This window comes from Thetidibacter halocola, assembly GCF_018224955.1.
Lineage (GTDB): Bacteria > Pseudomonadota > Alphaproteobacteria > Rhodobacterales > Rhodobacteraceae > Thetidibacter > Thetidibacter halocola.
This window is the reverse complement of record NZ_JAGTUU010000002.1, coordinates 287164-344041: the sequence shown is the minus strand read 5'-3', so window position 1 is coordinate 344041 and position 56878 is coordinate 287164. Positions and strand designations below refer to the sequence as shown.

50 protein-coding genes (2 of these 50 running past the window's edge) are annotated in these 56878 nt (G+C 66.3%); 14 read left to right on the top strand and 36 right to left on the bottom strand.

The window, feature by feature from the left end:
* The 11 genes from KB874_RS05850 to KB874_RS05800 all read right to left on the bottom strand — a co-directional run.
* On the bottom strand, positions 1-395 hold the 5' portion of the coding sequence (locus KB874_RS05850; RefSeq protein ID WP_212535619.1) for a hypothetical protein. It extends 31 nt beyond the left edge of the window; 395 of the gene's 426 nt are visible here — the first part of the coding sequence; the start codon lies at positions 393-395; its stop codon lies beyond the left edge, outside the window.
* Positions 392-1483, bottom strand: coding sequence for an EscU/YscU/HrcU family type III secretion system export apparatus switch protein (locus KB874_RS05845; RefSeq protein ID WP_212535618.1), 1092 nt, complete (start codon positions 1481-1483; stop codon positions 392-394). Before KB874_RS05845 ends, KB874_RS05850 begins: the two co-directional genes overlap by 4 nt.
* Positions 1484-1489: 6 nt before the next feature.
* A complete protein-coding gene (locus tag KB874_RS05840) occupies positions 1490-2257 on the bottom strand; it encodes a flagellar biosynthetic protein FliR (protein WP_212535617.1) in 768 nt (255 codons plus the stop codon).
* Positions 2254-4335 carry a flagellar biosynthesis protein FlhA gene (gene flhA, locus KB874_RS05835; protein WP_212535616.1) on the bottom strand — a complete coding sequence of 694 codons (2082 nt, stop codon included), beginning with the start codon at positions 4333-4335 and terminating at the stop codon, positions 2254-2256. Before flhA ends, KB874_RS05840 begins: the two co-directional genes overlap by 4 nt.
* A 161-nt stretch (positions 4336-4496) precedes the next feature.
* Entirely contained in the window at positions 4497-6737 is a 2241-nt protein-coding gene (locus KB874_RS05830; protein WP_212535615.1) for a hypothetical protein, read from the bottom strand.
* On the bottom strand, positions 6734-7603 hold the full coding sequence (gene motA, locus KB874_RS05825; RefSeq protein ID WP_212535614.1) for a flagellar motor stator protein MotA: 870 nt from the start codon (positions 7601-7603) through the stop codon (positions 6734-6736). Before motA ends, KB874_RS05830 begins: the two co-directional genes overlap by 4 nt.
* Before the next feature lie 79 nt (positions 7604-7682).
* Complete coding sequence (locus KB874_RS05820) at positions 7683-8783, bottom strand: flagellar basal body P-ring protein FlgI (RefSeq protein ID WP_212535613.1); 1101 nt, start codon at positions 8781-8783, stop codon at positions 7683-7685.
* Positions 8783-9781, bottom strand: coding sequence for a flagellin (locus KB874_RS05815; RefSeq protein ID WP_212535612.1), 999 nt, complete (start codon positions 9779-9781; stop codon positions 8783-8785). The genes KB874_RS05820 and KB874_RS05815 overlap by 1 nt, the downstream gene beginning before the upstream one ends.
* An 11-nt stretch (positions 9782-9792) precedes the next feature.
* Positions 9793-11241, bottom strand: a complete 1449-nt coding sequence (locus KB874_RS05810; RefSeq protein ID WP_212535611.1) for a FlgK family flagellar hook-associated protein — start codon at positions 11239-11241, stop codon at positions 9793-9795.
* A gap of 35 nt (positions 11242-11276) precedes the next feature.
* Entirely contained in the window at positions 11277-12572 is a 1296-nt protein-coding gene (locus KB874_RS05805; RefSeq protein WP_212535610.1) for a flagellar hook protein FlgE, read from the bottom strand.
* Between the two features lie 96 nt (positions 12573-12668).
* The gene (locus tag KB874_RS05800; protein ID WP_212535609.1) at positions 12669-13505 is read right to left on the bottom strand and encodes a flagellar motor protein MotB; all 837 of its coding nucleotides are present in this window, start codon (positions 13503-13505) and stop codon (positions 12669-12671) included.
* A gap of 206 nt (positions 13506-13711) precedes the next feature.
* Here KB874_RS05800 and KB874_RS05795 point away from each other — a divergent pair, with 206 nt between their 5' ends.
* Both KB874_RS05795 and KB874_RS05790 read left to right on the top strand, forming a co-directional pair.
* Entirely contained in the window at positions 13712-15889 is a 2178-nt protein-coding gene (locus tag KB874_RS05795) for a YjbH domain-containing protein (protein ID WP_212535608.1), read from the top strand.
* The gene (locus tag KB874_RS05790) at positions 15886-16563 is read left to right on the top strand and encodes a YjbF family lipoprotein (protein WP_212535607.1); all 678 of its coding nucleotides are present in this window, start codon (positions 15886-15888) and stop codon (positions 16561-16563) included. Before KB874_RS05795 ends, KB874_RS05790 begins: the two co-directional genes overlap by 4 nt.
* A gap of 18 nt (positions 16564-16581) precedes the next feature.
* On the opposite strand, the gene KB874_RS05785 is transcribed toward KB874_RS05790, so the two are convergent.
* Both KB874_RS05785 and KB874_RS05780 read right to left on the bottom strand, forming a co-directional pair.
* Positions 16582-17193: a sugar transferase gene (locus KB874_RS05785; RefSeq protein WP_212535606.1), complete on the bottom strand. Its 612-nt coding sequence runs from the start codon at positions 17191-17193 to the stop codon at positions 16582-16584.
* Entirely contained in the window at positions 17190-18032 is an 843-nt protein-coding gene (locus KB874_RS05780; protein WP_212535605.1) for an NAD-dependent epimerase/dehydratase family protein, read from the bottom strand. The genes KB874_RS05785 and KB874_RS05780 overlap by 4 nt, the downstream gene beginning before the upstream one ends.
* 101 nt (positions 18033-18133) lie before the next feature.
* On the opposite strand from KB874_RS05780, the gene KB874_RS05775 reads away from it, so the two are divergent.
* Entirely contained in the window at positions 18134-19246 is a 1113-nt protein-coding gene (locus tag KB874_RS05775; protein WP_346346510.1) for a polysaccharide biosynthesis/export family protein, read from the top strand.
* Between the two features lie 71 nt (positions 19247-19317).
* Here the strand turns inward: KB874_RS05775 and KB874_RS05770 are convergent, their stop codons facing one another.
* The 15 genes from KB874_RS05770 to bchF form a co-directional block, all read right to left on the bottom strand.
* The gene (locus KB874_RS05770) at positions 19318-19752 is read right to left on the bottom strand and encodes a c-type cytochrome (protein ID WP_212535603.1); all 435 of its coding nucleotides are present in this window, start codon (positions 19750-19752) and stop codon (positions 19318-19320) included.
* 93 nt (positions 19753-19845) lie between these two features.
* Entirely contained in the window at positions 19846-21060 is a 1215-nt protein-coding gene (gene hemA / locus KB874_RS05765) for a 5-aminolevulinate synthase (protein ID WP_212535602.1), read from the bottom strand.
* The gene (puhE, locus tag KB874_RS05760) at positions 21050-21862 is read right to left on the bottom strand and encodes a putative photosynthetic complex assembly protein PuhE (RefSeq protein ID WP_249200316.1); all 813 of its coding nucleotides are present in this window, start codon (positions 21860-21862) and stop codon (positions 21050-21052) included. The genes hemA and puhE overlap by 11 nt, the downstream gene beginning before the upstream one ends.
* Before the next feature lie 72 nt (positions 21863-21934).
* Positions 21935-23065 (bottom strand): magnesium-protoporphyrin IX monomethyl ester (oxidative) cyclase, encoded by a 1131-nt coding sequence (gene acsF, locus KB874_RS05755; RefSeq protein WP_212535600.1) that lies wholly within the window; start codon positions 23063-23065, stop codon positions 21935-21937.
* Entirely contained in the window at positions 23062-23358 is a 297-nt protein-coding gene (locus KB874_RS05750; protein ID WP_212535599.1) for a hypothetical protein, read from the bottom strand. The genes acsF and KB874_RS05750 overlap by 4 nt, the downstream gene beginning before the upstream one ends.
* Positions 23359-23371: 13 nt before the next feature.
* Positions 23372-23836 carry a photosynthetic complex assembly protein PuhC gene (gene puhC / locus KB874_RS05745; RefSeq protein WP_212535598.1) on the bottom strand — a complete coding sequence of 155 codons (465 nt, stop codon included), beginning with the start codon at positions 23834-23836 and terminating at the stop codon, positions 23372-23374.
* A 5-nt stretch (positions 23837-23841) separates the two neighbouring features.
* Positions 23842-24477: a photosynthetic complex putative assembly protein PuhB gene (gene puhB / locus KB874_RS05740; protein ID WP_212535597.1), complete on the bottom strand. Its 636-nt coding sequence runs from the start codon at positions 24475-24477 to the stop codon at positions 23842-23844.
* A 67-nt stretch (positions 24478-24544) separates the two neighbouring features.
* On the bottom strand, positions 24545-25327 hold the full coding sequence (gene puhA, locus KB874_RS05735) for a photosynthetic reaction center subunit H (RefSeq protein WP_212535596.1): 783 nt from the start codon (positions 25325-25327) through the stop codon (positions 24545-24547).
* A 27-nt stretch (positions 25328-25354) separates the two neighbouring features.
* Positions 25355-26785 (bottom strand): PucC family protein, encoded by a 1431-nt coding sequence (locus KB874_RS05730; protein ID WP_212535595.1) that lies wholly within the window; start codon positions 26783-26785, stop codon positions 25355-25357.
* Entirely contained in the window at positions 26782-27483 is a 702-nt protein-coding gene (bchM, locus tag KB874_RS05725; protein ID WP_212535594.1) for a magnesium protoporphyrin IX methyltransferase, read from the bottom strand. The genes KB874_RS05730 and bchM overlap by 4 nt, the downstream gene beginning before the upstream one ends.
* Positions 27483-28403 carry a ferredoxin:protochlorophyllide reductase (ATP-dependent) iron-sulfur ATP-binding protein gene (bchL, locus tag KB874_RS05720; RefSeq protein ID WP_212535856.1) on the bottom strand — a complete coding sequence of 307 codons (921 nt, stop codon included), beginning with the start codon at positions 28401-28403 and terminating at the stop codon, positions 27483-27485. Before bchL ends, bchM begins: the two co-directional genes overlap by 1 nt.
* Positions 28404-28593: 190 nt before the next feature.
* Complete coding sequence (locus KB874_RS05715; RefSeq protein WP_212535593.1) at positions 28594-32160, bottom strand: magnesium chelatase subunit H; 3567 nt, start codon at positions 32158-32160, stop codon at positions 28594-28596.
* A complete protein-coding gene (gene bchB / locus KB874_RS05710; RefSeq protein WP_212535592.1) occupies positions 32150-33751 on the bottom strand; it encodes a ferredoxin:protochlorophyllide reductase (ATP-dependent) subunit B in 1602 nt (533 codons plus the stop codon). Before bchB ends, KB874_RS05715 begins: the two co-directional genes overlap by 11 nt.
* Complete coding sequence (locus KB874_RS05705) at positions 33748-35034, bottom strand: ferredoxin:protochlorophyllide reductase (ATP-dependent) subunit N (RefSeq protein WP_212535591.1); 1287 nt, start codon at positions 35032-35034, stop codon at positions 33748-33750. Before KB874_RS05705 ends, bchB begins: the two co-directional genes overlap by 4 nt.
* Positions 35031-35546 (bottom strand): 2-vinyl bacteriochlorophyllide hydratase, encoded by a 516-nt coding sequence (gene bchF / locus KB874_RS05700; protein ID WP_428849230.1) that lies wholly within the window; start codon positions 35544-35546, stop codon positions 35031-35033. Before bchF ends, KB874_RS05705 begins: the two co-directional genes overlap by 4 nt.
* A 303-nt stretch (positions 35547-35849) precedes the next feature.
* Between bchF and KB874_RS05695 the strand changes: the two genes are divergently transcribed.
* The 7 genes from KB874_RS05695 to KB874_RS05665 all read left to right on the top strand — a co-directional run bounded on the left by KB874_RS05695 (position 35850) and on the right by KB874_RS05665 (position 43160).
* Positions 35850-36641, top strand: coding sequence for a cobalamin B12-binding domain-containing protein (locus KB874_RS05695; protein WP_212535590.1), 792 nt, complete (start codon positions 35850-35852; stop codon positions 36639-36641).
* Positions 36642-36676: 35 nt separating this feature from the next.
* Positions 36677-38065, top strand: a complete 1389-nt coding sequence (gene ppsR / locus KB874_RS05690) for a transcriptional regulator PpsR (protein WP_249200286.1) — start codon at positions 36677-36679, stop codon at positions 38063-38065.
* A 98-nt stretch (positions 38066-38163) separates the two neighbouring features.
* The gene (gene chlG / locus KB874_RS05685; RefSeq protein ID WP_212535588.1) at positions 38164-39063 is read left to right on the top strand and encodes a chlorophyll synthase ChlG; all 900 of its coding nucleotides are present in this window, start codon (positions 38164-38166) and stop codon (positions 39061-39063) included.
* On the top strand, positions 39060-40316 hold the full coding sequence (locus KB874_RS05680; protein ID WP_212535587.1) for an MFS transporter: 1257 nt from the start codon (positions 39060-39062) through the stop codon (positions 40314-40316). Before chlG ends, KB874_RS05680 begins: the two co-directional genes overlap by 4 nt.
* A gap of 4 nt (positions 40317-40320) precedes the next feature.
* Positions 40321-41499 carry a geranylgeranyl diphosphate reductase gene (locus KB874_RS05675; RefSeq protein ID WP_212535586.1) on the top strand — a complete coding sequence of 393 codons (1179 nt, stop codon included), beginning with the start codon at positions 40321-40323 and terminating at the stop codon, positions 41497-41499.
* Complete coding sequence (gene idi, locus KB874_RS05670) at positions 41496-42032, top strand: isopentenyl-diphosphate Delta-isomerase (RefSeq protein WP_212535585.1); 537 nt, start codon at positions 41496-41498, stop codon at positions 42030-42032. The genes KB874_RS05675 and idi overlap by 4 nt, the downstream gene beginning before the upstream one ends.
* A gap of 165 nt (positions 42033-42197) precedes the next feature.
* On the top strand, positions 42198-43160 hold the full coding sequence (locus KB874_RS05665; protein ID WP_212535584.1) for a DUF3179 domain-containing protein: 963 nt from the start codon (positions 42198-42200) through the stop codon (positions 43158-43160).
* 3 nt (positions 43161-43163) lie between these two features.
* Here KB874_RS05665 and KB874_RS05660 read toward each other — a convergent pair whose 3' ends face one another.
* Both KB874_RS05660 and tyrS read right to left on the bottom strand, forming a co-directional pair.
* A complete protein-coding gene (locus KB874_RS05660; RefSeq protein ID WP_212535583.1) occupies positions 43164-44036 on the bottom strand; it encodes a GNAT family N-acetyltransferase in 873 nt (290 codons plus the stop codon).
* A gap of 177 nt (positions 44037-44213) precedes the next feature.
* Positions 44214-45467 (bottom strand): tyrosine--tRNA ligase, encoded by a 1254-nt coding sequence (gene tyrS, locus KB874_RS05655; RefSeq protein ID WP_212535582.1) that lies wholly within the window; start codon positions 45465-45467, stop codon positions 44214-44216.
* Positions 45468-45562: 95 nt separating this feature from the next.
* Here tyrS and KB874_RS05650 point away from each other — a divergent pair, with 95 nt between their 5' ends.
* On the top strand, positions 45563-46621 hold the full coding sequence (locus KB874_RS05650) for an anhydro-N-acetylmuramic acid kinase (RefSeq protein WP_249200315.1): 1059 nt from the start codon (positions 45563-45565) through the stop codon (positions 46619-46621).
* Positions 46622-46772: 151 nt separating this feature from the next.
* On the opposite strand, the gene moaA is transcribed toward KB874_RS05650, so the two are convergent.
* On the bottom strand, positions 46773-47780 hold the full coding sequence (moaA, locus tag KB874_RS05645; protein ID WP_212535581.1) for a GTP 3',8-cyclase MoaA: 1008 nt from the start codon (positions 47778-47780) through the stop codon (positions 46773-46775).
* A gap of 85 nt (positions 47781-47865) precedes the next feature.
* On the opposite strand from moaA, the gene KB874_RS05640 reads away from it, so the two are divergent.
* Positions 47866-48339, top strand: coding sequence for a hypothetical protein (locus tag KB874_RS05640; protein WP_212535580.1), 474 nt, complete (start codon positions 47866-47868; stop codon positions 48337-48339).
* Here KB874_RS05640 and KB874_RS05635 read toward each other — a convergent pair.
* The 3 genes from KB874_RS05635 to glmU all read right to left on the bottom strand — a co-directional run bounded on the left by KB874_RS05635 (position 48324) and on the right by glmU (position 52270).
* Positions 48324-49013, bottom strand: a complete 690-nt coding sequence (locus KB874_RS05635) for a DNA alkylation repair protein (protein ID WP_212535579.1) — start codon at positions 49011-49013, stop codon at positions 48324-48326. The two genes, KB874_RS05640 and KB874_RS05635, sit on opposite strands and share 16 nt — an antisense overlap.
* A gap of 85 nt (positions 49014-49098) precedes the next feature.
* Positions 49099-50916 carry a glutamine--fructose-6-phosphate transaminase (isomerizing) gene (gene glmS, locus KB874_RS05630; protein ID WP_212535578.1) on the bottom strand — a complete coding sequence of 606 codons (1818 nt, stop codon included), beginning with the start codon at positions 50914-50916 and terminating at the stop codon, positions 49099-49101.
* A 4-nt stretch (positions 50917-50920) separates the two neighbouring features.
* Entirely contained in the window at positions 50921-52270 is a 1350-nt protein-coding gene (gene glmU, locus KB874_RS05625) for a bifunctional UDP-N-acetylglucosamine diphosphorylase/glucosamine-1-phosphate N-acetyltransferase GlmU (protein WP_212535577.1), read from the bottom strand.
* Positions 52271-52414: 144 nt separating this feature from the next.
* Between glmU and KB874_RS05620 the strand changes: the two genes are divergently transcribed.
* Both KB874_RS05620 and KB874_RS05615 read left to right on the top strand, forming a co-directional pair.
* The gene (locus tag KB874_RS05620; RefSeq protein WP_212535576.1) at positions 52415-53080 is read left to right on the top strand and encodes an HAD-IA family hydrolase; all 666 of its coding nucleotides are present in this window, start codon (positions 52415-52417) and stop codon (positions 53078-53080) included.
* A 102-nt stretch (positions 53081-53182) separates the two neighbouring features.
* The gene (locus tag KB874_RS05615) at positions 53183-54376 is read left to right on the top strand and encodes a DegT/DnrJ/EryC1/StrS family aminotransferase (protein WP_212535575.1); all 1194 of its coding nucleotides are present in this window, start codon (positions 53183-53185) and stop codon (positions 54374-54376) included.
* A gap of 15 nt (positions 54377-54391) precedes the next feature.
* On the opposite strand, the gene dxs is transcribed toward KB874_RS05615, so the two are convergent.
* The gene (gene dxs / locus KB874_RS05610; protein WP_212535574.1) at positions 54392-56314 is read right to left on the bottom strand and encodes a 1-deoxy-D-xylulose-5-phosphate synthase; all 1923 of its coding nucleotides are present in this window, start codon (positions 56312-56314) and stop codon (positions 54392-54394) included.
* A gap of 192 nt (positions 56315-56506) precedes the next feature.
* Positions 56507-56878: the 3' end of a photosynthetic reaction center cytochrome PufC gene (gene pufC / locus KB874_RS05605; RefSeq protein ID WP_212535573.1), read on the bottom strand. It continues 762 nt past the right edge of the window; the window shows 372 of its 1134 coding nt (coding positions 763-1134); its start codon lies beyond the right edge, outside the window; it ends in the stop codon at positions 56507-56509.

The window sequence follows — 56878 nt, the reverse complement described above, 5'->3', positions numbered from 1 at the left end:
GACAACCAATCCAGGGTGTCGGCCTCTTTCCTTGCCCGCGCCTCGCGCCGCGCCTCCTGTTGCTGCCGCAACAGGTCCGAGGCCGCGCCAAGCCGGGCATGCGAGGTCTGCGCACGGGAAAAGCTTTCCATCTGACGCGCCCGCGCAATGGCCATTTCCTGCTGAAGCGTCATCCGCCGCCGCGCCATCCAACCCTGCCACATCGTGTCCGCCCCGGCCAGCCTGCGCGCGCCCAGCGACTGCGTGTCCGCCTGCATCGTCGCGCGCAGGCGGTCGAGCTCGTCGAGCTCTGCCTGGACGCGCTGCGTCTCGGCGGTGCGGTCGCGGAACTGCTCCATCGCCCGCTCGTTCAGCAGGTCCGACACAGTCACCACGGCCTTCAACGGATCGGTCATCCCCATTCTCCCTTCCGCGCCTTCTCGCGCATGGCATCGGCAAAGCGGATCGCGGCGGCCACGGCCCGATAGTGTTCGGGATCGATCTGCGCGCCGATCTCTGTCGTGGCGAAAAGTGCGCGGGCCGTCGGCGGATCGGAATGGATCGGCACGCCGTTGTCCCCGGCAAGCTCGCGGATCTTGAGGGCAACAGCATCGACGCCCTTGGCCACGCATTCCGGCGCCGACCCGGGCGCGCGGCTCCATTTCAGGGCGACGGCGTAATGCGTCGGGTTCACGATCACCACGTCGGCTTTCGGCACATCCGCCAGCATCTGGTTGAGCGCCAGGTCCTGCGCCCGCATGCGGCGGTGCTGTTTCATGTGCGGATCGCCCTCGGACTCCTTGAACTCGTCACGCAACTCCTTCTGGGTCATCCGGTTGCGTCGCAGGTAGTCGGCGCGCTGAAAGAAGAAGTCGAGCAGGCCGATTGCCGCCGCGATCGCCACGACGATCGTCAGGAAACGCACCATCATCGTCAGCATCGTGGCGATCACCTCGGCCGGTCCCGCGCGGACGCTGCCGATCATCTCCGGCAGTTCGGCACGCAAGAAAAGGGCGAGGCAGATGGAGTAGACGGTCAGCTTGAGGAAGCTCTTGAAGAACTCGAACAACCCGCGGATGCCGAACTTGTTCTTGGCGTTCTCGATGGGCGAGATGCGGTTGAACTTGGGCGCCAGCTTGGACGGGGCAAAGACAAGACCCCGGGTCGCCAGCAGAGCCACGAGGACGAAGGCTGCCGGGACGAGGAGGATCGGCATGGCGGGCCGGAGCACGGCGCCCATGACCATGCCCGTGACCGAGGCAGCCCCGTCGCGAAAGAACAGGTTTTCGAGGCGGTCGGGCTGTTCGATGAGGGGCAGCAGGGCCTCTCCGAAGGCGGTCAGGCTTTGCTGGCCCAGGACGATGGCGCAAAGCAGCATGCCCAGGTAGGCCGACGCCGTCAGGAGATCCGCGGCCCTCGGCAGGTCGCCCTTCTTGCGCGCCTCCTCCAGCTTGCGCGGTGAGGGTTCATGGCTCTTCTCTGCGCCATCGTCCTCTGCGGCCATCGGCGTCTACCGGAAGGGCGCGGCGAGAAAGGCCTCGAAGGCCGCGAGCCACGCGACAAGCATGAAGGGAGCCGCGACGAACAGCAGCGCGATCGACCCCAGCGTGATGACCGGCGCACCGACGAAGGCCACCATCAGCTGCGGCATCGCCTTGTTGATCACGCCGAGGGTCAGGTTGTAGAGCACTGACAGGATCACGAAGGGCGCCGCCAGCGTGAAGCCGAGCATGAACGCCTGCCCGACCCTTGTGCGACCGGCCTCCGCCACGGCAGCCGGGTCGGGAAATGTCAGCGCCGGCAGGATGTCGTAGGACAGGATAACGTAGGCCGCCGCCTTGACGTGAAAGCCCGTCAGCATGAGCAGCGCGAGGGCCGCGACTGTCAGGATGTGGCCCATGGCCGGCAGGGGATCGGCCCCGGCCTGCCCCATCAGTTGCGACAGCGAGGTCGACTGCGCCGCTATGGCACCGGCGATCTGGATGGCGTGCACAAAGAGCCGCAGCATCAGGCCAAGGAACAGGCCGGACAACGTTTCGGTGGCCAGCGCGGTAACGAAGACGTCCAACTGCGGCTGCACCGGCGGCAGAGATGGCAGCGCCGCGGGGGCAACGGCCGCCGTCAGCAGCAGGGCAAGGACCAGCTTGACCCGAACCGACAGGCTTTGTTCTCCGAAACCCGGCAGAACCACGCACATCGTCGCCACCCGGATGAACACCACGACCACGCCGGCAGCCACACCAGAGGTTCCGGCAAGGATCTGGTCCAGCGGGATCATGCCGCGACCACGCCCACCAGAGCGGGGCGGGCCTCGACCCCGATTTCCTCAAAGGACATGACCGGGTTCGATATCCCGCGCGCGGCCATGACCGTGCGCAGGAACCGGCGCCTGCGGGACGACGTCACGACGGCTGGAAACACGCCGCGATTGCCCGCCTCGCCGATTTCCCGGGCGAGCCCCTCTGTCAGGGCCTCAAACCTGTCGGGGGGCAGCGCGACGTCCAGCGCGCCGTGCCCACCGTCCATCTGGTAGGTCAGGAACGTATCCTCCCATTCAGGGGCCAGCTGGATCAGCGGGATGGTTCCGTCGTCTCGCCGCATGTTGGCAACCAGCTGAAAGCTGATGCGCTTTCGGACATGTTCGCAGATTGCCTCGGGCGTCGATGCATGGCTCCGGGTTTCGGCGATTGCCTCGAGGATCAGCGGCAGGTTTCTCACTGACACCTGCTCGTCCAGCAGAAGACGCAGGACCTGGAGCAAGGTGTCGATCTGCACCTTGTCGGGAACAAGCTCGTCCAGCAGCTTGCGATTGGCCTCTGCACGCGTCTCGTTCGAGATCGACACCATCTCGTCCAGTAGGCGGCGCAGGGCCTTCATCGTGAGAAGCCGGCCGAAGTTCCGACGGATCACCTCGAGCAGGTGCGTCGCCAGAACCTCTGCCGGGGTGACGATGGTGACACCCGTGATCGCTGCGCGTTCCTGGTCCTCGGGCCGGATCCAGCGGGCGGGGGCGCCATAAACCGGCTCGGTGACATCACGCCCGGAGGGCAGGGCACCGGCGTTTTCCGGCATCAGCGCCAGAACGAGGTCCGGGTTCAGCTCGCCGCGCGCCATCTCGACCCCGTGTATGCGGATCACGTATGTGCCGGTATGCAGCGACGGGGCATCCGTGAGGCGGATTTCAGGCAGGATGAGACCGAAACTGGTGGCGATATGGGTACGCATGTTGGCTATGCGCACATCCAGCCCGGTTCCCGGATCCAGCACCATGTTGACCAGGTCCGGCGCGAATTCCACGTGAATGTCGTCCAGGTCCAGCACGTCACCCATGGACTTCCGCCGCGGTTCCGCCTCGGGAACATCGGCGCCCTCGGACTCTGCCTGTTGTTTCGGTCGGCGGGCCATGCGCCAGGCAACATAGCCAAGGATTCCCGCACCGATCATGAAGGGCACGAAGGGCAGACCCGGCACCAGGGCGAAAAGCGCCATGAGAACACCGACGGTGGCGAGCGCGGCCGGATGACGCCCCAACTGCTGGGCCACGGCGACATCCGTCGCCTCTGTCGCACCGCCGCGTGCGAGCAAGAGGCCCGCAGCAATGGAAATGATGACGGCCGGGATCTGCGAGACAAGGCCATCGCCGACGGTCAGGATCGCGTAAGTCTCGAAGGCGCTGCCGATCGGCATGCCGTGCACGAAGACCCCCATGGCAATACCCATGACCAGGTTGAGCGCCGTGATCAGCAACCCGGCGACAGCATCGCCCTTGACGAATTTCGACGCACCGTCGAGGGAGCCGAAAAAGGTCGTTTCCTGCTGCTCGCGGTCGCGCCGCGCTTTTGCCTCTGCATGGTCGATGGCACCGGCGGCCATGTCCGCGTCGATCGCCAGCTGCTTGCCGGGCATTCCGTCCAGCGCGAAGCGTGCAGATACCTCGGCCATGCGGGCTGCGCCCTTGGTGATGACCGCGAAGTTGACGATCATCAGGACCCCGAACACGACCAGGCCCAGGAAGACACTGCCGCCCATGACGAAACTGGCGAATCCCTCGATCACGTCGCCAGCCGCCCCGGTTCCGGTGTGGCCCTCGCCGATAATCAGTTTGGTGGAACTCACATTCAGCGAAAGACGCAGCATCAGGGCCGTCAGCAGAATCGTCGGGAATGCCGAGAAATCCAGCGGCCGCTCGATGAACAGGGTCACGGTAAAGATCAGGATGGCAAGACCGAAGGAGGCTGCCAGCCCGATGTCGAGCACCCATGACGGCATCGGCAGGATCATCATGACGATGATCGCCATCAGTGCCAAGGCGAGAAGAACGGTCGGCTTGAAGAACGCCTTCGGGTCGAGCTTCATCGCGTGGCACCGCTGGATCGGGTGGTACCGCTGGCCGCGACGACGAAGGCTCCCGAGGTTGAAGTCTGGACGGGCGGGATTCGTTGCATTTCCGAAGTTCCTGACACGTTCTGTGACCTCCGGAGAATAACGGCGGCAGGGTTACCAATTCGGTAACGCGATCACTCTTCGACGAGGCGGGTTTCGTCGAGCAGGGCACGCAGCGTGGCGCGCGCATCGGCGCTTCCCGCAGTCAGCGCTTCGGCATAGGCCAGGCTGATGTCATCGGTTTCCGGGCCTCCATCCTTCTCGGAGGCGAGTTGTGCCGCACGAGACATGGCGTCATCGCTTCCCACGACCTGTTCCCAGTTTCCCGAGAGCCAGGCGGATTCGCGCGCCCGGTCTTCGACCCCAAGTCGCGAGAAAAGGGCCTGGGCGAAATCATGGTCCCCCATCGCCGCCCGCGCCTCTGCGCGCAGGCTCAACGCGTCGTCGCCCTGAAGGCCGATCAGCAGGAGTTCGGCCGCTTCGGGGCGGAACATGCGCAATAGCGCCTCCGCCTGGACAAGTTGCATTGCCCTTGTTCGCGCCTCGGCGGGAACAAGCACGATGGCCTCGAGGACGGCATCTGGCAGGCCCAGGCCGAGGAGACGTCTTACGTAGGGCTCGATGATGCGCGGCGGCATCAGCGCCAGAGATGGCAAGCGCTCGTCCGCCACATGCGTCAGAAAGGTCGCATCGGGTGCCTTTTCAGCCAGGGACGCCATCAGGTCCTCACCTGTCCGGTCAGCAAGATCGGTGTCTATGCCGGCGCGATCCACAAAGGCAGAGAGCGCATCCTCGAACCGGCCGGCGTTGAGAAGGGACAGGACATTAGCCCGCCAGAGCGAGGGGCCATCGGCGCTGCCGCGCATTTCCCTGGCCAGCGCACCGCTGAGTTCGGCGACATCGCGCGGCACCGTGTCGTCGGTTTCATGGGCGGCCTCGACGGCACCGGCCACCGCGGCGGCGGTTTCCGGCCCTTTCTGCCGAGCCAATGGAAGGAAAACCTGCGCCGCGGCCTCGGCATCGCCGTCCTTGAGCGCGATTTCGCCGCGCACCAGGGCGATTGCCGGTGTTTCCTCTCCATGCAGTCTTTGCAGGCGTCGCAGGATGCTGGCGGCGGCATCCTTCCGTGCGGCGGCGTGCAGCTTGCGGGCGACGATCGGCCCCAGGTGTTCGCGCAGGTGGGACGGCAAGGCCTCGAACGCGGTGATGACGGACTGGGTATCGATCGGTGTCCCGGGCACAGGATCGCCCCCGCCCACGAGCGACCAAAGAGCAACCGGACCCGGACAATCCGCCTGACCCGAGAGACGGCCACCAGGGTCCGAGTCGCCATCGATCGCATGGCTGAGGCCGAGCAGCACCGGCGGAGGGGTTTGCATGAGCGCAAGGACGGCCCGTGCCTCGGCGCCGAGGCCAAAATACATCAGCGCCTTGGCCTGCGCCAGGACTGCATCCGGGTTCGGCTTGTCGAATTCGCCGAAAAGATCGGCGCGCATTCCCGAGATGGAAGACATGTCTGCATCCTGGCTTCCCCAAGTCTCGACCATGAGCGGATCGGCCGAGGTGCAGGGACTTCCACCGATCGACAGGACACCGTCCGTCCTTCCATCGAAACTCGACAGGCTTTCGCGCAGGATATCGGCCAAAGGCTTTGGCGGCGCACCGGGCTCGGCGGCGGTCATTCCCGCCGGGTCAGGATCACCTTCCGGAGAGCCCGGTCGAAGGACACCCGGCGCAGGTCGCAACAAACCATCTGTCGCGGCGGTTGCGATATTGGTGATGATCGCCCGACCGATCTCGTCTGCCGCAGGATCAGACCGCGCGGCACGCGCAGGGTCTGGCAACCTTTCGGAAAGGTCCATGCCGGGCAGGGCAGGCACCCGTTCCCTGGCTGGGCCGATGCCCGGGCTCACGCCAAGCCGGAGCGCGCTCAGATCACGGGCAATGCCGGGGACGGTCGTTGAAATTGCATCCGGCTCTTCGCGGGCCAATCCCCGTGTCAGGTTGGCGAAGGCAGCCTCATCCTCGCGGATGTCGATCACCAGAAAGGCGTTGTCATGCAGGAAGACAGAGGACACGCAGGGGCAAGCAAGATCAACGGTCAGGGTGCCGCCCGTGGCGGACATGCCGACGATCCTGTCGCGGCCGATCCGGTCGAAGGCACGCGCCGTGTCGAAACGCACACCGGGCGTTTCGAAGGCGATCGAAAGACGTCGGCCATCTTCGGACGGCTCGACTGACCATTCGGCATTGTCCGGAACCGGCATGACCAGCCGGGTGAAACTGCCATGTTCGCCAGACCGCACAGGGATGCCCTGGGCGGCGACGACGGTTGCCCAGAGGATGACCAGAACCGGAAGAACCCACCGGATCATGCCGCCTCCTGCTTGACCGACTTGAGCGCGTCTTCCAACTCGACAAAGCTGGGGCGGCAATGCGACGGCGTGTTCTGTCGTCCGACCTCGATGCAGATGTTCGTGGCATGATTGTGCAGGTTGGCCACCAGAACCTCTCGGATCAGGTTGTAGAACGGCATGTCCTCATCCACGACCGCCTTGACCTTGGCCGCGAAGGGGGCCGCGATGCCATAGGCCAGGAAGACGCCCAGAAACGTCCCGACCAGCGCGCCGCCGATCAGCTTGCCCAGCACCTCGGGCGGCTGGTCGATGGAGGCCATGGTCTTGATGACACCCAGAACCGCCGCAACGATTCCCAGTGCCGGCAAGGCGTCAGCGGTCGCCTGCAGCGCGTGGCTGGAATGCATCGCATGGTGTTCCATCGCTTCGATCCGCTTGTCCAACACCTCTTCGACCTGGTGCGGATCATCGTAGTTCATCGAGACCGACCGCATCGTGTCGCAGATCAGTTCGATCGCATACTTGTCACCGGCTATCTTGGGATACTTGCCGAATATCGAGGAGCTTTCCGGGCTCTCGATATGTTCCTCGATGGCCACCGGGCTGGACCGGGCCAGCCGGATCAATTCGAACAGAAGGCACAGAAGGTCGCGGTAATCCCCGTGTTTCCACTTGGGACCCTTGAACACCTTGCCGATGTCCTTGAGCGTCTGCTTGACCACGCTGCCGTCATTGCTGATCAGGAAGGCGCCCGTCGCCGCGCCGCCGATCATCATGAATTCGAATGGCAGCGCCTTGAGGATAATGCCAAGCTTGCCCCCGGCGAGGAGGTAGCCGCCGAACACCATCACGACGATCACAACGAGACCGATGATTCCAAGCATTCCTGATCTTCCTGTCCTGAACCGGGTGAAAGGGTGGCACGGGGGGCGTTAAGAAACCTCTTCGACGCCCCGGCTTTCGTCACATCACGACGAATTCCGCATGTAGCGCCCCCGCGGCCTTGATGCTTTTCAGGATGTCGATCATGTCGCGCGGACTGACACCCAGGGCGTTGAGTCCCGCGATGACCTCCGACAGGCTGGTGCCGCCCGGCACCTCGGCGAGGCCGATACCGGGTTCCTCCTCGATCCCGGCGGCGGTGCGCGGCACCACGACCGTCTCACCCTCAGCGAAGGGGTTGGGCTGGATGGCCAGTGGCGCCTCCTCGATGCGCAGGGTCAGGTTGCCTTGCGACACGGCGACACGCGAAATCCGCACATCCGCACCCATCACGATCGTGCCCGAACGCTGGTCGACCACGACACGCGCGCGGCGTTCGGGCTCGACCGACAGGTTCTCGATCCCGACGACGGCCCGAGCAGGAGAGGCAGCACCGGTGCGCTGAAGGTCAACCGTGATGGTGCCGGCGTCCATCATTGTCGCCGCGCGCCGACCGACGGCGCGGTTGATGACATCCTCGATCCGCGCGGCGGTGGTGAAGTCGGGTTCGCGCAGGGCAAGCCGCAGGGTCGAAAGCTGCGAGAAGTCGAAATCCACCTCACGCTCCACCCGCGCGCCGGCAGGGATCACGCCGGAGGTCGGAACACCCTGGATGACGCGCGCGGCCTCGCCTTCTGCCTCGGCGCCGCCGGCGATGACGGTGCCCTGGGCCACGGCATAGATCTGCCCATCAGCGGCGTTCAGCGGCGTCATCACCAAGGTGCCGCCCAGAAGGCTCTTGGCGTCACCGATGGCCGACACCGTCACGTCGATCTGTCCGCCCGCGCGGGCGAAGGCAGGCAGCCGGGAAGTGACGAAGACCGCCGCGACGTTGCGCGGACGGAACTGTTCGCCCGTCACGTTGACGCCCAGCCGTTCGAGTATGTTCGACATGATCTCTTCGGTGAAAGGCGCGTTGCGCAGCCCGTCTCCGGTCCCGTTCAGGCCGACGACAAGGCCATAGCCGACCAGGTCGTTCGAGCGAACGCCATCGACCTCGACCAGGTCCTTGATGCGGACGTTCTGCGCCTGGGCCGTGACGCCGAGGCAGATCAGGAGGACAGCGAGAAGGCGGGTGAGCATCAGAGAAACTCCGTCAGGGAGAGGCGCTGCGAACGCACGGTGATGGCATAGAGGCTTTCCAGCTGGGACCGAACATTCTCATAGCGGGTCGCGGTCTCGTATTGGTCGGTTCCCACCAGGTCGAGGCGGGCCAGCTGGGTCGCGGTACGCTCGGACTCGATCCTTGCGGTGTTTTCCTCGATCCGGCCTTCCAGCGCGCCGAGGCCGCCACGCAACTCGACAATGTCCTGCTGCGCACCCAGCAAGCCCTCGCCGGAGGTGCTGAGCATCTTCACCTTTTCGGACACCGGGATCACCAGCCCGGGCTCCGACGCGAGACTGGCCATGGCCAGCGGCTTGAGAATCGCGCGAAGCGCATCGTCCGTCGCCTTGATGTCCAGCGTCGCCCGCTCGTTTTCGCCCAGTCGCAGGGGCGCGATACCCGTGCCGGACCCCTGGTAGATCGTCGTCTCGAAGGTGCCGCCGGGGGCAAAGAAGGCGTCCAGCGCCGCCTGGATGTCGGTGGCGGTCGTCAGGCCGGTCACGGCCGTCCGCAACTCGGTCATCATGGTTTCAAGGTCCGGCATCGCGCTGCGATCCGTGGCCGTGCCCGAGAACAGGAAACGCCCGCCGACAGAGCGGTTAAGCGCCCCAAGCGTCTGACCCAGAGCATCGCGGGCATCCCGGCTCATGGTACCCAGCAACGCCTCGGACGGGGTCAGTTCGGCGGAAATCAGCGTCTGCGAGGTGGATTGCGCCCGCTCCTGGATCTCGCCCAGCGCCTGCTGCATGGCCCCGGTCAGCAACGCCGCCTCGGCATTGGCGAAACGGAAGGTATCCAGCCTCTCGAGCGACCGGTCGATGGCCAGCAGCCCCGAGACGTCGCCCCGCAGATGTGCCCCCTTGTCCTTGACGAAGCCGGTCGCCACCTCGACGGCCAGAACGTCCATCTCTTCTCTCAGGCGCACCTGGTTGGTGCGCAGAACCAGCATGCGTGCCAGATCACCGACGGAATCCATACCGTGCCTCCTCAGATGTTGAGCAGCCGCATCAGAAGTTCGTCGACTGTCGACATCACTTCGGCATTGGCTGCATATTGCTGTTCGATCCGCATCAGGATCTGTAGCTCCTGGTCGGTGTCGACGCCGGTCGACAGTTCCAGTTCGGACAGGGCGGTGTTGCGGGTGGTCAGGTAGACCTTGGCGGATTCGGCGCGGACCCGGTCGCCGGTCACCGCGGCAGTGAAATCCGCCGCCCGGTCGGCAAAGCTGCGCGACACCGGCGAGAGCGCCGGCGAGGCAGGCAGGCCGGATGCGGTCAGCGCATCGGCGATGCCCTGAAGGAGCCGCCCGTCGCCCACATCGCCCAGTCCGGCCGCGTTCAGGCCGTCTCGCAGCCGCCAGCTGCCGCCGCCACCGGGGGCGACAAGGGCGTTCAGGGTGATCCGCCCGGCCAGGCCGGTCTCGTTCAGCGGATCGAAGGCGCCGCCGAGATCGGTGAAAAGCCCGGGATCGGTCGCGCCGAGCGTTGCGTCCGGGCCGCCGGGACCAAGCCGTTCGACAAGGTCGCGCGCAATTCCGTCCAGCTGGGCCTGATAGCCGGTAGCGGCGATGTCGCGGATCTCGAACTGCGCCGCAAGGTCGCCGCCGCCGAACATCCCGGCCGGCGGTGCCGTCACCGGGTTGCCGTTCAGCGTCAGGCCCGAGAGTGGCCCGCCCGACAGGATCATGTGCGGCGAGACCGCGGCGGTCGGCGAGAATTCCAGCACCGAGGGCTTGCCATCCAGGAGCACACCCCCGCCGGTCGTGTAAAGCGCGATCGCGCCACGATCGCGCTGGATGATCCTGACGGGCACGATTTCCGCGATGCTGTCGATCAGGCGCTGGCGTTCGTCCAGCAGGCTTGCCGTGTCGCCATTGCCGGCCTGGGCCGCCACGATGTCGGTGTTCACGTCACCGATCCGCACCAGCGTGTCGTTCAGCCTGGTCACCTGCGCCGCGATGCTGCGGTCGGCATCGGTGCGCGCCTGCTGCACCGTCCCGGACAGGTCCCGCAGCGTGTCGGCCAGCGCGTTGGCCGAATAGGCGACGCTTTCGAGCCGTTGGGTCGCGGCCGGATTGGCGGCGGCCGCGATCATCGCGTTCTCGAAGGCCAGGACCCGGTTCGCCAGCGAACCGGGCGCCTCGCTGTCACCGACCGCGGTCTCGATCCGGCTGACGAAGGCGTGCAGCGAATCACCGTTGGCCAGCGCGGCGTCCGACTGGCGCCGATCCGACAGGATCGCCGCGTCGACATGGCGGATGACGCCGTCGATACGCACCCCGCCCGTTGTCCCCGCGCCGTTCGAAGACAACCCGAGGGTGCGGCGGCCATAACTTTCGGTGCTGGCATTGGCGATGTTGGCAGACACGAGACCGGCCGCACGCGCATTCGCCGTGAGTCCGGACAGCGCATTGGAGAGCGCGCCTGAAAGGGACATCTATCGTCCTCCTGCTGTTGCGGCCGGTCGTCGGATCAGCGCTTGATGTTGGTGGTTTCCTGCAGCATTTCGTCCACCGTCTGGATGACCTTGGCGTTCGACGAATAGGCCCGCTGCGTCTGGATCATCGACGTTAGTTCCTTGGCGATGTCGGTGGTCGATTCCTCGAGCGCGAAGGAGCGCACGTCGCCGGTCGGGCCGTCACCGGCATCCCACAGGAAATACGGCCCGCTTTGCGGAGTCGGACGGAAGGTCTGGGAATCCAGCGCCTCGAGCCCGTTGTAGTTCGGCAGGTCGACCAGCGGCACCTGGTAGAGAACGCGGGTCACGCCGGTGTCGTAGTTGGCGCTGACATAGCCGTTGGCATCGACCTCGATCCCGATCATGTTGCCGACCTTCGACCCATTCTTGTCGATCGCGATGGGAGCGAAGCTGTCGGACAGTTGCGACAGACCGCCGGGTTCGCCCGGTGCGCCGATATCCACGATGATGGGACCGCCGGCCACCATGATCTCGAGCTCGCCGGTGGCCGGATCATAGGCACCGCCAGTCGTGGTGGCGACGCTGAGGATCTTGCCGCCGCTGTTGCGCGCGTCGTCGAAGGTCACGACATATTCCCCGACCACCGCGCCGGCCTGCGCGGAATCGGTCATGGTCATCGTCCATTCGTTCGAGGCGCCAGTCGCCGGAACCGTCGGCGTGAAGGTCATCGCGATGCTTTGCGAAACGCCGAGGTTGTCGAAATACTCAACCGACAGGAAATAGGAGTCGCCCGGTCCGTCGGCCTGCGTTTCGATCGCGGGCAGGTTGAGGCTCATGTCGACATTCGTGGTCGGATCGCCCGTCAGGCTCAGGCTGAACTGCACCGGTTGCAGACCGTCGACCGTATCCCGCGGAAAGGAGGGAATGGTGCCGTCGATGTTGGCGGGCCAGCCCAGCAGGAAATGGCCCGACTGATCGGCCAGGTATCCGTCCTCGTCCAGGCGGAAGGACCCTGTCGGGGTGAGCAGCAGTTCCGGTTCGCCCGTCGCCCGCAGTTGCGTGGCCGAGACGACCGGCAGCATGCCCTTGCCGCGCACCGCCAGGTCGGTGGCGTTCTGGGTCGAGACAAGCGACCCCTTCTGGTCCACGTTTCGCGTCGTGTAGGTGGTCACGCCACCGGCGGTATAGCTGCGGCCGGTATTGCCCATGACGAGCGAGCTGAATTCCGTATCGACCCGCTTGTAACCATAGGTCGACGCGTTCGCGATGTTGTCGGAAATCGTGCCCAGTCGCGACGCGTTGGCCGCGAGCCCGGAAACCCCGGCATTGAGAGAGGATGAGATGGTCATGGACGTGCCTTTCTGCAGTTTCCGATCCAGTCGGGAACCACAGATACGCACGCACGCTTAATACCCCACTAACAGCTAAAATCCGAGACACTCCGATCAGAGCTGCCGCAGAAAGACGATCTCCAGCCGGTTGTTCCTGATGTCCATCGGATTCTCCCGCGCCGGCTCTCGGTCGGCGTGCGACGTCATGCGTTGAACCCGCCGATCGGCAAAGCCGTTTTCCACCAGGAGGTCGCGGAAGGTGCCCGCCCGCATCGCCGACACGTCCCAGGCGGGATCGCTTGCCAGCACCACCGGATAGGCGGCCGTGTGCCCTTCGACCGCGATCGGGTTGGTGACCATGCGCGCCGCCTCGGCGAGAACCGCTGCAAGATCGCGCAGCGTTTCGGTCGGCCTGCCGTCCCCGGCGAAAAGCGGCGTATCGGCTGTTTCGAACAATTCGATCACCAGCCCCTCGTCGGTCACGCGGGTGATGACGTGCTTGCGCAGGCGGTCCGACAGCATCGCCTCGCCCCCGCGACCCAGCAGCGTTTCCTCGACAATCTCGAACTGCTCTTCCTCGGCGGCCTTTTCCTGCGCTTCGCCGGGCGACGCGGTGCCCTTGTCGCGGTTTTCCGCCAGCGGCCGCAGGCTGGTCGAGCCGGTGCCGACACGCGGCAGTGCGTTCTCGGCGAACACGCTGTCGCCGCCCAGCGCACCATCCCCGCCGCCCGATACGCGGGCGACCGCGATCGTCGGCGTGAAATAATCAGCGATTCCCTTGCGTTGTTTTTCCGTCGTCGCGTTCAGCAGCCACATCAGCAGAAAAAAGGCCATCATTGCCGTCACGAAGTCGGCATAGGCAACCTTCCATGCGCCGCCATGATGCCCACCAGCAATGACGACCTTTTTCCGCTTGATGATGACTGGCGCAACAGTGTTGTTGCCACCCATCTCACCACCCGTTCTTTCCCACCGCCTCAGGTGTAGCGCCCGACCCTTTCCCGCGCCTTAAAGCCTAGAAATGTTCATTCTTTGCCGGACAATGGCTCCAGCGTAGCGATTTTCCCACAACCCGGTGCGGGCTTGTCCCCGGGCAATAGACTTGGTCGGGCAAAGCGACTACGCAGAACGGGATTTCATGTGGAGGGTGGCCAGTCATGTCGGAGAAGAGCGCGCGACGGCTCCGTAAACGGGTCCGCCTGGGAAGCCTGGCGCTTGCGATGTTCGCCGTGGGCCAGGTGGCGCCGGCACAGCAGCAGGAAAGACTCCCGGACTACAACCTTTACGGTGTGCCGGGCCTGATCGACATGCCGACGTCGGACGCGGCGCCTGATGCGACGCTGTCCTCGACCTTTGGCGCCTTCGGCAAGCAGTTGCGCACGACTTTGACATTCCAGATCACGCCGCGGCTTTCCGGCAGCTTCCGCTACTCGGCGCTGGACGATTTCAGCGGTGCCGGAGCAGTCGGCGGGCGCTACTACGACCGCAGCTTCGACTTACGCTACCAGCTGCTGACAGAGACGGACACGCGCCCGTCGCTGACGATCGGCTTTCAGGATGTCATCGGCACCGGCCTCTACAGCAGCGAATATATCGTTGCGACCAAGGAGATCGCGCGCGGCCTGCGCCTGACCGGCGGTATCGGCTGGGGCCGGCTGGGCAGCTACGGTTCTTTCGGCGACACCGGCACACGCCCGAACGTGACCCTGGGCAGAGGCGGCATTCCGACCTATGACCGCTGGTTCCGCGGTCCGGTGGCGGGCTTCGGCGGGCTCAGCTATGCGGTGAACGACCGGCTGTCGCTGAAGGCCGAGTATTCCTCTGATGCCTACGACATCGAGGCCGGGCGCAGCGGCATGACCCGTGACAGCCAGTGGAACTATGGCCTGGACTACCGGTTCCGGAACGGCACGCAACTGTCGCTCTACCACATGTATGGAAACGAGATCGGCGCCCAGCTGACGCTGTTCACCAACCCCACGACGTCCGGCATCCCGGGTGGCCGCGAGGGCGCGCCGCTGCCGGTTGCGCCTCGTGCGCCCGGCGCGGCCGCCGACCTGGGCTGGACGACGGACACCGCCCGCGTGCAGCAGGCCGGGGCGTCTCTGTCCCAGCTGGCCGCCAACGAGGGGATCGTCGTCGAAGGCCTCGACCTTCAGGCCAACCGTGCCGTCGTGCGCATGCGCAACGAGCGCTACGGCGCGCCCGCCCAGGCGGTGGGCCGGCTGGCCCGCGCCATGACGCGCGCCCTGCCCGCCTCTGTCGAACAGTTCGAGATCATCCCGGTTGTCCGTGGCATGCCGATGTCCTCGATCATCCTGCGCCGCAGCGACCTGGAGCGGCTGGAACACGACGACTCGCTCGAGATGCTGGCGCGGACCCAGATGATCGATGCCTTCGGTCGCGTGCCCCCGGCAGCGCCGGGCCAGTATCCGCGCTTCACCTGGTCTTTCCTGCCCTACGTGCAGGTGTCGGTCTTCGATCCGGACAACCCGGTGCGAGCGGATGCCGGGCTGCGGGCGCGGGCCGAGTATCGCATCACGCCGAATTTCGTCCTGTCAGGCTCGGTGACCAAGAAGCTGAACGGCAATCTCGGCGATTCGACCCGCGTGTCGGCATCGAACCTGCCCCGGGTGCGCACGGACCACGCACGCTATGCCGCTGAAGGTGATCCGGCCATCGAATATCTGCAACTGGCGCATTTCGGACGCCCGGCCAAGGACCTCTACAGCCGCGTCACCGTCGGCTACCTCGAGCCGATGTTCGCCGGCGCCTCGGCGGAACTGCTGTGGAAACGCGTCAACAGCCGCTTTGCGCTGGGCGCTGAAATCAACTACGTGGTGCGCCGCGACTTCGACCAGTTGTTCGGCACCCAGAGCATGACGACGATCGAACCCGTCACCAACTCGGTCAACGGCGTGCCCGGCACGCGTGAGACAATCCCCAGCGTGAACGGCCATATCTCGGCCTATTACGACTTCGGGAACGGGTTCCACGGCCAGATGGATGTCGGCCGATACCTCGCCGGCGATTACGGCGCGACGCTCCGGCTGGACCGCGAATTCGCGAATGGCTGGCGCATCGGTGCCTATGCCACTTTCACCGACGTCTCGTCGGAGGAGTTCGGCGAAGGGTCGTTCGACAAGGGCATCCGCATCACGATTCCTATCGGCGCGCTGACCGGACAGCCCTCGCGCAATCGCAACGACCTGGTGATCCAGTCGCTGACGCGGGACGGCGGTGCACGGCTGAACGTGAACGACCGGCTTTACGAGCAGGTCCGCGAATACCATCGCCCTGACGCCGCGAAATCCTGGGGGAGGTTCTGGCGATGACACCACGCATGCTTCGTCCCGTCGCCGCGCTGGCGCTGGCTCTGGTTCTTGCGGCCTGCGGCAGCGAGCAGCAGACCGTCAACCCGCTGAACGCGCTCAAGGCGATTCCGCAGGTTCTCTCCGGTCAGCGGCCCGCGCCGCCCCAGGTCAGCGCCGAACAGGTGGCCGCGGCCCTGCGGGGTACAAACGGGCCTCTGCTGCTGGTGCAGCAGGAACAGTCGGGCGCGCAGGTCCTGTTCACGCAGATCGAGCGCAACGGCCCCTATGCCACCTATGGAAATGCCGCCCGTCAGGCGGTGGTGCTTCGCAAGGGCCTGATCACTTCCAGCCGGGGCCTTGGCGGCGACCTGATGTCGACGCAATCGGACTGGCTGCTGGCACGCGTCAGCGCACGGCAGCCGGCGCGCCGCGTGCCCTACATCCTGCGGTTCCTCACGCCCGAGGACGAGACCCGGGTCATCACCGTCCTGTGCGACCTGACGCTAGGGCAGTCGATCGAGGTCAAGGGGGGCACGCTGAACACGCGCGGCACGGCGGTCAACGCATCCTGCGCGGGCAGCGGCGTTTCGTTCAGCGATACCTACGTGGTGGGTGCGAACGGAACAATCCTGTCGTCTCGGCAATGGCTGGGCCCGACACTGGGCCACGTGGCCACGCAGGCGCTGCGCCTGTGACGACATTGCATCCCGCGCTCAGTGCAGCGGGATGCGTCGGAACACCGTGGCGACCATCAGCTTGAAATCCGAACAGACCGTGCGGCGCGCCGCATAGAGCAGGTCCAGCCGCGCCTTGACCGGCACGCAGCGGCGGCAATAAACCGCCTCTGTCTGCTCGGGCGTGGTGCATCCGGCCAGCAACGCCTCTTCGCGATGGTGAAAGACCAGCGTCGCCATGCCGGTGATTCCGGGACGAGACTTGAGAACCTCGGCATAGAGATCGGGGAACATCTCGACATAGCGGCGCAGCGGCGGGCGAGGACCGACGAAACTCAGGTCGCCGCGCAACACGTTCCACAGTTGCGGCAGTTCGTCCAGCCGGTGCCGGCGCAGGAACGCGCCCGTCGGCGTGATCCGAGCGGCCTTGTCGCCGCCCGACACGCCGCGGTCGGCGCGGTCGGGCGTCATGGTGCGGAATTTCAGCAGCATGACCGGCTGGCCCGGCGCCTTCATCCGTTCCGAGCGGTAAAGGACGGGCCTCCCGTCACGCAGCAGGATCGCCAGCGCGACCCCGGCGATCAGCGGCAACAGCACGATACCCAGCACCAGCGCCGAGGCCAGGTCGAGTGCGCGCTTCATCGGTGTCATGGCCAGCACCCCGTCGCCCGCGCCTGCGCCACAAGATGCGCAGGGTCGGCCTCTGCCTCGGACAGCGGGCAGACCGTGGACAAGAGCGCCGTGTCGAGGGCAACCAGGCGCAACGCCTGCGACGGCGCGGGCTGCCACTTGACCTCGCACCCCGCCGCGCGTGCCAGGGCATCCATGCCGGTCGGCACCGGCACCGCCACGTTGACCGGCCCATCGGGCGCTGTTGGGTCGCACAGCGCCACGATGGCCCGCGCCAGCGCCTGCGGCGCGATATAGCTGCGCCGCGGGGCGGTGCCGTCATCGAAGCGGTCCAGCCGGACGGTTCCCCCGGGACGCATGTTGCCGAACAGGCTTTCGGCGCCGGCGACACTGCCGATCCGCATGAAGACCTGCCCGGGAACACGAGTGGCCAGCACCCGCCGCTCCATCTCCAGCTTGGCATGGCCGTAGCCCCCGGCCGGCGCCGTCGGGTCCGTTTCCGACCAGGGCCGCGGACCGGCGCCGTAGACCGCCGCGCTGGAGCAATGCAGCACCCGCGCCGCGCCCAGGGCGCGGCCCAGCCGCACCGCCTCGGCGGCCAGCGCGACATTCATCGCCAGTGCCTGCGCGTCGCCCCGCGTGACGCCCCATAGGGCAAGCACCGCATCGACCCGTGGCAGGGCGGAAACCGGGTCGCCGGGCGCCCAGACCGGCCCATCCCCCTGCCCCGCCTCGCGAAACACCGGAACGATCTCTGGCCCGCCATCGGCGCCGTCTCGCCAGACCGCGCGCAACATCCGGCCCAGCCGTCCGCTGGCGCCGGGGATCAGGATACGCAATGGTTGCGGTCTGTCTGCCACGGTCGGGTTCTTTCCTCTTTCCTGACGGTGCACGCCTGTTTATCAGGGGTGAGATTGCCGATAAAGTCCACAAGACCGGGGCTGTAAGCCGGGGGGCAAAAGTGACTTCCATCTACCGTCGAACCGCGATTCTGCTGATCGCGCTGAGCGTATCCGCTTGCAGCCTGCCGCGCGGCGCGGCGCTGCAATCGGAAATTCTCAAGGAACCGGACCAGCAGAACCCGACCTTTCAGGTGGTCGAGGTGACACGCGCCAGCCTGCCCGGAATTGCCCGCTGGGCGGCGACCGGACAACAAGCCCATTTCCACTGGCCGAACACCTCTGACGGGGCGAACGCCAATTTCATCCGCACCGGCGACCGGCTCGACGTGACGATATGGGACAGCCAGGAAAACTCGCTGATCACCGCGCCCGACGAACGCTTTACCAAGATCGAGAACATCGAGGTCGAGGCTGACGGATCGGTATTCCTGCCTTACGTCAACCGCGTCCGGGTGCGCGACCTGACGGTCAGCCGCGCCCGCGAGCGGATCGAAGAGCAGCTGACCTCGATCGTGCCCTCGGCGCAAGTGCAGCTCAGCCTGCGCGAAGGCCGCGACAACGCCGTCGACATGGTCAGCGGCGTGGCCAAGCCCGGCGCCTACCCGTTCCCGAACCGCAATTACAAGATCCTCAGCGCGCTGGCCGATGCCGGCGGCATCCCGTCCGACCTGCGCAATCCGCGCATCCGGCTTCTGCGCGGCTCTGCCACCTACACGATCTCGGCGGACGCGCTGTATGAAAGCGGTGCCATGAACGCGCTGCTGCAACCGCGCGACCAGGTCATCGTGGAAGAGGACGACCGCAAGTTCATCGCGCTGGGTGCATCAGGAAAAGAGGACCTGATCTATTTCCCGACCGACGAGTTGTCCGCGCTCGAGGCGCTGGCCCTGATGAACGGCCTGTCCGACAGCCGCGCCGACCCCAAAGGCGTTCTGGTTCTGCGCGAGTATTCCGGCAAGCAGCTGCGCCAGGACGGCTCAGGCCCGTCCATGCCGCAGGTGGTCTTCGCACTGGACCTGACCAGCGCCGACGGGCTGTTCGCGGCGCGCAATTTCCGGATCATGCCGGACGACACGGTTCTTGCGACGGAATCGGCGGTCAACAGCGCGCGCACGATCTTCGGGCTGATCGGCTCTGTCGTCGGCCTGTCGAACCAGGTCGGCAACCTCTAGCGCATTCTTTAATGGCAACGAAAAAGGCGCGCCCCTCAGGGTGCGCCTTTTGTATTGCCGATGCCCAGTGATCAGCTCTGCGGGCCGACCGACACGAGGTAGGAATAGACGTCTTCCATGCCCTTGCGCAGCTTGAACGACATCTTCGACCGTGCACCGGAATCGCCGGTGTATTCCTTCAGGAAGGCCGCCGGGTCCTGCACGTAAGCGACAAAGCTCGCCTCGTCCCAGACCAGGCCCTTTTCGCCCGCCGCGACCAGAGAGTCGCCGTAGTTGAAGCCCTCGACGCTGCCGGCCTTGCGGCCAATGATGCCATAGAGGTTCGGGCCGGTACGACCGCCCTTGACGATCTCGGTGCCGTCATCGGCCACGATCATGTGGCACGACTTGCACTTGTTAAATTCCTTCTCGCCTGCCGCGACATCGCCGCTGCCAGCATGGCTTTCGGCGACGGCGGTGGTGGCCAGCGAAGCAACCGCGAGGGCCGCTGCAATCTTGAGTTTCATGGATAGACTCCCTTTGAACGTCTCCCGGGCCACTACGTAGCGCAGCACGGCCCTTGTCAACAAGGGCCGTCTCAACAGACCGCGACCAAAGCGCTAGGCGACGGCATGGGCGACGGCGCAGCGCTTCCACAGCGTTGTCAGCGCCATAACGAGGTGGTCGATATCGGCATCGCTGTGCAGCGGGCCAGGGGTGAAACGCAGCCGCTCCGTCCCCTTGGGCACCGTGGGATAGTTGATCGGCTGCACGTATATCCCGTAATCCTGCATCAGGATGTCGGCCAGCTGGCGGCATTTCACCGGATCCTTCACCATCACCGGAATGATGTGGCTGGGATTGTCCAGGTGCGGGATGCCGATCTGCGTCAGCCGCCTGCGCAGCTTGGCGACCTGCTCCTTCTGGCGCTTGCGCTCGACATCCGAGGTCTTGAGATGCGCGATCGAGGTCTGGGCCGCCGCCGCGACCGCCGGCGGCAGCGCCGTGGTAAAGATGAAGCCAGACGCGAAGGACCGGATGAAATCGCACAGCGCCTCGGAACCGGTGACATAGCCGCCTACCACGCCGAACGCCTTGCCCAGCGTGCCCTCGATCAGCGTGATCCGGTCCGCCAGCCCCAGCTCTTCGGACAGGCCGCCACCGCGCGGGCCATACATGCCGACCGCGTGCACCTCGTCGAGATAGGTCATCGCGCCGTGCTTTTCGGCGACCTCGACGATCTCCTGCATCGGGCAGACGTCGCCATCCATCGAGTAGACGGATTCGAACGCCACGATCTTGGTCGTATTGCTGGGCAGCGCCGCCAGCTTGCGGTCCAGGTCCTCGGGGTCGTTGTGCTTCCAGATCACCTTGTTGCAGCGCGCGTGGCGGATGCCCTCGATCATGCTGGCATGGTTCAGCGCATCCGACAGGATCACCGCGTCGGGCAGGCGCGAGCCAAGCGTCGACAGCGCCGCCCAGTTCGAGACATAGCCGCTGGTGAACAGCAACGCCGCCTCCTTGTGGTGCAGGTCGGCCAGTTCCGCCTCCAGCAACTTGTGCTGGTGGTTGGTGCCGCTGATGTTGCGCGTTCCGCCGGCGCCGCAGCCGCAGCGCGCCACCGCCTCCTGCATGGCCGCGATCACCTTGGGGTGCTGGCCCATGCCGAGATAGTCGTTGGAACACCAGACCGTTACCTGCTCGGGGCAATCCGCGTCATGGCTGCGTGCCTTGGGAAAGGCGCCTGCCTGCCGCTCCAGCTCTGCGAAGATGCGGTAATTACCCTCTTTCTTCAGGGCATCGAGCTGGGCGTTGAACAGTTTGTCAAAGTCCATGAGCGTCCTCCGTCGTCGTCTTTGTCATTTCAGGTTTGGGCGCGGGCAACATCCAGCGCCAGAGTTTCTCGTCCGGCAAGGGCAGGACCATGAACCAGTGCTCGAGCAGAGCAAGGGCCGTCATCGCCGACAGAAGCGAAAAGCCGATCGTGCCGGACAGGTGTTCGCTGGTGGCAACCAGCGCCAGCCAGCAACCGACCGCCAGGGTCAACCCGGTGATCGAAATCGGAAACAGCCAGTTCAGCCGGGCGTGGCGGAAATGGCTGGGCAGATGCGCCAGCGCAGCCGGCAAGAATTCGGTGTTGATCTTCGGCACGCCAAGGAACAGGTTCAGCTTGGCCGACACCCGCGCCGCGAACAGCAGCGCGAAGGTCAGGAAGCCGAAGGGATTTGCAGCGTCCCACAGGAACAGGCCCAGCGCGATGGTCGCGCCCGTCAGCAGGATCTCGTGGTAGGCGATGGTGCCCCAGGCCCGGATGAAGCGTTCCCATTCCGCCACGCCGCGCCGCAAGACCATGCGGTTCGGCCCGGTAATCGTGCCGGTCAGGAATGCCATCTCGATCCAGCCCCAGATCGCCAGCGCCGACAGGAAGGCGTGGTAGACCGCGCCGGGCGTGGCGTGGTCCGCCGTAGCCGCGATTCCCCAGACGCCAAGGCCCAGCATCGGCAGCGCCGCGACAGTCGCCATGTGACCGGCCCGCAACCCGCGCCGGTCGGCGATGCGCACCGCCACAAGGATCGCCCCGGTGGAAAACCACCAGAGAAACAGGGCCACGAGGGCGGCGATCCAGGGGTCGTTCAGCACGTCTTGTCCTTCATCTTGCCAGGTAAACTCCGGGGGTCCGGGGGCTGGCCCCCGGTCCCGCCGGTATCGTCAGTAGGCCGGCTGCAGACGAGTGCTGACCGGCACCGCATGCTTCTTCGCCGGGATCGTGTAGAGCGAGACAAAGGCAAGCGCGGCCTTGGCGGACCCCGCCATCTGGCTCAGCTTTCCGCCGACCCCGCCGCGCTTCTTGGCCGCGTCGATCTGCACGTTGGCGCGCTGTAGCCGTTCCAGGTTCGTCTGCCAGCGCGGATGGTCGATATCCAGCGTGATCGGGAATATCTGCTCGGACAGCTTGCTGGTCTTTGTATAGACCTCGTGCGCATACCAGTCCGGATCGACGCCCAGCGCCTCGTGGAAGGCCGGCCGCTGGTGGTCGCGGACATACATCGTGGCGTAGACCGCGGTCAGGAAGAACTTGATCCAGAACACGTTCACACCGCTGGTCAGCTTGGGGTCGGTCTTCATCAGCAGGGCGAATGCCTCGCCGTGGCGGAACTCATCGTTGCACCATTCCTCGAACCACTTGAAGATCGGGTGGAACCGGTGATCCGGGTTCGCCTGAAGGTGGCGGAAGATCGTGATGTAGCGGGCGTAGCCGATCTTTTCCGACAGGTAGGTGGCGTAGTAGATGAACTTAGGCCGGAAGTAGGTGTATTTCTTCTTCTGCGTCAGGAAGCCCAGGTTCACCGCCACACCCGCTTCGCGCAGCGCGTCGTTGATGAAACCGGCATGCCGTGCCTCGTCCCGCGCCATCAACTGGAACAGCTGCACGATGTCACCGTTCTTGCCGCGCCGCTTCATCTCCTTGTAGAGGACGCAGCCCGAGAATTCGGCGGTGCAGGAGGAAATCAGGAAATCGATGAATTCCTTCCGCAGGCCCGGCTCCATGTTGTCCCAGTCGACATGGTCCCAGTCCTCGTTCTTACGGAAATGGCCCTTGTTCGGGTCCGCTTCCATCTCGTCGATCAACTCGTCCCAGTCCTTGCGGACCGAGGAAACATCGATCGCGTCCATCTCGTCGAAATCGGTGGTGTAGAAGCGCGGGGTCAGCAGCGTGTTCTGCATCGCCACGTCGGTGGCGAACTTGCTGTCCAGCTTGGCCTGTTCCTCCTGGATGGCCAGGCCTTCCTCGACGGTGGTGGCATCCGCGGTGTGCTTGGGCATGGTCGGGGCGTTCATAGCGTCACCTCCTCGGAGAACGAGAATTCACACAGCTCCATCACCTCGAGATCGCCGGTCAGGCGGGTCCAGAGGCGTTCCAGCTTGGATGCGCGGACGATCACCGCCTCGCGGTCCTCGATCACGATCTCGCCGAAAGGCGCCATGATCTCGGGGCCCTGCACCTTGACCTCGTCACCTGGATAGATGACCGATCCGTCGTTGAAGCGCACATGCGCATGCAGGCTTTCGAACTTGTGGCTGATCTCGACGGTGCAGGGCACCTTCTCGATCTCGCGTGTCAGCAGTCCCATATCTTTTCTCCCATCAATCGAGCAGCAGCTTGGCGAAGGCTGCCGCGTTGTCCTGGCCGAAGCCCATGAGATCCGCGCTCCATCCGGTGCTGGGATCGGTGATGGCCATGCGGCCGTTTTCGAAGGCGCGGACGATGACGGGTCCGTCCAGCGCGACCCGCGCCTTCGTTCTTTCACGTTGCAGAACCCGCCAGATGCCCGACAGGAACCCGCCCTCTTCGGGGGACAGCTCGACGATCAGCGTGCCGTCCTCGGCACGCACTGTTGCGGCGCCCGACATCGCGCCGGTCAGGTGGATGACTCGCTCGGCCTTGACCGGGCTTTCCGGCGGGGCCGAGTTGACAGGCTGGCCAGTCCAGACATGGGCGCTGACCAGGATCAGGCACAGCATCACCAGCCCGAACATCGCACGCACCATGCGGCGGGGAACAACGTCCCTGTCGGAGGCAACGTAGATGCGGGGTTTCGTCTGTTCCATCGCCCTCACTCCGCCGCGACCGGGGCGATGCCCGGCTGGCGCCGCACGACCTGCGGCATCGACACGCGCGCCTCGGCCGAGTCCGCGATCATGCGCGCGACCTTCTCGGCCTCGGGGATGCAGCGCAGCGCCGGTTGCGGGCTGAGGATGTGCCAGGGCCGCACATGCGGCCAGCACATCGCATAGCCCAGCGGCAGCTTGCCCGACGCCTCGAGCGCGATCGTTCCCGTGCCACCCTTGCGCAGCGACAGTGCCGCGTTCGACACCTGCGTGTAAGGCAGGTTCAACGTCACGGTCAGCGCCGCGCCGATCCGCATGGCGATGCGCCGGTTGGTGACGGTATACAGCGTCGTGCGCGCCTGGATGTAGCCCACCAGCATCAGCGCGGCGATGACGATGCCGCCAAGGACCAGGAAGGGCAGCGCCGCGCCGATCGCCTGGCCCAGCGGCATCAGGTCGATCACCGAAACAAGGCGCCAGAGCGCGAGGAAGATGAAGTATCCGGCAACCCAGGGCAGGCTTAGCGCCTCCCAGGACAGCCGCCACCAGTCGGGGCGTCCCTGCCAGAGAATGTGCTCACCCTCGGGCGGCAGCTCCGGCAGGCCCGGGACCGGTTCGGTTGCGAAATCGTCATGGCTCATCGGTTACCCCCCGATTCTTTCGTGAAGGGGCGGCGGGCAGGATCGTCCGCCGCGCCCCGGGTCGTCATCAGCCCAGCTGCGGCTCCAGCCGGGACTCGTCGGCATAAAGCTTGCCGCCGCCGTAGTAGGCAGAGATCTTCTCTTCCTCGAGCTTGGTCACCTGCGTCGGCGCCTTGATCGTCGGTACGCCGGCAAAGTGCTTGCCATAGAGCGAGTGGACCTGGACGCGGTCGCGCAGGATGCGCGCCAGCGTCAGCGGCACCAGGCGCGAGCCCGCGCCGTATTCGCCGTCCAGCGTGTATTCGAGGTAGCGGACCATCTGTTCCGGCTCGTCCACCCACATGTCGCTGACCATGCCCACGATGGCGCCGTCCGCGGCCACCACCGGCAGCCCGCGCGGATCACGCCCCGCCGCGACCGAGAAGCTGTCCAGCTTGGACATCGGCACGATCTTGGGGTGGCCCTTGCCGTCCAGTTCCGGCTCGTCCCGGCGCGGCGCCCAGCTTGCGGGGCCCACGCCCGAGGCCAGCGGATCGCCCTTTGGCACATAGGGAAACCCACCGGCGCCATTCGTCGCCTCGAGCAGGCTGTCGATATCGCCGCGCTCGGGGGTCTGGCCCGACGGCACGGTGTATTCACCCCGGCCATGCGGCAGCTTGAAGGTCTTGTCGGACGGGACGGGGAACACGCCCCCGGCATCGGCCTGCGTGCCGTCCTCGTCCATCAGGGGATAGCCCTCGCGCTGGTTCTCGCGCTGGATCCAGATCACGAGGCCGACGAAGAAGAAGAAGAAAAGCCAGAGCGAGATACTCGCCAGGTCCAGGTTTCCTATGATGTAGTCTTCGACCATGGGTCTATCCTCCGTGTTGGGCCTTGGTCAGGTGGGGAAATCGGCAAGGCCCAGCCCTGTCGGTTTCGTGGTTGTTTGGCGTGTGCGGGACAGGAGCGGACCCAGCGCGACAAGCGTCACGAACAGCAGCCCGATCTCGGTATGGTAGACGACGGAGTAGCCGGTGGCGGGATCGTTCAGCGCCTCGCCCCAGGCGCCCGAAAGGGCGACCTGGTTGACGCCGTCGCGCAGGCCGCCGCCGATCAGGGTCGACAGGCCCGCTGCCGTGGCCTGCGCCGCGCCCCAGGCGCCCAGCGCCAGGCCCTTTCCGGCCTTGTCGGTATCCGGCATGGTCATCGCCGCCGTCAGGGTCGAGACCGCGAACAGCCCGCCGCCAAAACCGATCAGGATGGCGCCGGCAAAGAAGATCGTGGTCGAGTCCAACGGCGAGGCAAAGATCACCGCGCTGAAGGCCGCGACCCCCGCCAGCAGGCCACGGCCCGCCATGCGATAGGGGCTGAGCCCGGATTTCAGCCAGCGCGCCGCCAGCGCGAAACCCGTCAGCGCACCCGCCGCCCAGCCCGCCGTCAGCAGCGTGGTGGCCGAGACCGACAGGCCTAGGATCTGCCCGCCATAAGGCTCCAGCAGAACGTCCTGCATGTTGAAGGCCATCGTGCCGAGGAACACCACCGCCAGCAGCCGACCCGCCGTGCCGCCACGGGTCAGGTCGGCCCAGGCCTCGCGGAAGGACGGCGGCGGCGCCTCACGCTCTTCCTTGGTCATCGGGCGCACGCGCTCTTGCCGCCACAGCGCGGTCACGTTCAGCACCACGGTCACGACCGCCGTGCCCTGCACCACCTGGATCAGCAGAAGGCCAGAGAAGTCGCGCAGCAGCCAGCCGATCACGATGGCCGACAGACCCATGCCGATCAGGAACATCACGTAAAGCAGCGCAACAACCCGCGGCCGCGTTTCCTCTGTCGCGCGGTCGGCGGCCAGCGCCAGGCCCGCGGTCTGGGTCATGTGCATGCCGAGGCCCGTCATGATGAAGGCCAGCGCCGCCAGAACCTCACCGGCAAAGGGCACCTCGTGGGTGACATCGCCGCCCAAAACCAGCAGGCAGGACGGCATGATGGCAAGGCCGCCCATCTGCCAGAGCGTGCCGAACCAGAGATAGGGAATACGCTTCCACCCGATGGCGGACCGGTGGTTGTCCGATTTGAAGCCCAGCAACGCGCGGAACGGCGCGATCAGAACCGGCAGCGCAATCATGATGGCGACCAGCGTGGCGGGCACCGAAAGCTCGACGATCATCACGCGGTTCAGCGTGCCCAACAGCATGACGCCCGCCATGCCCACCGACACCTGGAACAGCGCCAGGCGCAGCAGTTGCTTCAACGGCAGGTCGTCCGACGCCGCATCCGAGAACGGCAGCAGCCGCCCCGAAACCCGTGCAATCTGGGCGCGGCTGACGATCATGCCCGGAACTCCAGCGCCTGCGAGATGTAGAACCCGCTGGTCACGCGGCCAAGATCGCGGATCTTTCCGACATCCCGAACCGCCTGAGCCAGCCGCGCCGGGCCGTGCGGAATCATGACCGGCGACCGGTCCGACCGGGGAAAGGCCTTGCCCGCATACCACATCGTCATCAGCAGCGGTGTGCGCGGCGCGACCGTGAACACGACCGACCCGCAGGTGCGCGCGCCCAGAGCATCCAGCGCCTCGCGGATATCGGTTTCCGTGTAGTAGATCAGGCTGTCCATCGCGATCACATGGTCGAAATGGCCCAGTTGCGCCGACAGCATGTCGCCGCTGGCGAATGTCACGCGGTCGCGCAGGTGATCCGGCAGGCGCCGCTCGGCGATCCCGACGAGGCTCGGAGAGATGTCGACAGCCATCACGTCGGCGCCGCGCTCGGCCAGTTCGATCGTGGTGGGCCCGGCGCCGCAACCGGCGTCAAGGATGCGCGCGCCTCTCAGGTCGGCGGGCAGCGCCGACAGCATCAGCGCCCGCATCCGATCGCGCCCCTGGCGCACCGTCTCGCGGATGCGCGACACCGGCGCATCCGAGGTCAGCCGCTCCCAGACGCGCGTCGCCGTCCGGTCGAAATAGTGTTCCACCCGGTTGCGCGTCGCGTCATAGTTGCGCGCGGTCTCGATGGGCGCACGGTCCAACATCAATCGAACCCCAGCAATTCAAAGATGTCCCGGTCTTCCAGCGGCTGCGGCATCAGCGGCTCGGTGCCGCTCCACAGGGTTTCCGCCAGGCGGATGTATTCGGCGCGGGCGGCGACGATGTCGTCCTCGTCCGGCATATCGAACAATGTCTTCTTCTTCAGGCGCGACCGCCGGATCGCGTCGTAATCCGGCATGTGCGCGATCCGCTTGAAGCCGGTCCGTTCGCAGAACCGGTCCACCTCGTTCGTCTCGCGGCTCCGGTTGGCGATGCAGCCGGCCAGCCGCACCTTGTAGTTGGCCGACTTGGCATGCACCGCCGCGACGATCCTGTTCATCGCGTAGATGCTGTCGAAATCGTTGGCGGTGACGATCACCGCGCGGTCGGCATGCTGCAAGGGCGCGGCGAAACCGCCGCAGACCACATCGCCCAGCACGTCGAAGATCACCACATCGGTGTCGTCCAGCAGGTGATGCTGCTTCAGCAGCTTCACCGTCTGCCCCACGACATAGCCACCACAGCCGGTGCCCGCGGGCGGGCCGCCCGCCTCGATGCATTTGACACCGCCCCAGCCTTCGGTGACGAAATCCTCGGGGCGCAGTTCCTCGGCGTGGAAATCGACCGATTTCAGGATGTCGATCACCGTCGGTTGCAGCCGCCCGGTCAGGGTAAAGGTGCTGTCATGTTTCGGGTCGCAGCCGATCTGCAACACGCGCTTGCCCAGTTTGGCAAAGGCCGCCGACAGGTTCGACGAGGTGGTCGACTTGCCGATCCCGCCCTTGCCGTAGACCGAAAAGACCTGCGCCCCCTCGATCTTCAGCGCGTCATCCTGGTGCACCTGCACCGATCCCTCGCCATCCTGTCCGCGCAGAACCGGCGGCGCGGACACACCGCGCGCCGCAAGCCCCGCTGCTTCTCGCATCGCGGCCCGGGCCGCAGGGGGGTTCTTGCTGTCGAGAGGGCTCATGCCATCCTCCAATCGGCAGGGGCACAGGTCCCCTGCTTCTTCTGGCCAAAAATATCCCGGGGTCGTCCGTCGTGGCGCCATCGGTTCAAGCCCGATGGACGACGGCAGAGCCCCGGTCCGAACGATCCGTATGCGTGACGGCCAGTCATTCCGCCGCCACCCCTTCCAGCCGATCCTCGAGCGCATCCGCCGCGTCCTGGAGCGCGGCCAGCGTTTCTGCATCGGGTTGCCAGTAATTCCGGTCGTGCGCCTCCAGCAGGCGGTTCGCCATCCGGCTCGACGCGGTCGGGTTCAGCTCTGCCAGGCGCGCCCGCATCTCGGGGTCCAGCACGAATGTCTCGGACAGGCGCTGATAGACCCAGGGCTCGACCTTGCCGGTCGTCGCCGACCAGCCAAGCGTGTTCGTGACCTGCGCCTCGATCTGGCGCACGCCCTCGGCGCCATGCTTGAGCATACCCTCGAACCACTTGGGGTTCAGGCTGCGCGAGCGAGTTTCCAGCGCCACCTGGTCAGCCAGGGTGCGCACCTTGCCGGCTCCGCGCGTGGTGTCGGAGATGTAGATCGCCGCCTCGTCGCCGCCGCGCGCCCGCTTCACCGCGCGGGCAATGCCGCCCAGCGTGTCGAAGTAATGGTCCACCGTGGTCACGCCCAACTCGACCGACTCGAGGTTCTGATAGGCGACCTCGACCGTCTTCAACTGCGATTGCAGCAGCTTGGCATTGGCGCTGGCCTTGCCGTTCACGCCATAGGCAAACGATTTTCGCGCCTCGTAGGCATCGGCCAGTTCATCCTCATCGCCAAAGGCGCTCGAATCCACCAGCGCATTGACGTTCGAGCCATAGGCGCCCTCGGCGTTGGAAAATACCCGCAACGCCGCCGTCTCGATGTCGCAGCCATGTTCGTCCATGTAGGCCAGCGCATGCGCCCGGACAAAGTTCATCTCGACCGGCTCGTCCGCCGTCGCCGCCCGCAGCGCCGCCTCGGCCAGCATCCGGGTCTGCAAGGGCAGCAGGTCGCGGAAGATGCCCGACAGGGTCATCACCACGTCGATCCGCGGCCGGCCCAGCTGGTCCAGCGGCACCAGGTCGGCGCCCGAGATGCGGCCAAAGGAGTCGAACCGCGGCTTGGCTCCGATCAGCGCGAGAGCCTGCGCCAGCGGCGCGCCGTCACTCTTGATATTGTCCGAGCCCCACAGCACCAGCGCCACGGTGCGCGGCAGCGTGTCATGGGTTTCCAGCAGCAGTTGCGCCTGTTTCGCGCCATCGCGGCAGGCGAATTCGGTGGGCATGCGGAACGGGTCGAAGGCGTGGATGTTGCGCCCCGTGGGCAGCACGGCGGTGGACCGGATCAGGTCGCCGCCCGGCACCGGCTCGATATAGCGGGCGGACAGCGCGCGCATCAGCGCCGGGATCTCGGCCTGCTGGCGCAGCAGGGCATCGACCCGTGCCTTTGTCTCGGCATCGGCGCCTTCGATCAGCGACAGGTAATCTGCCCTCGCGGCATCGGAGAACCCCTTGCCCAGCACATGCAGCCCGTCGGGGATCAGCGCATTCTCGGTTTCCAGCAGCTTCAGCCACAGCGCGTCCGGATCGGTGCCGCCCATGTCGACGGCCTCGGCCTGCTCGGCGATCAACGCGCGCAACTCGTCACGCTGGGGATCGTCCGCGTTGCCCTCGCGCCAGCGCGTCAGGCTGTCCTTGAGTTCCTGCAACCCCTTGTAGAGCCCCGATTGCGCCAGCGGCGGCGTCAGGTGCGTGATCGTCACCGCGCCCGAGCGGCGCTTGGCCAGCGACGCCTCGGACGGGTTGTTCGACGCGTAAAGATAGATGTTCGGCATCTCGCCGATCAGGCGATCCGGCCAGTCGCGCGCGCCCATGCCGGCCTGCTTGCCCGGCATGAATTCCAGCGCGCCGTGCATGCCGAAATGCAGCACCGCGTCGGCCTTGAGGCTGTTCCGGAGCCACAGGTAGAACTGGGCGAAGGCATGGGTCGGGGCAAAGCCACGCTCGAACAGCAGGCGCATCGGGTCGCCTTCATAGCCGAAGGTCGGCTGCACGCCCACGAACACCTTGCCGAAACGCGCACCCAGGACGAACACGCCGCGCCCGTCCGACTGCACCTTGCCCGGCGCCGGGCCCCAGACCGCCTCGATCGCCTTCAGCGGCGGGGTGTTGGCCACGATCTCGTCCGCGCTGACATGGGCGGCGACATTGGCCTCCTGCCCATATTGCCGGGCGTTGCCCTCCAGCACCGCGTGGCGCAACGCCTCGACCGTGTCCGGCGGCGTCAGGTCATAGCCCTCGGCCTTCATGGCGTGCAGCGTGTTGAACAGGCTCTCGAACACGCTCAGGTAGGCCGCCGTCCCGACCGCGCCGGCATTCGGCGGAAAGCCGAACAGCACGATGGCCACGGTCTTGTCCTCGTTGGCCTTGCGCCGCAGCGAGGCCATGCGCAGCGCCTTTTCCGCCAAGCTGTCGATGCGTTCGACGCAGGGTGCCATGGCCCGGTCGGTACCGCCCGCCTTGCAGCGATGCATGCAGCCCCCGCAGCCCTCCTCGCCGTGCCGGCCGGCAAAGACCGTCGGGCAGATCGCGCCGTCGAGTTCCGGCAGCGCGACCAGCATCGTCGTCTCGATCGGACCCAGGCCCTGATCCGACCCGCTCCATTGCGCCAGCGTCTGGAACTCCAGCGGATGCGCGGCCAGGTAGGGCACGTCCAGCGCCTTCAGCACCGAAATCGCCGCCGCGTTATCGTTGTAGGCCGGGCCGCCCACCAGGCTGAACCCGGTCAGAGAGACCAGAGCATCGACATGCACCGTCTGTTCGTTGCGGAAAAAGCGTTCGATGGCCGGGCGCCCGTCCAGGCCGCCGGCGAAGGCGGGCAGAACCCGCATCCCCCTGGCCTCGAAGGCACGGATCACCGCGTCGTAATGCGCGGTGTCCCCCGCCAGCACGTAGGACCGCATCATCAGCAGGCCCACGGTGGCCACAGGCTTTGCGGGCCCGGGAATGTCGCGGACGGACTCGGTGATGCGCTGCGGCAGGTCGGGGTGATAGAGCGCGACATCGGGGTATTCGACGGGCGCGCGGCCCTCGGCCCCCAGCCATTCCTCGCGGCTCCGCGCATACTTGCCCAGCAGGTAGCGCACCATCTGCTCGATGTTCTCGTCCGAGCCGCCCAGCCAGTATTGCATGACCAGGAACCACGACCGCAGATCCTGCGCCTTGCCCGGGATCAGCTTGAGCAGCTTGGGCAGGCGGCGCAGTTGCGCCATGCGCTTCTCGCCCTTGTCCTTGCAGGAAGCTGCCTTGGGGCGCAGCTTTTTCAGGATCTGCATCAGGCCCGAGGCCGGCTTGGACATGTCCAGCTTGCCCAGCTTGGTCAGCTTGATGATCTCGGCGTCGGCGATGACCCCGATCATGCCATCGACCTTGTCGCGCGCAGCGCGCAGGTCGTCGATGATGGGGGTGATGTGTTCCTCGAGGAAGAGCAGGTTCGCCACGATCATGTCGGCGCGGGCGATGGCGGCCTTGGCCTCGGCCAGCGCGGACGGAGTCTCGGCCCAGGTTGCGGCGGCATGGACTGTGACCGACAGACCCGGGAAATCCTGCGCAAGACGCAGGCTCGCGCGCGCCACCGGACCGGCGGCATGGGCGTCCAGCGTGATGATGGCGATGTTGTACGCCCGGGTCTCTTCGAAACTATCGCGCATAATGGGCCTTCGCTTCGTAAAGCGTGTCCACGCTGATCCGGTTCACGCCCCGCTCCGAGGCGTAATTCTCGGTGTTCCGGCGCGCCTTGCCGCGCACGAAGAACGGGATCTTCTTCAGCTCCTTCTCGGCACAGGGCAGCCAGACCACCTCGATCGAGGAGGTCCCCTGCTTCTCTGGTTCCGAAATACCGCGGGGGGGCGCCGAAGGCGCGGGGGCAGAGCCCCCATCCGGCGCAACCGTATCGGCATCGATGGCGGCGGGTTCGATGTCGCGCAGCTTGGCCTTGTGGCCATGATGGCTGGCCCCGGCCTCGTCGTGGAATTCGAAATCCTCGCGGAACATGGTCAGCAGGTGCTCTTCCAGTCCCATGACCAGCGGATGCACCCAGGTGTCGAAGATCACGTTTGCGCCTTCGATCCCCATCTGCGGCGCATAGCGCGCTGGGAAGTCCTGCACATGGACCGGTGCGCTGATGACGGCGCAGGGAATGCCCAGGCGCTTGCCGATATGGCGCTCCATCTGGGTGCCCAGGATCAGTTCGGGGGCCAGTTCCTCGATCCGGCGCTCGACCTCGAGATAATCGTCGGTGATCAGCGGCTCAACGCCGAAATCCTTGGCCAGCGCGCGGATCGTGCGGGCCTGCTCGCGGTTGTAGCAGCCCATGCCCACCACCTCGAAGCCCATCTCGTCGCGGGCGATGCGGGCGCAGGCGGCGACATGCGTGCCGTCGCCGAACAGGAAGACGCGCTTGCCGGTCAGGTAGGTGCTGTCGACGCTTTCCGAATACCACGGCAGGCGCAGGCGGCTTTCGTCGAGGATCACGTTGCGGCCGGTGATCGCGGCGACCTCGGCCACGAAATCGCGGGTTGCGCCGACGCCGATCGGCACCACCTTCGTAAAGGGCTGGCCCAGTTCGCGTTCCATCCAGCGGGCGGCGGTCTCGGCGGTCTCGGGATACATCAGGACGTTGAAATGCGCCGCGCCCATCGCCTTGATGCAGGCCGGGCGAGCGCCGTAGGGCGCGACCACGTTCACGCCGATGCCCATGTCGGCCAGCAGCCGCGTCACCTCGGTGATGTCGTCGCGGTGGCGGAATCCCAGCGCGGTCGGCCCGATCAGGTTGGCCGTCACGTTGGGCGTCCTTTCCATCGGCCGGGCCAGCGCCTTGACGATCTGGAAGAAGGTCTCGTCGGCGCCGAAATTCTCTTTCCGCTGGTAGCTGGGCAACTCCAGCGCGATGACTGGCACGGGCAGGCCAAGCGTCTCGGCAAGGCCGCCGGGATCGTCCTGGATCAGCTCGGCTGTGCAGGAGGCGCCGACGATCATCGCCTCGGGCTGGTAGCGGTCATGCGCCTCGATGCAGGCGGTCTTGAACAGGCCCGCCGTGTCGGAACCCAGGTCACGCGCCTGGAAGGTGGTGTAGGTGACCGGCGGGCGATGGTTGCGCCGCTCGATCATGGTGAAGAGCAGGTCGGCATAGGTGTCGCCCTGAGGAGCGTGCAACACGTAGTGCAGGCCCTTCATGGCCGTGGCGACGCGCATGGCCCCCACATGCGGCGGCCCCTCGTATGTCCAGACCGTCAGCTTCATTCCGCGGCCTCCAGCTTGAGCAGACCGCGGCGGCGCAACGGGCGCGAGAAAAGACCCGCCAAGTCGCCGGCCTGTTCGTAGAAATGCACCGGGGTGAAGACCAGCTCGATCGCCCACTTGGTCGTCATGCCCTCGGCTTCCAGCGGATTGGCAAGGCCAAGGCCGCAAACCACAAGGTCAGGCCGGGCGGCGCGCGCGCGGTCCAGCTGGCGATCCACATCCTGGCCCTCGGCTATGACCGGCCCCTCGGCCAGCAGATCGAGTTCCGGACCCATGACGGCCCGGTGGATGAAGGGCGCGCCGACCTCGATCGCGTGCATCCCGCATTCGCGGGTCAGGAAACGCGCCAGCGGCAGTTCCAGCTGGCTGTCGGGGAAGAAAAAGACCGACTTGCCGCGGAGGTTCTCGGATGCCTGGGCAATGGCCTTGCGGGCGCGGGCGCGGGGCTTTTCGGTGACCCTGGCAAAGGTTTCCGCATCCACACCGAATTCCTGCGCGACGGCCCAGAGCCACGCGGTCGTGCCCTCTTCGCCAAAGGGGAAGGGGGCGGGCAGGTGGCGCGCGCCACGGCGCGACAGCGCCTCGTGCGTATCGGTCAGGAAGGGCTGGGTCAGGGCGTACACGGTGTTGGGGCCGACGCCGTATTCCGCGTTGCGCACCGGCGCGGGCAACACGCGGATCGGGCCGACACCCATCGCCTCGAGCAGGCCGACGGCCTGTTCCTCGACCACGTCGGGCAGCGCGCCGACCAGCAGCAGCTGACGTTCATCGCTGGCGGGCAGGACCGGGACCATCGCGGCAAGGCAGGCATCCTCGCCCTGCGTAAAGGTGGTCTCGATCCCGCTGCCGGAATAGGACAGCACGCGGACGCGCGGCGCGAATTCGGCGCTCATGCGTTCGGCGGCATTGGCGAGGTCCAGCTTGATGACCTCGGACGGGCAGGAGCCCACAAGGAACAGCTGGCGGATGTCGGGGCGGCGCTCGAGCAGCTCGTGCACCACGCGATCCAGTTCCTTTTGCGCGTCGGCCATACCGGCCAGGTCGGTTTCCTCGAGGATGGCGGTGGCGAAACGCGGCTCGGCAAAGATCATCACGCCCGCGGCCGATTGCAGCAGGTGCGCGCAGGTCCGCGAGCCGATGACCAGGAAAAAGGCGTCCTGCATCTTGCGGTGCAGCCAGATGATCCCGGTCAGACCGCAGAATACCTCGTGCTGGCCGCGTTCCTTGAGGACCGGAGTCGTCGAGCAGCCGCGCGCAGGCGGGGGCGCAAAGCGTTCGGTCATGCCAGCGCCTCCTTGCCGATGGCGGCGTTGGCCGCCTCTTGTTGCAGGCGGGCCATGCGCAGCTTCCACAGGAACTGTCCGGCGTTGACGACGTAGGTGGCATAGGCCGCCAGTGCGAGCCACATCTCCTGCTGCGGCGTCAGCGCGCCGGTGATCAGCGCCCAGACATAGGCGGTGTGCAGGGCGATCACGACAAAGCTGAACACGTCCTCCCAGAAGAAGGCAGGCGCGAACAGGTATTGCCCGAACACGACCTTTTCCCAGATCGCGCCGGTGATCATGATGACGTAGAGAAAGCCGGTCTTGACCAGGATCGATGCGGTGGCCGCGCCGTATCCGATGTCCCAGGCGAGATAACGCAGCACCAGGACAACCGAGACGAGGAAAGCCGCGAACTGCAACGGCGCCAGAATCCCCTGGATCAGGGTCCAGACGGTGCTGTCCCGACGCACACGCTGTTCGGGCGTGTAAAGGAAAATCGGCCGGGATTCCGGTGTCTTGGGGCGTTGCATCGTCGATTCCATCATCGGCATGGAGAAATCGTAGCGCTTCTGCAAAATAAGTGTCAATCAAAACTTACACTACGGGTCGCCGCGAGGTCTGACAGTATCAACCGCACGAACCGACGCCGCCTGCCGGAAAAAATCTTTATAAGAAAGGGGTGTTTAGGCTGGGTCAGGCAAAACGTGATGCCGCCGGCCCGCCCAATGTGTCAATTTTCTTTGACATTTGCAAACCGCTCTCTGACAATGACTCGACTCTTGCACTGGACACAGCACGCAAGCCATGCGAGCGGCGATCATCGAGGGGGCGCCATGACGACCGACAACAGCAACGACGACCGGGTTTCGGCGGATGACGGGCGGACGGACATGTCCGCACTTGCGACCGCCGTCCTCTCGGCGCTCGGCGACAAGAGCGAAGATGCCAACTCGACCATCCGCACCTCGGTGGTGCGCAAGCTGGTCGGATCGGCTTTGCGCGACGGCACCTTCAACGCGGAAATGCTGCTGAACGACCTCAAGGACCGGCGCGTATCGCCCGAGCAGATCGTCGACATCTACATTCCCGAAGCCGCGCGCGAACTGGGCCTGATGTGGGTCGACGACGCGATCGGCTTTGCCAAGGTGACGATCGCGACGGCGCGGCTGCAAGGGTTGCTGACGCTTCTGGCCCCGCCCTGGTCGGCCCGCGCGATCGAGCCAGCCGAGGGGATGAACACGCTTCTGATCCTCCAATCGAGCGACAGTCACACGTTGGGTCCGCATGTGGCCACGGCGCAACTGCGCCGGCTTGGCGCCTCGGTCCGGCTTCTATTCGGCCCCGATCCGGATACGATCGCGCGTGTGCTGAAAGAAGAAACGTATCATTTGATCATGTTTTCCTGCTCGCGGACGGATGCGCTTGCAACCATCGCCAAGTTGGTTAAACGGGTCCGAGGCGAGATGAATGGGACACCTCCCATCGCTCTGGGCGGCATCGTGCTGAACCTGACGGACCGGATCAAGGAAAAGACCGGTGTGGATCTGGTAACAAGCGACGTGCGAGTAGCGTTCCGCCTGTGTGACAACAAAAGGCTGAAACCGAGGTCCGTGGCGCGAGTATGAACAGCGGAGGTTCAAGTTTTTGGGAGAGCGGGTCGATGCCGGTCATCGAGCCGTCTTTCCTGTCGAGCCTCATCTCGGCAGCCTCCGACATCGCCCTTGTGGTCGCAAAGGACGGAACGATCCTGTCGGTCCTGGTCAACGACACCGAAACCAGTTTCGGCAATCTCAGCCATTGGGAAGGCCGCAAGATCGCGGAATTCCTCACCGTCGAGAGCCGACCGAAGTTTCAGGCCGTGCTCGACCAGTTCAAGGACGGCAGCGTTTCCGCGAAATCCGTCGAGCTGAACCACACGGACAACGCTGTCTGGGAATTCCCGGTCCGCTACAGCTTTCACGCCTTCGGTGACAACGAGGCGCTCATCATGCTGGGGCGCGACCTGCGCCCGGTGGCCGAGACCCAGCAGCAACTGGTTCAGGCGCAGATGTCGCTGGAGCAGGGTTACGAGGCGCGGCGCGAATTCGACGCGCGTTATCGCCTGCTGCTGCGCTCGGTGCGCGACGCGATAGCCTTTGTCTCGGTCAACGAGGGCAAGATCAAGGATCTGAACGAACCGGCCGCGTCCCTTCTGGGATCGACGCGCGAGGATCTGGTGGGCAGCGCCTTTTCGCAGGAATTCCGCGACCGCCGCCGCGAGGAATTCATCGAAAGCCTGGTGAACACCGCGATTTCCGAGAATGCCGGCGGGTTCGAGGTGACGGCCCGACGCAACAAGAACCGCATCGTCATCACGCCGAACGTCTTTCGTGCCGCGGGCGAACGCGTGCTGATCTGCCGGATGGATGGCGAGAGCACCGCCGCTACGCATTCGGACGAGTTGACGATCAATCTGGACGTACTGTTCCGCAAGGGCGCCGACGCGATGGTCTTTACCTCGATTACTGGCGCCATTCTGACCTGCAACGACTCTTTCCTCGACTTGGTAGATGCGGCGCATCTTGTCGACGTCAAGGGTCGCAGCCTTGCTGATTTTCTTGGGCGCGGTCAGATCGACATGTCGGTGCTGATCGAGAATGCCCGCCGCGCCGGGCAGATGCGCCTGTATTCGACGAAACTGCTGAACGAGTTCGGGTCCAAGACCGCGGTCGAGATGTCGGTCACCTACCTGAACAACCGCGCCGACCCCGAGCTGGGTTTTGTCATCCGTGACGCCAGCCGGGTCGATGCCATCCGCAAATCGCCGATGCAGACGGCCGAAGAATCGAACCGGAACGTGATGGAACTGGTCGGCTCCGCCACGCTCAAGGAAATCGTCTCCGAGACCACTGACGTGGTCGAGAAGATGTGCATCGAGACCGCCGTCAACCTGACCCGCAACAACCGCGTCGCCGCGGCCGAAATGCTGGGCCTGTCTCGCCAGTCGCTTTACGTCAAGCTGCGGAAATACGGCCTTCTGAGCCGCGACAGCGACGAAGACGAAGAATAGAACCACTGATCCGCACCATGTCCGAGACTGTCAACAAAAGTTGACATGATGCGCTTGTTCCTCTTGCGCCGACTCACCCTTTGTTGTCTAGTTTACACATGACTGTCAGCATTAGTTTACACCAGCGAACCACCCCGGAACCGGCCGCGATGCTGCGGCTGATAAAGCCGGTCACTTGGTTTCCGCCCATGTGGGCCTATCTGTGCGGGATGGTGTCGTCGGGCACGTCCTTTGCCGAACACTGGGGGCTTGCAGTGCTGGGCGTGATCCTGGCCGGCCCCATCGTCTGCGGGATGAGCCAGGCAGCCAATGACTGGTGCGACCGCCACGTGGACGCAATCAATGAACCCGACAGGCCGATCCCCTCGGGTCGCATTCCGGGCCGCTGGGGTCTGTGGATCGCGCTGGCCATGTCGGTCCTGTCGCTGATCGTCGGCTCTTTCCTGGGTCTCTGGGGTTTCGTCGCAACCTGCGTCGGCGTGCTGGCCGCCTGGGCCTATTCCGCCGAACCCGTACGGCTGAAGCGGTCGGGCTGGTGGGGTCCGGGCCTGGTGGGTCTCAGCTATGAATCCCTGCCCTGGTTCACTGGCGCCGCGGTGCTGGCGCAAAGCCTGCCGCGCCCCGAGATCATCGGCGTCGCGCTGCTGTATGGCATCGGCGCGCACGGGATCATGACACTGAACGATTTCAAGGCGCTGGAAGGCGACCGGCAGATGGGTGTGAACTCTCTTCCCGTCACGCTGGGGCCGGAACTCGCGGCAAGGATCGCCTGCGTGGTGATGCTGGTGCCGCAGGCGCTGGTCGTCATGGCCCTGGCCAGCTGGGACCGCCCGATGCACGCCGCCGCCGTTCTGGCACTGGGGATCGGGCAGGTCTGGGCCATGTCCGTCCTGCTGCGCGACCCGAAAGGCAAGGCGCCGTGGTACAATGCGACAGGTGTCCTGATGTATATCTCCGGCATGATGATCGCCGCCTTCGCGCTGCGGGGGCTGGCATGACGCTGGGCTGGGGTGGGCTGGCGCGGCTCTGCCTCGCGAATGCCGCCATCGGCGGGCTGTCGGCTCTGCCGGTAAACCTGTTCAACCGCCTGATGACGGTGGAACTGGCCCTGCCCGCCCTGCTGCCCGGCCTGCTGGTCGCCCTGCATTACGGCGTGCAGTTGTCCCGCCCCGTCTGGGGCCACCGGTCGGACGCCAAGGGGGGCCGCACGCCCTTCATCCTGATGGGCATCGGCCTGGTTGCACTGGGCGTGCTGACCGTCGCCTGGGGCATCCGCCTGGCCGAGACATCGACCGTTCTGGCCATCGCCACCTGGATCGGTGCCTATGTTGCCATCGGCCTTGGCATCGGCGCCGCGGGAACATCGTTCCTCGCCCTGCTCGCCACAGCCGCCAGTGACGCCCGCAAGGGGGCGGCTGCCACGCTGGCCTGGCTGATGCTGATCGCCGGGGCCATCGCGGGCTCTATCGGGACCGGCATCGCGCTGGAGCCTTACTCGCCGGACCGACTAATCGCCGTCGTCGCCGTGGTCTGCGCCATCGCCTTCCTGCTGACGGTGGTGGCCGTGATCGGCATCGAACGGCGGCTGGAGCCGGTGCCCGAACCAGCCAGCCCGACCTTGCGCGCCGGCTTGCGCGAGGCCTGGGACGATCCCGCCGCCCGCGCCTTCACCGGCTTCGTCTTCCTCTCGATCCTTGCCTTCTACCTCTCCGAACTGGTGTTGGAGCCCTTCGCCGGCCATGTCCACGGCTTGACCCCGGACGAGTCGACAAAGCTCTCGGGCGGCAAGGACGGCGCGGCCCTGCTGGGCATGATCGGCGCGGGCGTGCTGTCCACCCTTCGCATCGGCACACTACGCGGCTGGGCCGTGATCGGTTGCATGATTTCCGCCGCAGGGCTGATCGGGCTTGGCACCGGAGCGGCCCTTGTGCCCTCGACCGTCACGCTTGGCCTTGGCAACGGTCTGTTCGTCGTGGGTGCGATCGGGTCCATGATGCGGCTCGCCGCGGAACGCTCCGGCGCCACCGGCACCCGCATGGGCGTCTTCGGCGCGGCGCAGGCGGTGGCTGCGGGCCTCGCGGGCCTCGTCGCCACCGGCACGCTCGACATCGCCCGCACGGTGCTGCCCGACCAGGCGGCCTATGGCACCGTCTTCGGCATAGAGGCCGCCCTTTTCCTTGCCGCCGCAGTGGTGGCCGCGCGCCTGTTGCGCCCCGCCCCGCTGACCCCTGCCCTGCAACCCGGAGAATAGAGCCATGTTCGAAGTCGTCGTCGTGGGCGGAGGGCCCGCAGGCGCCACCGCAGCCGAAGATCTGGCCCGCTCGGGCCACCGTGTCGCCCTGCTGGACCGCGAAGGCCGGATCAAGCCCTGCGGCGGCGCCATCCCGCCACGCCTGATCCAGGACTTCCACATCCCCGACGAACAACTGATCGCCAAGGTCAACACGGCGCGGATGATCTCGCCCACCGGCCGCCATGTCGATATCCATATCGAGAACGGCTTTGTCGGCATGGTCGACCGCAAGGATTTCGACCCGTTCCTGCGCGACCGGGCCGAGGCCGCCGGCGCCATTCGTTTCACCGGCACCTTCCTGCGGATCGATCGTGACGGCAAACAGCGCTGGGTCGTCTACCGCGACAAGGACAGCGGCGAGGAAATGCGTCTCGAAACCCGCTTGATCATCGGCGCGGACGGCGCGAAATCCCGCGTCGCGGCACAGGAGATCCCGGGCGGCGACAAGACCCCTCTGGTCTTCGCCTACCACGAGATCATCGCCGCCCCCGAGGCGAACGACCGCTACGACCCGACCCGCTGCGACGTGATCTATGACGGTGCGATCAGCCCGGATTTCTACGGCTGGGTCTTTCCCCACGGCAAGACGGCGAGTGTCGGCATGGGCACCTTCCACGGCGACGTGAACCTCAAGGACGCGACCGCTGCCCTGCGCGAGGCCTCGGGCCTGTCGCACTGCGAGACGCTCCGCAAGGAAGGTGCGCCGATCCCGCTGAAACCGCTGCGTTTCTGGGACAATGCGCGCGACGTGGTGCTGTCGGGTGACGCGGCGGGCGTGGTCGCACCCTCGTCGGGCGAGGGGATCTACTACGCCATGATGGGCGGCCGCTGCGCCGCCACCGCTGCGGCGGCAACGCTGGCCACGGGCCGCATCACCAACCTCGCGCTCGCCCGCAAGCTGTTCATGCGCGAGCACAAGACAGTGTTCAACGTGCTGCAGAGCATGCAGGACGCCTACTACCGCTCCGACTCGCGCCGTGAACGCTTTGTCAGCCTGTGTCACGATATCGACGTGCAAAGACTGACCTTCGAGGCCTATATGAACAAGAAACTGGTCAAGGCGCGGCCACTGGCCCACATCAAGATCGGGTTCAAGAACATCCGCCACCTGGCCGGCCTGGTCGCAGAGACACACGTATGACGATCCATATCCCCGCCTGGGTGGACGGCACCCTGACCCCGGTCGAAAAGCTGGAGGCCCATAAACGGGGCCTGCGGCACAAGGCCGTGTCGGTTTTCGTCACCTGCGGCGACCGGATCCTGATCCAGCGGCGGGCGCTCGGCAAATACCATACGCCGGGCCTCTGGGCGAACACCTGCTGCACACATCCTGAATGGGACGAGGACAGCCTGACCTGCGCCATCCGCCGCCTGTCCGAGGAACTGGGGATCGAGGGACTGACCCCCGTCTACCGCGACCGTGTCGAATACCGCGCCGATGTCGGCGGCGGGCTGATCGAACACGAGGTGGTCGACATCTTCACCGCCGAGGCCCCGGAAAACCTGGCGCTTGCCCCTGACCCGGACGAGGTGATGCAGACAGACTGGCTGACCCTGCGCGCGCTTTATGACCGCATCGCCGAGAACCCCTCGGATTTCACACCCTGGCTGCGGATCTATCTCGACACCTACGCCACCCGCATCTTCGACCGGGCGATGCTGGAACGCGTCTGACCGCCCAAGGCTTCTGTAGACTCCAAATACCTCGTGGGACGCGCCGGCAGCCCGCGGGGGCAGAGCCCCCTTCCCCTTTCCGCCCGCGTGACGGCATCAACACCCCGTGTGGCCCCTGTGCAGCGCCCCTGCCCTGCGGCAGCATGATGTCACGGAGGAATTGCCATGCGTCTTACCACCCTTCTGCTGGCCGCCCTGTGTGCCACCGCCCCTGCTGCGGACCCGGCCTTCTGGAAACAAGAATGGCCGGAAACCGATTTCTCGAAAACCAGCGTCCAGTCGTGGGTCGAGATAATGTCGGGCGGTCCACCCAAGGACGGCATCCCCGCCCTGTCTGACGCCGCTTTCATCGAAGCCACCGTCGAGACCCGCATCGAAGGTCCTGAGCCTGTCATCACCGTGGCGCTGCCCGGCACTCGCCCCCGCGCCTATCCGGTGCGCTACCTGACCTGGCACGAAATCGTCAACGACACGGTCGGCGGGGTGCCGGTCGCCGTCACCTTCTGCCCGCTGTGCAACTCGGCCCTGGTCTTCGACCGCCGTGCCCGTGGGCGAGTGCTGGAATTCGGCGTCTCGGGCAAGCTGCGCCATTCCGACATGGTCATGTATGACCGACAGACCCACAGCTGGTGGCAACAGGCGCTGGGAGAGGCTATCGTCGGCGAGCTGACCGGCACGCGCCTGTCCCAACTGCCCAGCTGGATGGAAAGCTGGGACCAGTTCCGCGCCCGCCATCCTGACGGGCTGGTGATGGACGAGCCGGGCTGGAACCGGGCCTATGGCCGCAATCCCTATCGCAATTACGACAGCGCCAGCCGCCCCTTCCTCTATTCCGGGGAACCGCCACCGCACGGCATCCCCGCCCTGATGCGCGTCGTCCGGGTCGGCGACCGCGCCTGGCCGATGGACAGGCTTGCCCGCGAGAGCCGCATTGCCGAGGCCGGGCTGGTGATCGACTGGCAACCGGGCCAGGCCTCGGCGTTGGATACCGAACGCATCGGCGCCGGGCGGGACGTGGGCTCTGTCCGGGTGCGGAATGCTGCGGGCGCGGACATGGCGCATGACGTGCTCTTTGCCTTCGCCTTTCACGCCTTCTGGCCGGATGGACAATGGATGCTGGGTCGCTGACGCTCAGGCTGCCAGGCAGGACGGCAGGCGTCCTGCCAGCGGCGCCAGCGCCCGGTGATACAGCCACGTCCCGGACAACCGGTGGATGCGGGCGCCCGTGCCCAGCTTGAAATGCGCAAGACCCGGCGCATCGTCGCTGTTCACCGGCCCAAGGTCGAGCACGCCGTGCCCCGCTTCGGCCGCGTGGCATATCGCCTGCCACAGCGCGAGGTTCATCGCGCCCAGACGCTTGCCTGCTTCGGTGACATGGCCGGTCTGCCAGGTCGCCATCCCGCCATGCCGCAGCACCAGTACCGCCGCCACAGGCGCGCCGCGATGCGTGACTTCGTGAACCACCGCCTTGCCCGGATTGGCCTGCGCAAAGGCCAAAGACAGCACGGCAGGCAAGGCGCGATAGCCGCGCGTGCGCGCCTGCGCCGCCTCTGCCGACAGGAGCCAGTCGTCTGGCATCAGCCCGCGACGCACCACGCGAAGGCCCTGCGCCTCGGCCCGGTTGAGCCGGTTGCGCCATTTCTGGCGCAGCGCCGCCCGCATCACCCCTGCGTCGCCCAGCGGCAACAGCGCCAGGCTGACGGGCGTCACCAGCGGCCAGAACCCCGCCGCCCGCAGTATCTGCGGATCTGCTCCATCGGCATTCAGAATCAGCGGCCCGGCGCGCCGCGCCTGATCCAGCCAATTCGCCAAAGGCACATCCCGCAGCAAGGGCCCGCGCGAAATCAGGTCGACCTGGCCCAGAGGCCTCAGACGCCGCGACAGAACCTGCCAGCGGATCGCGTCACCGCCAGTGCCGAGGGTCTCGATCCGCACAGGGCGGCCCATCAGCCGCATCGCCGCGGCGAATTCCGGGGATTGGGGCAAGGGAACGGCATCGCGCATGCCCGCCATTAACCATGCGGAAAGTTGCGGGATGGTAAACGACAGGCATGACGCAAGGCCACGCCCCCAGACCCCGCCCGACCCGTGCCGCCGCCCTGCTGGTGGCGCTGATCTTGTCGGCGCCTTTCGCGCTGCTTGCCCTGCTCGACCTGTTGCTCTGACCCTGCGTCGCGCGACCTATTCCGCCAGTTTCACCAGCGCGTGCCGCTTCTTGCCCGCGGACAGCTTGATCGGGCTGGCCAGCGCGGCCGCGTCGAGCATCATCCCGGCATCGGTCAGCGGCGCGTCGTCGATCCGCGCACCGTTCTCGGCGATCAGGCGCTTGGCCTCCTTGCCGGACTTGGCCAGGCCCGACCGGACGATCACCTGCACGATGGACATGCCCTCGGCCAGTTCCGCCGCGGTCAGTTCCAGCGTCGGCAGGTCATCGCCCACGCCGCCCTTCTCGAAGACCTCGCGGGCCGTGGCCTCGGCCGCTGTAGCCGCCTCGACTCCGTGGCACAGCGTCGTCACCGCGTTGGCCAGCACGATCTTGGCCTCGTTGATCTCGGACCCCGCCAGCGCGCCCAGCCGGTCGCATTCGTCCAGTGGCATCTCGGTGTACAGCTTCAGGAAGCGGCCCACATCGGCATCGGTCGTGTTGCGCCAGAACTGCCAGAACTCGTAAGGGCTGCGCATCTCGGCATTCAGCCACACCGCGCCATCGGCGCTCTTGCCCATCTTCTTGCCGTCGCTCGTCGTCAGCAGCGGCGAGGTCAGCCCAAAGATCTCGGCATCCAGCACCCGCCGCGTAAGGTCGATACCGTTGACGATGTTGCCCCACTGGTCCGAGCCGCCCATCTGCAACAGGCAGCCATAGCGGCGGTTCAGCTCGAGAAAGTCATAGGCCTGGAGGATCATGTAGTTGAATTCGAGGAAGGACAGCGACTGCTCGCGGTCGAGGCGCGATTTCACCGACTCGAAGGACAGCATCCGGTTCACGCTGAAATGCCGGCCGATATCGCGCAGGAAATCGAGATAGTTCAGCCCGTCCAGCCATTCCGCATTGTTCAGCATGAGCGCGTCGGTCGGCCCGTCGCCATAGCTGACGTATTTCGCAAAGACCTGCTTGATCCCGTCGATGTTGTCGTCGATCTGCGCCGGCGTCAGCAGCGGGCGTTCATCCGCCCGGAACGACGGATCGCCCACCTTGGTCGTGCCGCCGCCCATCAGCGTGATCGGCTTGTGTCCGGTCTTCTGCAACCAGCGCAGCATCATGATCTGGATCAGGGATCCAACATGCAGCGACTTCGCCGTGGCGTCGAAGCCGATATAGCCCGGCACCACACCCTTGCTCAGCGCCTCGTCGAGACCCTGGTAATCAGTGCAGTCGGCAAGAAAGCCGCGCTCCATCATGACGCGCATGAAGTCCGATTTGGGATGGTAGGTCATGGGCTCACCTCGGTATAAACGCGGCGCAAGCTATAGGCGGGGACGGACCAAAGGTGAAGGGCAAGATCATTGGGCCGGTCTGGGCGCTGGGGGCCATGTCGGGCACCTCGCTCGATGGTGTGGACGTGGCGATGCTGCACACCGATGGCGAGACGATCCTCGGCTTCGGTGAATGCGCCTACCGGCCCTATTCCGACGCGGAACGTAAGGTTCTGCGCGCAGCGCTGGGCAAGTGGCAGGGCGATGTCCTGGACGAGGCCGCGCGCGTCGTGCTGGATAGCCATGTGCAGGCGCTGTCCCGCGTAAGTGGCGCCGAGATCGTGGGCTTTCACGGCCAGACGCTGGCGCACGACCCCAGGGGACGCGGCACGCACCAGTTGGGTGACGGCGCGGCGCTGGCCGAGGCCCTGGGCCTGCCCGTCGTCTGGGATTTCCGCAGCGCCGACGTGGCCCTGGGCGGCGAGGGTGCGCCGCTCGCGCCCTTCTTTCACTGGGCTTGCGCCCGCTGGATGGGCGCGGACCGCCCCGTGGCTTTCCTGAACCTCGGCGGTGTGGGCAACCTCACCTGTGTCGACCCGCGCGCCGACCGGCCCGAGGCGTCGGGCGCGTTGCTGGCCTTCGACACGGGCCCCGCCAATGCACCCCTGAACGACCTGATGCAGGAACGTCTCGGCCTTGACTGCGATCGCGACGGCGCCCTTGCCCGCAAAGGCAAGGTCGAGGATGGCGCGCTCGAACTCTTCCTGGCAGAGCCCTATTTCCGCCGCATGCCCCCCAAGTCGCTCGACCGCGACGATTTCGCCCTGATGCTCGACCTGGTGCGCGAGTTGAACGATGCGGACGCGGCTGCGACCATGACCGCGATGGCCGCGGCGGCGGTCATGCAGGGGATGGAGCATTGCCCCCAGCAGGTCGATCGCCTTCTGGTCACCGGCGGCGGGCGACACAACCCGGTTCTCATGCGGATGCTTCGAGCCGGTCTGGATTGCCCGGTGGAACCGGTCGAGGCGGTGGGGCTAGACGGCGACATGCTCGAGGCGCAGGCCTTTGCCTTTCTCGCGGTGCGTGTGGCGCGCGGGCTGCCTACGTCGGCCCCCGGAACGACCGGGGTGGCAGCCCCCGTGGGTGGCGGCCGGATCAGCCGGCCGGACTGACGGAAAGCGCGGCCATCGGCGCCTTGGCCTGTTCCGCAGGATCCGGTTCGCGCAACGCGGTCAAAGCCAGGTAGACGGCTAAGGCTTCCTTGGACCCGCAATACCTGGGGGCAGTCGCCGAAGGCGACGGGGGGCAGAGCCCCCATCCCGTTCAGCCGCCTGTGTGGCTCATGTGGCGCGAGACGCGCCCGTCCACCGTCTGGCGGGAATAGTCGAAATCGTGGCCCTTGGGCTTGCGCGTGATGGCGGCGCGGATTGCCTCCTCCAGCGGTGCATCGCTGTTGGGGTGGTTCCGCAGGGGCGCGCGCAGATCCGCATTATCCTCCTGCCCGAGGCACATGAACAGATCGCCCGTGCAGGTCAGGCGCACACGATTGCAGCTTTCGCAGAAGTTATGCGTAAGCGGCGTGATGAAGCCGATCTTCTGCCCAGTCTCCTCGATCCGCACGTAACGCGCGGGCCCGCCGGTGCGCTCGGCCAGGTCGGTCAGGGTATAATTCTGCGCCAGGCGCGCGCGCAGGTCGGACAGCTTCCAGTACTGGTCCAGCCGGTCCTCGTTGCCGATGTCGCCCATCGGCATGACCTCGATCCAGGTCAGGTCCATGTCGCGCTCGGCGCACCATTCCGTCATGCGGAACAGCTCGTCCTCGTTGAATCCCTTCAATGCTACGGCGTTGATCTTGACCCGCAGGCCCGCCGCCTGCGCCGCGTCGATCCCCTTCAGCACCTGCGGCAACCGGCCCCAGCGCGTGATGTCGGCGAATTTCTTCTCGTCCAGCGTATCCATCGACACGTTCACCCGCCGCACCCCGGCGTCGAACAGATCGCCCGCAAAGCGTTCCAGCTGCGATCCATTGGTGGTCAGCGTCAATTCCTTGAGCGCGCCCGCCTCGAGATGCCGGCCCATCTGGCGGAAGAAGGTCAGGATGTCGCGCCGCACCAGTGGCTCGCCGCCGGTGATCCGCAGCTTTTCCACGCCCATTCGTATGAAGGTGGAACACAGGCGGTCCAGTTCCTCCAGCGTCAGCAATTCCTTCTTTGGCAGGAAGGTCATGTTTTCCGACATGCAGTAGACGCAGCGGAAATCGCATCGGTCGGTGACCGAGACGCGCAGATAGGAGATCGGGCGCAGGAACGGGTCTATGAGCGGCGTTGTCATGGCCGAGACACTAGCCCCGCCTGCGCCGTGGGGCAAGCCTCGGTGCGCGATTGTATGCTTCGCGCGGGCCGCTTAGGATGGCGGCATGAAAAACGTACCATTCCTCTGTCTCGTTCTGCTGCTGGGCGCCTGTGCCGTGCTGAAGGCGCCGGCCCGGCCCGGAGACACGGTATCCGACGAGCAGACCAGGCCGCTGGCCAGACCCGCGGCCCTGTCCGCGCCGACGCCGCCCGCCAATGCAAGGACACAGGAACAGTTCGACACCACCACGGCCGAACAGCGCGCCGCCGCGGCCAGCGCGCCTGCGGCCGCAACGGAGCAGTCGCTGGGCGAAACCGTCGTTTCCCTTGGTGACGTGGCGCGGCCGGGCTTCTGGCTCGAAACCGCGCTGGTCTCGGCCCCGGCCAAGGGCAGGGTGGTCTATCCGGCCACCGGCGAATCGGCCCAGGTCGATCTCATCCCGATCGACGGCGGCAGCCGCCTGTCCCTGGCGGCGATGCGCCTGATCGGGGCGCCCCTCACCGACCTGCCGACGGTGCAGGTCTACCGGCTGCCCTGAAGGTATTTCGCCGCTTCCTTTCGGGCAAAGGGCTTCATCCGGTCGCCATGCGCGTCAAGAAAGGCGCGCACGCGATCAGGATCGTGTTTCGACAGGTCGCGCAGCCACCAGGCAACCGCCTTCTGGATGAACCAGCGCGGATCGTCGACATAGCAAGCCGCCCAGCCAAGGATGCGTTCGCGCGCCGCCTGCTCCGCTTCGGACGGAAAATTCTGCTTTGTCCAGGGCAGGGTCATCACCAGCGCCGCGCGCTTCGTCCAGAGGTGATCCGACTGCGTCCAGTCCTCGACGAAATCCAGCCGCGACGGGTCCGCGACCAGCCGCCGCCCACCCGCAGAACAGGCGTGATCGGCGATCGCCCAGGCATCGAATTGCGGCACCCAGGACCGGATCAGTTCCCAGGTCGCCGAATCATCCCGGATGCGGGCCTGGGTCAGCAGCTTGGCCGCCAGGATCCGCGCCTCGTGGATGTCGGTGCGCCAAAGTGCGTCGGCCAGGTCCACCCGATCGTCCACCGGAAAGCCCCGCCATTCCGCAGACAGATCGTTCAGGACCGGGTTCGGCACGCCCAAGTAGACGCGTTCCGCCTTGTGATAGGCGGCCGCGCCCGCGGCCCGCGCCGCATCGGCCTCGGACTGCAAACGATCCAGCGCTTCGGACACGGTCAACGCCATCGTCCCGCCCTTTCTCCGGTTTGAAAACACCACGGGGTTGAGGCCGCAGGCCGACGGGGCGGAAACCGCCTCGCGCCCCGGCCGCCTATTCCACCGTCACCGATTTCGCCAGGTTGCGCGGCTGGTCCACGTCCGTGCCCTTTGCGACTGCGGCGTGATAGGCGATCAGCTGTGCCGGCAACGCGTAGAGCAGGGGCGCGAGACGTTCGTCCACCGTCGGCAGCACCACCGTCTGCCAAGCGTCTGCCCCCGCCGAGGCCGCGCCCGCCGCATCCGTCACAAGGACGACTTTGCCGCCGCGCGCCATGACCTCCTGCATGTTCGACACGGTCTTGTCGAACAGCGAATCCTTGGGCGCAAAGACCACCACCGGCACATCCTTGTCGATCAGCGCGATCGGCCCGTGCTTGAGCTCTCCAGAGGCATAGGCCTCGGCGTGGATATAGCTGATTTCCTTCAGCTTCAGCGCGCCTTCCAAGGCCAGTGGATACATGTAACCGCGGCCCAGGAACAGCACGTCGCGTGCCGGCGCGATCTTGCGCGCGGCCTGGTCCAGCGCCGGGTCCACCGCCAGTGCCGCGTTGAACAGGCCCGGCATCGCCCGCAGCGATCCGATCAGCTGGGCGATCTCGTGCGCATCCAGCGTGCCGCGCACCCGCGCCGCCTCCAGCGCCAGCAGGAACAGCACGTTCAGCTGGCAGGTAAACGCTTTGGTCGAGGCGACACCGATCTCGACCCCGGCATGGATCGGCAGGGCCAGGTCGCTTTCCCGCGCGATGGAGGATGTCTCGACATTGACCACCGACACGATAGTATCCGCCTTGCCCGCGCAATAGCGCAGCGCCGCCAGCGTATCCGCCGTCTCGCCCGACTGGCTGACGAACAGCGCCACGGTGCCCTTGGTCACCGGCGGCTCTCGATAGCGGAACTCGCTGGCGATATCGACTTCGACGGGCAGGCGGGCCAGCCGCTCGAACCAGTATTTCGCGGTCAGGCAGGCGTAATAGGCGGTGCCGCAGGCAACCATGACCAGCCGCTCGACCTTGGTGAAATCGAGGCCTGGCTCCGGCAGAATCAGCGAGTCGCCCGACAGGTAGGCCGACAACGCATTGGCCAGAACCACCGGCTGTTCGGCGATCTCCTTGGCCATGAAATGCTTGTGGCCGGCCTTGTCGACGCGCGCCGCGTCCATCTGGACCGATGTCACCTCGCGCATGACCTCGGTGCCGCTCTCGTCATAGATCACCGCGCCTTTGCGGGTAATGACTGCGCGGTCGCCTTCCTCCAGGTAGGTGATCTGCCCGGTCAGCGGCGCCAGCGCGATCGCGTCCGAGCCCACGAACATCTCGTCGGCGCCCCAGCCGATGGCCAAAGGGCTGCCCTTGCGCGCCGCCACCATCAGGTCGCTTTCGCCATCGAACAGGAAGACCAGGGCAAAGGCGCCCTCCAGCCGGTCCACCGTGGCCATGGCGGCCTGCACCGGGGCAAGACCCTGGCCGAGATAATGGCGCGCCAGCAGGGCGACCGTCTCGGTGTCCGTTTCGGTTTCGGGTTCGATCCCGGCACCGGCCAGTTCGGCGCGCAGTGCCTTGTAATTCTCGATGATCCCGTTGTGCACCACCGCCACGGGGCCAGAGCGATGCGGATGGGCGTTCACCTCGGTGGGCGCGCCATGGGTGGCCCAGCGGGTGTGACCTATGCCCGACTTGCCCGCCAACGGGTTGTGCACCAGCAGGTCGCTCAGGTTCACCAGCTTGCCCACTGCGCGACGACGGTCCAGCCGCCCGTTGTTCACGGTGGCGATGCCGGCGCTGTCATAGCCGCGATACTCCAGCCGCCGCAGCGCCTCGACCAGCGAGGGCGCGACCTCGTGCTGTCCCAGGATCCCCACAATACCGCACATCAAGTCATCCTTTCGAAAGCTTGGCCTTCCGGGCCTTCAGCATCTGCATCAGTTTCGCGGCCAGCCCCAGCTTGGTCTCCTGGCGGGCGCGCGCAACGGCCAGCGCGTCGGCGGGGATGTCCTCGGTGATGACCGAGCCCGAGGCCGTCATTGCGCGGTCGCCCACGGTGACCGGCGCGACCAGCATCGTGTCAGAGCCGATGAAGGCGTCCCGCCCGATCACCGTGCGATGCTTGAACACGCCGTCATAATTGCAGGTGATGGTGCCTGCACCGATATTCGTGCGCGCGCCGATCTCGGCATCGCCGAGATACGTCAGGTGGTTGGCCTTGACGCCCTCATGCAGCAGCGCGTTCTTGACCTCGACGAAGTTGCCCACATGCACGTTCTCGGCCAGTTCCGCGCCGGGGCGCAGCCGGGCGAAAGGGCCGACGATGGCGCCACGACTGACGTGGCAGCCCTCGAGATGCGAAAAGGCGCGGATGCGGGCACCGGACTCGACCGTCACGCCGGGGCCGAAGATCACGTTCGGCTCGACCTCGGACTCGCGGCCGATGGCCGTGTCCCAGGCGAAGAACACCGTGTCGGGCGCTTGCAGCGCCACGCCATCCTCCAACGCGCGGGTCCGCGCCATCGACTGGAACGCAGCCTCGGCCGCGGCCAGGTCGGCGCGCGAGTTCACGCCCATCGTCTCGGCCTCGGCACAGCGCACCACCGTGGCCGACAACCCGCGCGCCCGGGCGATGCCGACGATGTCCGTCAGGTAGAATTCCTGCGCCGCATTGTCGTTGCCCACCGCGTCGATCAGACCGAACAGTGTCTGCGCGTCGGCCGCGACGACGCCGGAATTGCACAGCGTGATTGTGCGCTCTTCCTCGGTCGCGTCCTTGTATTCGACGATCCGCAGCAGGCTGTCGCCCTCGGTGACAAGGCGTCCATAGCGCCCCGGATCGGCAGCCTCGAAACCCAGCACGACCACGTCATGGTCGCGGCGCGCCTCGGCCATCGCGGCCAGCGTTTCCTCGGAGATGAAGGGCGTGTCGCCGTAAAGAACGATGGCATCCCCCGCAAAACCCTCCAGCGCCGGACGGGCCTGCGCCACCGCATGGGCGGTGCCCAGTTGGCTCTCCTGCCGGACGATCATCACCTCGGGATCGAAATCGCGCGCCGCGGCCTCGACTTGTTCAGCCTCGTGCCCGGCCACGACCACGGTGCATTCGGGCTCCAGCGCCAGGCCCGCGCGCATGGCGTGCCACAGCATCGGCGCATGCGCGATGCGGTGCAGGACCTTGGGCAGGTCCGATTGCATCCGCGTGCCCTTGCCCGCGGCCAGAATGATCAGGCTTGTGCTCATCGCCTCGGTCCGTTTCTCTTGTGTCGCGCCCCTTTTATCCTGCCAAGGCACGGGAACAAGGGGCCGCGCCTCACGCTTGATTGCGGGATGTGACAAGGGCTATGCGGGCGGGGTGACAGGGATGCGACGGAAAAGGGGGCGGCCATGCGCTGCGTGATCTTCGATCTTGACGGGACGCTGGCCGATACCAGCGGCGACCTGATCGCCGCGGCGAACCATTGCTTTGCCGCGATGGGACAGGCGGTGCGGCTGGACCCGCTGGCCGATGCCGGCGTCGCGCTGCGCGGCGGGCGGCGCATGCTGACCGAGGGTCTGACCCGCGCCGGCGCCTTTGACCCTGCAGTGGTGGATCGCTGGTATCCCGAGTTGCTGGACGCCTATGGCGGCGCCATCGCGAGGCACACCACGCTGTATCCCAGGGCCGCCGAGACGGTGCAGGCGCTGCGGGACGGGGGATACGCGGTGGGCATCTGCACGAACAAGCCCGAGGCCCTGGCCGAGCAACTCCTGCGCGAACTCGGCGTGCGCGACCTGTTCGCCTCGCTGGTGGGGGCCGACACGCTGCCCACCCGCAAGCCCGATGTCGCGCCCTACTGGGCCGCCGTGGACCGGGCAGGCGGCCGACGCGAGGCCTCGCTGCTGGTGGGCGACAGCGACACGGACCGGGAAACCGCCCGCGCCGCCCGCGTGCCGTCGATCCTTGTCACCTTCGCCCCGCCGGGGCAGGCCGTGCGCGATCTCGAGCCCGAGGGCGTCATCGATCATTTCGACGAATTGCCCGCTGAAGTGGCGCGCCTGCTGCCGCACTAGGCGGGGCGCGAGTTTCGGCTTTTCCAAAGCCCGGCTTCACAAGTCGCGGCGCGGGTCGTCGCCAGATTGACCGGCGGCGGAACGCGTGGCACTCCGATGCGCATGACGGAACGGTTCACAGGCAGCTTCACCCAGCAGGAACCGATCCCCGAGGCGGGGATCGAGGCAGCGATCCGCATCATGCGGTCGGGGCGACTGCATCGCTACAACACCGCACCGGGCGAGACCGCCGAGGCCGCGCTGATGGAGCAGGAATTCGCCGCCGTGACCGGCGCGCGATACGCGCTGGCCGTGGCCTCGGGCGGCTATGCGCTGGGCTGCGCGCTGCGCGCCGTGGGCGTGAAACCCGGTGACACGGTTCTGACCAATGCCTTTACCCTGGCCCCGGTGCCGGGGGCCATCGCCAGCGTCGGCGCGGTGCCGGTCTATGTCGGCGTGACCGAAAGGCTTGTGATCGACCTCGACGACCTCGCGGCCAAGACCGGCCGTGCCCGCGTGCTGATGCTCAGCCACATGCGCGGGCACCTTGCCGACATGGACCGCCTGATGGCGATCTGTGACGCCGCCGGCATCACCGTGATCGAGGATTGCGCGCATACGATGGGTGCCAGCTGGAACGGCGTGCCCTCGGGGCGGCATGGCGCGGTGGGCTGCTATTCGATGCAGACCTACAAGCACGTGAATTCGGGCGAGGGCGGTTTCCTCGTCACCGACGATGACGAGATCGCGGCGAGGGCGGTGATGCTGTCGGGCTCCTACATGCTCTATGAGCGCCATCTTGCGGCGCCGCCGCCCGAGGTTTTCGAGAGCGTGAAATACGACACGCCGAACGTCTCGGGCCGGATGGACAACCTGCGCGCCGCGATCCTTCGCCCGCAGCTTGCAGCGCTGGACACCCAGGTGGGACGCTGGAACGAACGCTATGCGGTGGTCGAGGACGGCCTGCGCGGCACGCCCGGACTGACCGTGATCGACCGCGATCCGCGCGGCCGCTTTGTCGGTTCGTCGCTGCAATTCCTGCTGCTCGACTGGGCGACGGACAAGGTGCAGGCGGTGATCGACCGTTGCGCGGCGCGGGGCGTGGAACTGAAATGGTTCGGCGGGGCCGAGCCCAAGGGTTTTACCTCGCGCTACGATTCCTGGCGCTACGCCCCGTCTGAGCGGATGCCCGCCACCGACCGCATCCTGCGCGGCATCGTCGACATGCGCCTGCCCCTGACCTTCACCCTGGACGATTGCGCGCTGATCGCCCGGATCATCCGCGCCGAGGTCGGCGCGGTGCACCAGCAGGCCTGACCGCAGAGGGCCGGTTCAAGCCCGGTTCAGGCTGACGATCTTTGTATCGCGGCCCAGCGCCTGGTTCGCCACCCGCAGGATGTCCAGCCGGCTCAGACCCGCATCGGCATACATCTCGTCCGGGCTGGCCTGGTCGATGAAGCGGTCGGGCAGCGTCATCGTGCGGATCGCCAGGCCCCGGTCAAACGCGCCCTCGGCCGCCAGCGCATGCAGCACCATCGCGCCGAATCCGCCCTGCGCGCCCTGCTCTACCGTGATCAGGGCCTTGTGCTCGCGCGCGAGGCGGCGGATCAGGTCCATGTCCAGCGGCTTGGCGAACCGGGCGTCGGCGATGGTCACCGAAACGCCCTCGCCCTCCAGCATTCGCGCCGCCGCCTGCACCTCGTCCAGATGCGCGCCGAAGGACAGAAAGGCGACGTCGGTCCCCTCCTGCAACACGCGCCCCTTGCCGATCTGCAACACCTCGCCCCGTTCCGGCATCAGAACGCCCGTGCCGTTGCCCCGCGGATAGCGGAAGGCGATGGGACCGGCATCATGCGCGGCGGCGGTCGCCACCATGTGCACCAGTTCCGCCTCGTCGGCGGCGGCCATCACGGTAAATCCCGGCAGGTTCGCCAGGTAGGCCACGTCGAAGGCCCCCGCATGGGTCGCGCCATCGGCCCCCACCAGCCCCGCCCGGTCGATGGCAAAGCGCACCGGCAGGCCCTGGAGCGCCACGTCATGCACCACCTGGTCATAACCGCGCTGCAGGAAGGTCGAGTAGATCGCGCAGAAGGGCTTCAGCCCGCTGGCGGCCATCCCGGCGGCAAAGGTCACGCCGTGCTGTTCCGCGATGCCCACGTCGAAGACCCGCGCCGGGAACCGCTTGCCCATGATGTCGACGCCGGTGCCGTTGGGCATGGCGGCGGTGACGGCGACGATGTTGGGATCGCGCGATGCCTCGTCGGTCAGCGCGTTGCCGAAGACGGATGTGTAGCTGGGCGCATTCGGCCGGGATTTCGCCTGCTGGCCCGTGACGGGATCGAATTTCGCCACCCCATGCCCACGGTCGGCGGACCCTTCGGCCGGGGCATAACCCTTGCCCTTGACCGTGCAGACATGGATCAGGACCGGCCCCGTCGCCCGTGCCCGCGCGGCGCGCAGGACGGGCAGAAGCTGGCCCATGTCATGGCCGTCGATCGGGCCGATGTATTCAAAACCAAGCTCCTCGAACAGCGTGCCGGACCCTTGCATAGCGCCGGTAACAAGCTGGCGGGCGCGCTTGGCGTGGTCGCGCATCGGCGCAGGCAAGGCGGCCTCGAAGCCTTCGGCCAGACTGCGCATCTTGGCCAGCGGCTCGTTGGCGTAAAGTCGCGACAGGTAGGACGACATGGCGCCCACCGGGGGAGCGATGCTCATCTCGTTGTCGTTCAGGATCACGAACAGCCGGCGCTTTTCATGGCCCGCGTTGTTCATCGCCTCATAGGCCATGCCCGCGCTGATGCTGCCGTCGCCGATCACGGCGATGGAGTCTCCGGTGGGCCGGCCCATGTCGCGCCCGACGGCAAAGCCCAAGGCGGCGGAAATCGAGGTGGAGCTATGCGCGGCGCCGAACGGATCGTATTCGGACTCGGACCGCTTGGTGAAACCGGACAGGCCGTTGCGCTGCCGCAGGGTGCGGATGCGGTCGCGCCGCCCGGTAAGGATCTTGTGCGGATAGCACTGGTGGCCGACGTCCCAGACCAGCTTGTCCATCGGGGTGTTGAACACCGCGTGGATCGCCACGGCCAGTTCCACGACGCCCAGCGACGACCCCAGGTGACCGCCGGTTTCCGACACGGCCGAGATCACCTCGGCCCGGACCTCGTCGGCCAGTTGGGTCAGCGTCCGGTCGTCCATGCGCCGCAGGTCCTGCGGGCCAGCGACGCGGTCGAGAACGGGTGTGTTCGGGCGGGTCATGTGGTATCCTCCATCGAAGTGAGAGGCGAATTGGCGCCACGGTCACGCGGGGGGTGCCGATGGCCGTGACGCCAGTCTCCTGTAGCCAACAGGAAGGGAACCGGGGCTATGCCCCGACATCCGGTGCCGTGATGGGAAGATCCGGAACCGGATTCCGTGCGGTGGGGCGGGCGACAAACCCGCCCCACCGGATCAGTTGGAGGCCGGAGCCTCGTAGACAGGGGCGCCAGGCGCGGCCAGTTCAGGCCAGTCGGCGACCATGTTCATGCCCTGCAACGGCTGCTGATAGCCCTTGTGGCAGGTCTTGCACGCGGCCTTGGGAGCGTCGGCAAAGACCGGGCCTAGCCGTTCGGGCGGATAGACACCCTCGAGCGGCACGAGCCATTCGTTGTTGATCTCCTGCACCATGCCGATGCCCAGTTGCTCGGTCCCCCATTGCGGGGTCACCTGCTCTACATCGTAGAAGGCCCGGCTGTTGTGGCAGAAGTTGCAGTTCACACCGAGGCTGTTGGACACGTAGTTCATCAGGCTGTAGGTGCGTTCCGTATCCTGCCAGGTGCGGAC

Excerpts from the sequence above, each read along its gene's own strand:
- KB874_RS05805 (WP_212535610.1), bottom strand. The coding sequence starts at position 12,572 with ATGACCATCTCATCCTCTCTCAATGCCGGGGTTTCCGGGCTCGCGGCC.
- moaA (WP_212535581.1), bottom strand. The coding sequence starts at position 47,780 with ATGACAACGCCGCTCATAGACCCGTTCCTGCGCCCGATCTCCTATCTG.
- ppsR (WP_249200286.1), top strand. The coding sequence starts at position 36,677 with ATGCCGGTCATCGAGCCGTCTTTCCTGTCGAGCCTCATCTCGGCAGCC.
- KB874_RS05845 (WP_212535618.1), bottom strand. The coding sequence starts at position 1,483 with ATGGCCGCAGAGGACGATGGCGCAGAGAAGAGCCATGAACCCTCACCG.
- KB874_RS05665 (WP_212535584.1), top strand. The coding sequence starts at position 42,198 with ATGCGTCTTACCACCCTTCTGCTGGCCGCCCTGTGTGCCACCGCCCCT.
- bchF (WP_428849230.1), bottom strand. The coding sequence starts at position 35,546 with ATGCAACGCCCCAAGACACCGGAATCCCGGCCGATTTTCCTTTACACG.
- KB874_RS05750 (WP_212535599.1), bottom strand. The coding sequence starts at position 23,358 with ATGGGACTGCTGACACGCGAGATCGAGAAGGTGCCCTGCACCGTCGAG.
- KB874_RS05800 (WP_212535609.1), bottom strand. The coding sequence starts at position 13,505 with ATGGGTGGCAACAACACTGTTGCGCCAGTCATCATCAAGCGGAAAAAG.
- puhB (WP_212535597.1), bottom strand. The coding sequence starts at position 24,477 with ATGAGCCATGACGATTTCGCAACCGAACCGGTCCCGGGCCTGCCGGAG.
- KB874_RS05615 (WP_212535575.1), top strand. The coding sequence starts at position 53,183 with ATGACGGAACGGTTCACAGGCAGCTTCACCCAGCAGGAACCGATCCCC.
- KB874_RS05790 (WP_212535607.1), top strand. The coding sequence starts at position 15,886 with ATGACACCACGCATGCTTCGTCCCGTCGCCGCGCTGGCGCTGGCTCTG.
- glmS (WP_212535578.1), bottom strand. The coding sequence starts at position 50,916 with ATGTGCGGTATTGTGGGGATCCTGGGACAGCACGAGGTCGCGCCCTCG.
- KB874_RS05785 (WP_212535606.1), bottom strand. The coding sequence starts at position 17,193 with ATGACACCGATGAAGCGCGCACTCGACCTGGCCTCGGCGCTGGTGCTG.
- bchM (WP_212535594.1), bottom strand. The coding sequence starts at position 27,483 with ATGTTGGACCGTGCGCCCATCGAGACCGCGCGCAACTATGACGCGACG.
- KB874_RS05660 (WP_212535583.1), bottom strand. The coding sequence starts at position 44,036 with ATGCGCGATGCCGTTCCCTTGCCCCAATCCCCGGAATTCGCCGCGGCG.
- KB874_RS05820 (WP_212535613.1), bottom strand. The coding sequence starts at position 8,783 with ATGCTCACCCGCCTTCTCGCTGTCCTCCTGATCTGCCTCGGCGTCACG.
- bchB (WP_212535592.1), bottom strand. The coding sequence starts at position 33,751 with ATGAAGCTGACGGTCTGGACATACGAGGGGCCGCCGCATGTGGGGGCC.
- KB874_RS05715 (WP_212535593.1), bottom strand. The coding sequence starts at position 32,160 with ATGCGCGATAGTTTCGAAGAGACCCGGGCGTACAACATCGCCATCATC.
- KB874_RS05650 (WP_249200315.1), top strand. The coding sequence starts at position 45,563 with ATGTCGGGCACCTCGCTCGATGGTGTGGACGTGGCGATGCTGCACACC.
- KB874_RS05640 (WP_212535580.1), top strand. The coding sequence starts at position 47,866 with ATGAAAAACGTACCATTCCTCTGTCTCGTTCTGCTGCTGGGCGCCTGT.
- puhA (WP_212535596.1), bottom strand. The coding sequence starts at position 25,327 with ATGGTCGAAGACTACATCATAGGAAACCTGGACCTGGCGAGTATCTCG.
- KB874_RS05680 (WP_212535587.1), top strand. The coding sequence starts at position 39,060 with ATGACGCTGGGCTGGGGTGGGCTGGCGCGGCTCTGCCTCGCGAATGCC.
- KB874_RS05675 (WP_212535586.1), top strand. The coding sequence starts at position 40,321 with ATGTTCGAAGTCGTCGTCGTGGGCGGAGGGCCCGCAGGCGCCACCGCA.
- hemA (WP_212535602.1), bottom strand. The coding sequence starts at position 21,060 with ATGGACTTTGACAAACTGTTCAACGCCCAGCTCGATGCCCTGAAGAAA.
- motA (WP_212535614.1), bottom strand. The coding sequence starts at position 7,603 with ATGCTTGGAATCATCGGTCTCGTTGTGATCGTCGTGATGGTGTTCGGC.
- KB874_RS05795 (WP_212535608.1), top strand. The coding sequence starts at position 13,712 with ATGTCGGAGAAGAGCGCGCGACGGCTCCGTAAACGGGTCCGCCTGGGA.
- KB874_RS05810 (WP_212535611.1), bottom strand. The coding sequence starts at position 11,241 with ATGTCCCTTTCAGGCGCGCTCTCCAATGCGCTGTCCGGACTCACGGCG.
- KB874_RS05705 (WP_212535591.1), bottom strand. The coding sequence starts at position 35,034 with ATGACCGAACGCTTTGCGCCCCCGCCTGCGCGCGGCTGCTCGACGACT.
- KB874_RS05635 (WP_212535579.1), bottom strand. The coding sequence starts at position 49,013 with ATGGCGTTGACCGTGTCCGAAGCGCTGGATCGTTTGCAGTCCGAGGCC.
- glmU (WP_212535577.1), bottom strand. The coding sequence starts at position 52,270 with ATGAGCACAAGCCTGATCATTCTGGCCGCGGGCAAGGGCACGCGGATG.
- puhC (WP_212535598.1), bottom strand. The coding sequence starts at position 23,836 with ATGGAACAGACGAAACCCCGCATCTACGTTGCCTCCGACAGGGACGTT.
- bchL (WP_212535856.1), bottom strand. The coding sequence starts at position 28,403 with ATGCGAGAAGCAGCGGGGCTTGCGGCGCGCGGTGTGTCCGCGCCGCCG.
- tyrS (WP_212535582.1), bottom strand. The coding sequence starts at position 45,467 with ATGACCTACCATCCCAAATCGGACTTCATGCGCGTCATGATGGAGCGC.
- chlG (WP_212535588.1), top strand. The coding sequence starts at position 38,164 with ATGACTGTCAGCATTAGTTTACACCAGCGAACCACCCCGGAACCGGCC.
- KB874_RS05695 (WP_212535590.1), top strand. The coding sequence starts at position 35,850 with ATGACGACCGACAACAGCAACGACGACCGGGTTTCGGCGGATGACGGG.
- KB874_RS05830 (WP_212535615.1), bottom strand. The coding sequence starts at position 6,737 with ATGATCCGGTGGGTTCTTCCGGTTCTGGTCATCCTCTGGGCAACCGTC.
- flhA (WP_212535616.1), bottom strand. The coding sequence starts at position 4,335 with ATGAAGCTCGACCCGAAGGCGTTCTTCAAGCCGACCGTTCTTCTCGCC.
- KB874_RS05620 (WP_212535576.1), top strand. The coding sequence starts at position 52,415 with ATGCGCTGCGTGATCTTCGATCTTGACGGGACGCTGGCCGATACCAGC.
- KB874_RS05840 (WP_212535617.1), bottom strand. The coding sequence starts at position 2,257 with ATGATCCCGCTGGACCAGATCCTTGCCGGAACCTCTGGTGTGGCTGCC.
- dxs (WP_212535574.1), bottom strand. The coding sequence starts at position 56,314 with ATGACCCGCCCGAACACACCCGTTCTCGACCGCGTCGCTGGCCCGCAG.
- KB874_RS05770 (WP_212535603.1), bottom strand. The coding sequence starts at position 19,752 with ATGAAACTCAAGATTGCAGCGGCCCTCGCGGTTGCTTCGCTGGCCACC.
- KB874_RS05815 (WP_212535612.1), bottom strand. The coding sequence starts at position 9,781 with ATGGATTCCGTCGGTGATCTGGCACGCATGCTGGTTCTGCGCACCAAC.
- acsF (WP_212535600.1), bottom strand. The coding sequence starts at position 23,065 with ATGAACGCCCCGACCATGCCCAAGCACACCGCGGATGCCACCACCGTC.
- KB874_RS05730 (WP_212535595.1), bottom strand. The coding sequence starts at position 26,785 with ATGATCGTCAGCCGCGCCCAGATTGCACGGGTTTCGGGGCGGCTGCTG.
- idi (WP_212535585.1), top strand. The coding sequence starts at position 41,496 with ATGACGATCCATATCCCCGCCTGGGTGGACGGCACCCTGACCCCGGTC.